At 70.9% G+C, this 57,671-nt stretch carries 42 protein-coding genes (1 of these 42 running past the window's edge); 26 read left to right on the plus strand and 16 right to left on the minus strand.

What is annotated here, in order from left to right:
• Nucleotides 1–228: 228 nt before the first annotated feature.
• The 12 genes from MFF04_RS12145 (at nucleotide 229) to MFF04_RS12200 (ending at nucleotide 11,947) form a co-directional block, all read left to right on the plus strand.
• Nucleotides 229–1,179, plus strand: coding sequence for a heme o synthase (locus tag MFF04_RS12145; protein WP_238276110.1), 951 nt, complete (start codon nucleotides 229–231; stop codon nucleotides 1,177–1,179).
• Nucleotides 1,180–1,202: 23 nt separating this feature from the next.
• The gene (locus MFF04_RS12150) at nucleotides 1,203–1,379 is read left to right on the plus strand and encodes a cytochrome c oxidase system small membrane protein (RefSeq protein ID WP_502692914.1); all 177 of its coding nucleotides are present in this window, start codon (nucleotides 1,203–1,205) and stop codon (nucleotides 1,377–1,379) included.
• A 12-nt stretch (nucleotides 1,380–1,391) separates the two neighbouring features.
• Entirely contained in the window at nucleotides 1,392–1,994 is a 603-nt protein-coding gene (locus MFF04_RS12155) for a cytochrome c oxidase assembly protein (protein WP_238276111.1), read from the plus strand.
• A 131-nt stretch (nucleotides 1,995–2,125) separates the two neighbouring features.
• The gene (locus tag MFF04_RS12160) at nucleotides 2,126–2,983 is read left to right on the plus strand and encodes a cytochrome c oxidase subunit 3 (RefSeq protein WP_238276112.1); all 858 of its coding nucleotides are present in this window, start codon (nucleotides 2,126–2,128) and stop codon (nucleotides 2,981–2,983) included.
• 128 nt (nucleotides 2,984–3,111) lie between these two features.
• Entirely contained in the window at nucleotides 3,112–3,483 is a 372-nt protein-coding gene (locus MFF04_RS12165) for a DUF983 domain-containing protein (RefSeq protein WP_238276113.1), read from the plus strand.
• The gene (locus MFF04_RS12170; protein ID WP_238276114.1) at nucleotides 3,480–4,241 is read left to right on the plus strand and encodes an SURF1 family protein; all 762 of its coding nucleotides are present in this window, start codon (nucleotides 3,480–3,482) and stop codon (nucleotides 4,239–4,241) included. Before MFF04_RS12165 ends, MFF04_RS12170 begins: the two co-directional genes overlap by 4 nt.
• A gap of 60 nt (nucleotides 4,242–4,301) precedes the next feature.
• On the plus strand, nucleotides 4,302–4,730 hold the full coding sequence (locus MFF04_RS12175; RefSeq protein WP_238276116.1) for a DUF4864 domain-containing protein: 429 nt from the start codon (nucleotides 4,302–4,304) through the stop codon (nucleotides 4,728–4,730).
• Nucleotides 4,731–4,802: 72 nt separating this feature from the next.
• On the plus strand, nucleotides 4,803–6,215 hold the full coding sequence (gene thrC, locus MFF04_RS12180; protein ID WP_238276118.1) for a threonine synthase: 1,413 nt from the start codon (nucleotides 4,803–4,805) through the stop codon (nucleotides 6,213–6,215).
• 2 nt (nucleotides 6,216–6,217) lie between these two features.
• Complete coding sequence (locus MFF04_RS12185) at nucleotides 6,218–7,513, plus strand: M16 family metallopeptidase (protein ID WP_238276120.1); 1,296 nt, start codon at nucleotides 6,218–6,220, stop codon at nucleotides 7,511–7,513.
• Nucleotides 7,514–7,708: 195 nt separating this feature from the next.
• Nucleotides 7,709–10,573: an EAL domain-containing protein gene (locus MFF04_RS12190; protein ID WP_373320033.1), complete on the plus strand. Its 2,865-nt coding sequence runs from the start codon at nucleotides 7,709–7,711 to the stop codon at nucleotides 10,571–10,573.
• 161 nt (nucleotides 10,574–10,734) lie between these two features.
• Nucleotides 10,735–10,965 carry a hypothetical protein gene (locus MFF04_RS12195; RefSeq protein ID WP_238276124.1) on the plus strand — a complete coding sequence of 77 codons (231 nt, stop codon included), beginning with the start codon at nucleotides 10,735–10,737 and terminating at the stop codon, nucleotides 10,963–10,965.
• Between the two features lie 34 nt (nucleotides 10,966–10,999).
• The gene (locus tag MFF04_RS12200) at nucleotides 11,000–11,947 is read left to right on the plus strand and encodes a ferredoxin reductase domain-containing protein (RefSeq protein WP_238276126.1); all 948 of its coding nucleotides are present in this window, start codon (nucleotides 11,000–11,002) and stop codon (nucleotides 11,945–11,947) included.
• A gap of 105 nt (nucleotides 11,948–12,052) precedes the next feature.
• Here the strand turns inward: MFF04_RS12200 and MFF04_RS12205 are convergent, their stop codons facing one another.
• Nucleotides 12,053–14,587, minus strand: coding sequence for a glycogen/starch/alpha-glucan phosphorylase (locus tag MFF04_RS12205; protein ID WP_238276128.1), 2,535 nt, complete (start codon nucleotides 14,585–14,587; stop codon nucleotides 12,053–12,055).
• 280 nt (nucleotides 14,588–14,867) lie between these two features.
• Between MFF04_RS12205 and MFF04_RS12210 the strand changes: the two genes are divergently transcribed.
• Together MFF04_RS12210 and glgA are read left to right on the plus strand one after the other, a co-directional pair.
• Complete coding sequence (locus MFF04_RS12210) at nucleotides 14,868–16,493, plus strand: alpha-amylase family glycosyl hydrolase (RefSeq protein ID WP_238276130.1); 1,626 nt, start codon at nucleotides 14,868–14,870, stop codon at nucleotides 16,491–16,493.
• A gap of 161 nt (nucleotides 16,494–16,654) precedes the next feature.
• Nucleotides 16,655–18,172, plus strand: a complete 1,518-nt coding sequence (glgA, locus tag MFF04_RS12215) for a glycogen synthase GlgA (protein WP_238276132.1) — start codon at nucleotides 16,655–16,657, stop codon at nucleotides 18,170–18,172.
• 76 nt (nucleotides 18,173–18,248) lie between these two features.
• Here the strand turns inward: glgA and glgB are convergent, their stop codons facing one another.
• The 7 genes from glgB to MFF04_RS12250 form a co-directional block, all read right to left on the minus strand.
• On the minus strand, nucleotides 18,249–20,558 hold the full coding sequence (gene glgB / locus MFF04_RS12220; RefSeq protein WP_238276134.1) for a 1,4-alpha-glucan branching protein GlgB: 2,310 nt from the start codon (nucleotides 20,556–20,558) through the stop codon (nucleotides 18,249–18,251).
• Nucleotides 20,559–23,825: a maltose alpha-D-glucosyltransferase gene (gene treS / locus MFF04_RS12225; protein WP_238276136.1), complete on the minus strand. Its 3,267-nt coding sequence runs from the start codon at nucleotides 23,823–23,825 to the stop codon at nucleotides 20,559–20,561. It lies immediately after the preceding gene.
• 160 nt (nucleotides 23,826–23,985) lie between these two features.
• Complete coding sequence (locus MFF04_RS12230; RefSeq protein ID WP_238276138.1) at nucleotides 23,986–27,357, minus strand: maltotransferase domain-containing protein; 3,372 nt, start codon at nucleotides 27,355–27,357, stop codon at nucleotides 23,986–23,988.
• 62 nt (nucleotides 27,358–27,419) lie between these two features.
• On the minus strand, nucleotides 27,420–32,312 hold the full coding sequence (locus tag MFF04_RS12235; protein ID WP_238276140.1) for a malto-oligosyltrehalose synthase: 4,893 nt from the start codon (nucleotides 32,310–32,312) through the stop codon (nucleotides 27,420–27,422).
• Nucleotides 32,309–34,129 (minus strand): malto-oligosyltrehalose trehalohydrolase, encoded by a 1,821-nt coding sequence (treZ, locus tag MFF04_RS12240; protein ID WP_238276143.1) that lies wholly within the window; start codon nucleotides 34,127–34,129, stop codon nucleotides 32,309–32,311. Before treZ ends, MFF04_RS12235 begins: the two co-directional genes overlap by 4 nt.
• 143 nt (nucleotides 34,130–34,272) lie before the next feature.
• On the minus strand, nucleotides 34,273–36,363 hold the full coding sequence (glgX, locus tag MFF04_RS12245) for a glycogen debranching protein GlgX (protein ID WP_238276145.1): 2,091 nt from the start codon (nucleotides 36,361–36,363) through the stop codon (nucleotides 34,273–34,275).
• A gap of 43 nt (nucleotides 36,364–36,406) precedes the next feature.
• Nucleotides 36,407–37,828 carry an alpha,alpha-trehalose-phosphate synthase (UDP-forming) gene (locus MFF04_RS12250; protein WP_238276147.1) on the minus strand — a complete coding sequence of 474 codons (1,422 nt, stop codon included), beginning with the start codon at nucleotides 37,826–37,828 and terminating at the stop codon, nucleotides 36,407–36,409.
• A 331-nt stretch (nucleotides 37,829–38,159) separates the two neighbouring features.
• On the opposite strand from MFF04_RS12250, the gene MFF04_RS12255 reads away from it, so the two are divergent.
• The 8 genes from MFF04_RS12255 to MFF04_RS12290 all read left to right on the plus strand — a co-directional run bounded on the left by MFF04_RS12255 (nucleotide 38,160) and on the right by MFF04_RS12290 (nucleotide 43,864).
• On the plus strand, nucleotides 38,160–38,642 hold the full coding sequence (locus MFF04_RS12255) for a hypothetical protein (RefSeq protein ID WP_238276149.1): 483 nt from the start codon (nucleotides 38,160–38,162) through the stop codon (nucleotides 38,640–38,642).
• 7 nt (nucleotides 38,643–38,649) lie between these two features.
• The gene (locus MFF04_RS12260; protein WP_238276151.1) at nucleotides 38,650–39,054 is read left to right on the plus strand and encodes a phage holin family protein; all 405 of its coding nucleotides are present in this window, start codon (nucleotides 38,650–38,652) and stop codon (nucleotides 39,052–39,054) included.
• Nucleotides 39,055–39,064: 10 nt separating this feature from the next.
• Nucleotides 39,065–39,442 (plus strand): DUF3618 domain-containing protein, encoded by a 378-nt coding sequence (locus MFF04_RS12265; RefSeq protein ID WP_373320034.1) that lies wholly within the window; start codon nucleotides 39,065–39,067, stop codon nucleotides 39,440–39,442.
• A gap of 77 nt (nucleotides 39,443–39,519) precedes the next feature.
• The gene (locus MFF04_RS12270; protein WP_238276155.1) at nucleotides 39,520–40,392 is read left to right on the plus strand and encodes a hypothetical protein; all 873 of its coding nucleotides are present in this window, start codon (nucleotides 39,520–39,522) and stop codon (nucleotides 40,390–40,392) included.
• Nucleotides 40,393–40,447: 55 nt separating this feature from the next.
• On the plus strand, nucleotides 40,448–41,161 hold the full coding sequence (pxpB, locus tag MFF04_RS12275; RefSeq protein ID WP_238276157.1) for a 5-oxoprolinase subunit PxpB: 714 nt from the start codon (nucleotides 40,448–40,450) through the stop codon (nucleotides 41,159–41,161).
• Entirely contained in the window at nucleotides 41,158–42,168 is a 1,011-nt protein-coding gene (locus MFF04_RS12280; RefSeq protein ID WP_238276158.1) for a 5-oxoprolinase subunit C family protein, read from the plus strand. Before pxpB ends, MFF04_RS12280 begins: the two co-directional genes overlap by 4 nt.
• A gap of 41 nt (nucleotides 42,169–42,209) precedes the next feature.
• Nucleotides 42,210–43,316 (plus strand): apurinic/apyrimidinic endonuclease family protein, encoded by a 1,107-nt coding sequence (locus MFF04_RS12285; RefSeq protein WP_238276159.1) that lies wholly within the window; start codon nucleotides 42,210–42,212, stop codon nucleotides 43,314–43,316.
• The gene (locus MFF04_RS12290; protein ID WP_238276160.1) at nucleotides 43,313–43,864 is read left to right on the plus strand and encodes an RBBP9/YdeN family alpha/beta hydrolase; all 552 of its coding nucleotides are present in this window, start codon (nucleotides 43,313–43,315) and stop codon (nucleotides 43,862–43,864) included. The genes MFF04_RS12285 and MFF04_RS12290 overlap by 4 nt, the downstream gene beginning before the upstream one ends.
• On the opposite strand, the gene MFF04_RS12295 is transcribed toward MFF04_RS12290, so the two are convergent.
• Complete coding sequence (locus MFF04_RS12295; protein WP_238276161.1) at nucleotides 43,865–44,914, minus strand: YcjF family protein; 1,050 nt, start codon at nucleotides 44,912–44,914, stop codon at nucleotides 43,865–43,867. It abuts the gene before it with no gap.
• Nucleotides 44,915–45,114: 200 nt separating this feature from the next.
• On the opposite strand from MFF04_RS12295, the gene MFF04_RS12300 reads away from it, so the two are divergent.
• Both MFF04_RS12300 and MFF04_RS12305 read left to right on the plus strand, forming a co-directional pair.
• Nucleotides 45,115–46,629 carry a hypothetical protein gene (locus tag MFF04_RS12300; RefSeq protein ID WP_238276162.1) on the plus strand — a complete coding sequence of 505 codons (1,515 nt, stop codon included), beginning with the start codon at nucleotides 45,115–45,117 and terminating at the stop codon, nucleotides 46,627–46,629.
• Nucleotides 46,630–46,910: 281 nt separating this feature from the next.
• Nucleotides 46,911–47,612, plus strand: a complete 702-nt coding sequence (locus MFF04_RS12305) for an AprI/Inh family metalloprotease inhibitor (protein WP_238276163.1) — start codon at nucleotides 46,911–46,913, stop codon at nucleotides 47,610–47,612.
• Between the two features lie 9 nt (nucleotides 47,613–47,621).
• Here MFF04_RS12305 and MFF04_RS12310 read toward each other — a convergent pair whose 3' ends face one another.
• From MFF04_RS12310 to MFF04_RS12340, 7 genes are all read right to left on the minus strand, one after another.
• On the minus strand, nucleotides 47,622–48,584 hold the full coding sequence (locus MFF04_RS12310; protein WP_306308051.1) for a M48 family metallopeptidase: 963 nt from the start codon (nucleotides 48,582–48,584) through the stop codon (nucleotides 47,622–47,624).
• Nucleotides 48,585–48,594: 10 nt separating this feature from the next.
• Complete coding sequence (locus tag MFF04_RS12315) at nucleotides 48,595–49,155, minus strand: LemA family protein (protein WP_238276164.1); 561 nt, start codon at nucleotides 49,153–49,155, stop codon at nucleotides 48,595–48,597.
• Between the two features lie 81 nt (nucleotides 49,156–49,236).
• A complete protein-coding gene (locus tag MFF04_RS12320; RefSeq protein ID WP_238276166.1) occupies nucleotides 49,237–50,085 on the minus strand; it encodes an FTR1 family iron permease in 849 nt (282 codons plus the stop codon).
• A gap of 31 nt (nucleotides 50,086–50,116) precedes the next feature.
• A complete protein-coding gene (locus tag MFF04_RS12325) occupies nucleotides 50,117–51,520 on the minus strand; it encodes a 4Fe-4S binding protein (RefSeq protein ID WP_238276168.1) in 1,404 nt (467 codons plus the stop codon).
• A gap of 16 nt (nucleotides 51,521–51,536) precedes the next feature.
• The gene (locus tag MFF04_RS12330; RefSeq protein WP_238276169.1) at nucleotides 51,537–51,875 is read right to left on the minus strand and encodes a cupredoxin domain-containing protein; all 339 of its coding nucleotides are present in this window, start codon (nucleotides 51,873–51,875) and stop codon (nucleotides 51,537–51,539) included.
• Nucleotides 51,876–51,904: 29 nt separating this feature from the next.
• Nucleotides 51,905–52,465 (minus strand): iron transporter, encoded by a 561-nt coding sequence (locus tag MFF04_RS12335; protein ID WP_238276170.1) that lies wholly within the window; start codon nucleotides 52,463–52,465, stop codon nucleotides 51,905–51,907.
• A gap of 147 nt (nucleotides 52,466–52,612) precedes the next feature.
• Nucleotides 52,613–54,121, minus strand: a complete 1,509-nt coding sequence (locus MFF04_RS12340) for a glucosamine inositolphosphorylceramide transferase family protein (protein ID WP_238276171.1) — start codon at nucleotides 54,119–54,121, stop codon at nucleotides 52,613–52,615.
• A 437-nt stretch (nucleotides 54,122–54,558) separates the two neighbouring features.
• Here MFF04_RS12340 and MFF04_RS12345 point away from each other — a divergent pair, with 437 nt between their 5' ends.
• Together MFF04_RS12345 and MFF04_RS12350 are read left to right on the plus strand one after the other, a co-directional pair.
• On the plus strand, nucleotides 54,559–56,610 hold the full coding sequence (locus MFF04_RS12345; protein ID WP_238276172.1) for a GumC family protein: 2,052 nt from the start codon (nucleotides 54,559–54,561) through the stop codon (nucleotides 56,608–56,610).
• Nucleotides 56,610–57,671 carry the 5' portion of a VpsF family polysaccharide biosynthesis protein gene (locus tag MFF04_RS12350; RefSeq protein ID WP_238276173.1) on the plus strand. 243 nt of this gene lie beyond the right edge of the window, so the window shows 1,062 of its 1,305 coding nt (coding positions 1–1,062); the start codon lies at nucleotides 56,610–56,612; its stop codon lies off the right edge, out of view. The genes MFF04_RS12345 and MFF04_RS12350 overlap by 1 nt, the downstream gene beginning before the upstream one ends.

A 57,671-nucleotide genomic window follows, 5' to 3' on the forward strand; every position in this document is an offset into this window, starting at 1 on the left:
TCGGCGAGAAAGGGTCTTGTCGGTCCGCCCTTTCCGGAAAGCCGCGCCGGCGGATTTCGGGGAAGGGCGGGGGCCGCCGTGCCGGCGGCCCCCGCCCTTCCCCGAAATCCGCCGGCGCGGCTTTCCGGAAAGGGCGGACCGACAAGACCCTTTCTCGCCGAAGTGCCTGGAACTGTTCCGGTTCGGCTCTGCCACGGAGCCGGCGTTCCCGCAGCAGCAGTGATGTCGATGACGAGCGTAACGAACACCCTCCCGAGCGGCGACGCCCGCATCCCGGCGGCCAGCGTCGGCGGCGACGTGCCGGACTACTTCGCGCTCCTGAAGCCGCGGGTGATGGCGCTCGTCATCTTCACCGCGCTCGTCGGCATGGTCGTCTCCCACGGGCATGTGCAGCCGATCGTCGGCTTCATCTCGCTCCTGATGATCGCCATCGGCGCTGGCGCCTCCGGCTGCCTGAACATGTGGTGGGACGCCGACATCGACGCGGTGATGACCCGCACCGCCAAGCGGCCGATCCCGGACGGGCGCATCCGTCCGGACGAGGCGCTCGCCTTCGGCCTCGTGCTGTCGGTCGGCTCGGTGCTGGTGCTCGGGCTCGCCGCGAACTGGCTCGCCGCGGGCCTGCTCGCCTTCACGATCGTCTTCTACGCCGTGATCTACTCGATGTGGCTGAAGCGCACGACCGCGCAGAACATCGTCATCGGCGGCGCCGCCGGGGCCCTCCCCCCGGTGATCGGCCAGGCCGTCGTCACCGGCTCGGTCGGGATCGAGTCGCTCGTTCTGTTCGCGATCATCTTCATCTGGACGCCGCCGCATTTCTGGGCGCTGGCGCTGGTCAAGGCCGGCGAGTACGCGCGGGCCGGCATCCCGATGATGCCGAATACCGCCGGGCCGGAGTCGACCCGCCGCCAGATCGTCGCCTACACGCTGCTCCTCGCTCCCCTCGGCCTCGCCCCCGTGGCGCTGGGCTTCGGCGGCCTGATCTACGCGGTCGTCGCCCTTCTCGGCGGCCTCGCGATGGTGGCGTTCAGCATCCAGGTGCTGCGCCATCGCGAGGGCGAGGCCGAGAAGCGCGCCGCCATGGGCATGTTCGGCTTCTCGATCCTGTACCTGTTCGCGCTCTTCTCCGCGCTGCTGGCCGAGCAGAGCTTCGGCCTGTTCCGGGCGGTGATCGCGTGAACGGCGCCCCCGACAGGGCGCGGATCGAGGGCGGAGAGCGGCCCGAGCCGCCGCGCTATCCGGCCCTCACGCCGGACGAGGAGCGCCGCCGCCGCAAGCGGTCGATTGCCATTGCGCTGGCGCTTGGCGCGATGGTGGTGCTGTTCTTCGTGCTGACCATCGCCAAGCTCGGACCTCAGGTCCTCAACCGGCCGCTCTGAGGGAGGACCGGCATGGCCAACCCCTTCGGAAACGCGACCGGGCGCACCGCCCTCGCCTGCGCGGCTGTCGTCGTGGGCATGACCGGCCTCGCCTTCGCGTCGGTGCCCCTCTACGACGCCTTCTGCAAGGCGACCGGCTTCGGCGGCACGCCGCGCCAGGGGCCTGCGCCGAGCGCCGCCGTGGCGCGCTCGGGCGATTCCCTCGTCGTTCGCTTCGACACCAACGTTGCCTCGAGCCTGCCCTGGAGCTTCCGGGCCGAGACCCCGAAGGTCGAGGCGTGGCTCGGCGAGACGACCACGGTCTTCTTCCGCGTGCGCAACGACGGCCCCGTGCCAGCGACCGGCGTGGCGACCTTCAACGTGCAGCCCGAGCTGATGGGCGGCTACTTCGTGAAGGTGCAGTGCTTCTGCTTCAACGAGCAGACCCTGCAGCCCGGCGAGACCATGGACTTCCCCGTGGTGTTCTACGTGGAGCCGGCGATGCGCGAGGATTCGAACACCGGCCATCTCAGCGAGATGGTGCTGTCCTACACCTACTTCGCTGCCAAGAACGGCGTGCCGGCGCAGGCTGCGGTCGCAGGCACGGGTGCCGCGAAGCGGGAGACGCGTTTCTGACGCGCGGCAAGCGTGACAATAGACGCGGGCGGACATAAGGACTTTCGGGACGGGCCCTCGCGGGCCGTGTCCCCGGGATCGAAACGATAACAGCCGAGCCGCGAAGGCCGGGGGCGAGGAGAGACGGGACGATGGCCGAGGCGCACGCCAAGAACCACGATTTTCACATCCTGAGCCCGAGCCCGTGGCCGCTGATCGGCGCCATGTCCGGCTTCCTGATGGCCTTCGGCGCCGTGTTCTGGATGAAGAGCCTCCAAGTCGGCACCCTGAGCCCCGGCCCCTACATCTTCGGCGCCGGCGTTATCGGCGTGCTCTTCACGATGCTGTCCTGGTGGAAGGACGTCGTCCACGAGGCCAACAGCGGCGACCACACCCGCGTCGTCCAACTCCATCACCGCTACGGCATGATGATGTTCATCGCCTCCGAGGTGATGTTCTTCGTCGCCTGGTTCTGGGCCTTCTTCGAGGCGGCGCTCTACACCGCCGACCCGATCCAGCCGACCCGCGTGGAGTTCACCGGCGGCGTCTGGCCGCCGAAGGGGATCGAGGCCTTCGACCCCTGGCACCTGCCGCTTCTCAACACGCTGATCCTGCTGACCTCGGGCACCACGATCACCTGGGCGCACCACGCCCTGCTGAAGGGCGACCGCAAGGGCCTCAAGTACGGTCTCTGGCTGACGATCCTGCTCGGCGTGATCTTCAGCGCCTGCCAGGCCTACGAGTACGCCCACGCCCATTTCGGCTTCTCGGGCAGCATCTACTCGTCCACCTTCTTCATGGCGACGGGCTTCCACGGCGCGCACGTCATCATCGGCACCATCTTCCTCGCGGTGTGCCTGTACCGGGTCTATCTCGGCCAGTTCACGCCCCGGCAGCATCTCGGCTTCGAGTTCGCCGCCTGGTACTGGCACTTCGTCGACGTGGTGTGGCTGTTCCTGTTCGCCGCGATCTACGTCTGGGGCTCGGGCATCGGCCACGCCGCCCACTGAGGGCAGCGATCCGACGCATGGCGGCTGTGCGGAAAGGGCGGCCTCGGGCCGCCCTTTTTCGTGAGAAACGGTCCCATATCAGGCGCAGGGCGCCGCCTTCCGGCGGCGAGGCGCCAGGAGCGATCCCGATGACACCTCCCGAGATGCGGCCGGCCCCGATCCCGACCGGTCTGAGCGGCCGCTGCCCCCGCTGCGGCGAAGGGCACCTGTTCAAGGGATTCCTCGCCCTGCGGCCGTCCTGCGAGGCTTGCGGGCTCGACTATGCGGGCTTCGATTCCGCGGACGGCCCGGCCTTCTTCGTGATGTCGATCGTCGGCCTCGTCGTGGTCGGCCTCGCCCTCTGGCTGGAGATCGCCTACGAGCCGCCGATGTGGGTGCACGCCCTCGTCGCGGGCACCCTCTCCATCGGCCTCAGCCTGCTGCTGGTGCGGCCGCTGAAGGGGATGCTGATCGCGCTTCAATACGCCAACAAGGCCGAGCAGGGGCGCTTCCAGCGGTGAGCCCCGAGCCGGCCGCCCGACGCGGGGCGTTCCGCACGCTCGCCGCACCGGGGATCGCGACGCTCGTATGCCTCGCGATCCTGCTCGGGCTCGGCACCTGGCAGCTCACCCGCAAGGGCGAGAAGGAAGCGCTGATCGCCCGCATCGTCGAGCGCTCCCGCGCCGCGCCCGAGGCGCCGCCGGCACCGGCGGAGTGGCAGCCCGCGCGGGACGAGTTCCGTCACGTCGCCGTCGCCGGCCGGTTCGACAACGGCGCCGAGACGCTCGTGCACGGGCTCGCGCCCGGCACCGTGCCGGGGCGCGCCCGGCAGGGCTTCTACGTGATCACGCCCTTCAAGCGCGACGACGGCAGCGTCGTGCTGGTCAATCGCGGCTTCGTGCCGACCGAGCTCAAGCGCCGGGAGGACCGGGCGGACGGGCTGGTCGAGGGCGAGACGACGGTCACGGGCCTCCTGCGGGCGAGCGAGACGCGGGGCGCGTTCGTGCCTGAATCCGATCCCGTCAAGGGCGAGTGGTTCACCCGCGACGTGCCGGCGATCGCCGCGGCGCGCGGGCTCGGAGCGGTCGCCCCGTATCTCATCGAGGCGGACGCCGCGAAGGCGCCGGGCGTTCCGGCGACCGCCTGGCCCCAGGGCGGACAGTTGCGCGTCGACCTTCCCAACAACCACATGCAGTACGCCTTCACCTGGTTCGGCATCGCCGCCTGCCTGATCGGCGTCTTCGCCGTCTTCGCCTGGGGCCGGCTGCGGGCGCGGTAGCGCAGGCGCTTGCCGGAGGCGCGAGCCCATCTACTTCCCGGATGTCCGCGGAGACGTCCGATGCGCGCTAAGCCCCGAGCCGTCCTGACGGCACTCCTTCTCTCCGGCATGGCGTCGAAGGCGCTCGCCCTCGACGAGGCGGACCGCATGGCCGCCCGCGCCGCCATCACCCGGCAGGTCGAGGCCTTCGGGCGGGACGATGCCGGCGCGGCCTACGCGCAGGCGGCACCGGGCATCCAGGCGCTGTTCCCGACGCCCGAGGTGTTCCTCGGCATGGTCCGCACCCAGTACCGGGCCGTCTACCGTCACCGCAGCTTCGCTTTCGCCGACACGCGCGAGACGGGCGGCGACGCCCTGCGCCAGGGCGCGCGGATCCAGGACGAGGACGGGATCGACTGGGAGGCGGAGTACGGCGTGGAGCGCCAGGCGGACGGCACGTGGCGCATCACCGGCTGCCGCCTGACCCGCGCGGCGGGCACCAATACCTGACCGCCCGGCCGGTCCGGCGCTTCGACACCGCCGCCGCCTTCGTGTAGACGGGGCGCCTTGCCGGAGGCCCCCTTGCTCCACGTCTCGACCCGCGGCGACGCCGCGCCGCTCTGCTTTTCCGACGCCCTCCTCGCCGGTCTCGCCCGTGACGGCGGCCTCTACGTGCCCGAGAGCTGGCCGCGCCTGTCGCGGGAGGAGATCGCCGGGCTCGCCGGCCTGCGCTACGCGGACGCCGCCAAGCGGGTGCTGCGTCCGCTGATCGACGGCGAGATCGCCGATGCGGATCTCGACGCGATGATCGAGGCCGCCTACGCGACCTTCCGGCACAGCGCGATCTGCCCGCTGACGCAGCTCGACGACAACCTCTTCCTTCTGGAGCTCTTCCACGGCCCGACGCTCGCCTTCAAGGACGTGGCGATGCAGCTCCTCGGGCGGCTGATGGACCACGTGCTGCGCGCCCGCGGCGCCCGCGCGACCATCGTCGGCGCGACCTCCGGCGATACCGGCAGCGCCGCTGTCGAGGCCTTCCGCGGCCTCGATCAGGTCGACGTGTTCGTCCTCTACCCGCACGGCCGCGTGTCGGACGTCCAGCGCCGGCAGATGACGAGCGTCGGCGCCGACAACGTCCACGCGCTCGCCGTCCACGGCACCTTCGACGACTGCCAGGACATCGTGAAGGCGATGTTCCAGCACGCGGACTTCGCCGACGCGGTGCGGCTGTCGGGCGTCAACTCGATCAACTGGGCGCGGGTCGCGGCGCAGGCGGTCTACTACTTCACCAGCGCGGTGGCGCTGGGCGCACCCCATCGCGAGGTGTCCTTCGCGGTGCCGACCGGCAACTTCGGTGACATCCTCGCCGGCTGGGTCGCCAAGCGCATGGGCCTGCCGATCGGCCGCCTGATGATCGGCACCAACGCCAACGACATCCTGGCGCGCACCCTGGAGCACGGCGCCTACGAGCTGCGCGGCGTCCAGCCGACCACCTCGCCCTCCATGGACATCCAGATCTCCTCGAACTTCGAGCGTCTTCTGTTCGAAGCTCTGGACCGGGACGCGACGCAGCTCGGGCGCCTGATGGCGGGTCTGAAGCAGTCGGGCGGCTTCACCGTGCCACCGGACGTGCTCGAGAGGGTCCGCTCCGAGTTCGACGCCGCTTCCGTGCCCGAGCCGGAGGTGATGGACGAGATCGGCAAGACCCACGCCGCCACCGGCGTGGTGCTCGACCCCCACAGCGCCATCGCCGTGCGGGCCGGCCGGCGCCTGCTGGCGAAGGACCCGGCGACGCCGGTCGTGGCGCTGGCCACCGCGCACCCGGCCAAGTTCCCCGACGCGGTGGAGCGGGCGACGAGCGGCGTGCGCCCTGCCCTGCCCCCGCACCTCGCCGACCTGATGGACCGGCCGGAGCGCGTCACCGAGGTCGCCAACGATCAGGCGGCCGTCGAGGCGCTGATCCGCGAGCGCGCCCGCATCACGCGGGGCGCCTGAGCATGAACCACCACTTCTCGACGCATGGCGCCTCGCCGGGCCTGCGCATCAGCCGACTCGACAACGGCCTGACGGTGGCGACGGAGGCGATGCCGGGCATCGCCACGGCCACCCTCGGCGTCTGGGTCGGGGCCGGCTCCCGGCACGAGCGGCCGGAGGAGCATGGGCTCAGCCACCTCATCGAGCACATGGCCTTCAAGGGCACGGCGACGCGCTCCGCCCGCCGCATCGCCGAGGACATCGAGAACGTCGGCGGCGAGATCAACGCCGCCACCAGCACCGAGGGCACCAGCTACACCGCCCGCGTCCTCGGCGAGGATGTCGGCGTCGCCCTCGACGTGATCGGCGACATCCTCACCAACTCGGTGTTCGAGGAGGGCGAGCTCGCCCGCGAGAAGGGCGTGATCCTGCAGGAATACGCCGCCGTCGAGGACACCCCCGACGACGTGGTCTACGACGCCTTCGCGGAGGCCGCCTTCCCCGATCAGCCGATCGGCAGGCCGATCCTCGGGCGGCCCGAGACGATCCGCAGCTTCGACCGCGCGGCGATCGAGGGCTATCTCGCCCGCGAGTACACGCCCGACCGCATGGTGCTCGCCGCCGCCGGCGCCGTCGACCACGACGCGATCGTCGAGGCGGCCGGCCGCCATCTCGGCGCGCGCCCGGCCTCGTCGGACGCGACGACCGTTCCGGGCGTCTACCGGGGCGGCGAGCGGCGCATGAAGCGGCGGCTCGAGCAGGCGAACCTCGTGCTCGGCCTGCCCGGCGTCTCTTTCCGCGACGAGACCTACTACGCCCTGCACATCTTCTCGCAGGTGCTCGGCGGCGGCCTCACCTCCCGGCTCTGGCAGGACGTGCGCGAGACCCGCGGCCTCGCCTACGAGATCCAGGCCTTCCACTGGCCCTTCTCGGATTGCGGCCTGTTCGGCATCGGCGCCGGCACGGCGGGCGAGGACATCCCGCAGCTGATCGACGTGACGCTCGCCGCGCTGCGCCGGGCGACGCGGGACGTCGAGGAGGTCGAGATCGCCCGCGCCCGCGCCCAGCTCAAGCTGTCGCTGCTCTCCGCCCTCGAGGCGCCCGGCGGACGCATCGAGCGCAACGCCCGGCAGCTTCTCGCCTGGGGCCGGGTGATCCCGACCGAGGAGGTCGTCGCCAAGGTCGACGCCGTCACCGTCGAGGACGTGCGCGCCGCCGGCGCCGCGCTGCTCGACGGCGCACCGACGCTCGCCGCCATCGGACCGATCGCCAAGCTGCCCACCCTCGGACATGTGACAGACGGCCTTCGCGCCGCCTGACACGCTCTGCGTGCGCGACCGGAGCATGTTTTGGCCGCAAACCCGCGCGATCCGGGGCCCGGCCTCGCACGAAGAAGACGTGGGCCGCGCCGTCGGGACGGCTCGCGCACCTTGCCCGCGCGAGACCCCGCTTCTACGACTGCGCGTAACCTGAGCCGTATTCGCTGACGCTGGCCCGGCCGGAATCCTCGCTTGGTGCGCACTCTCCTCCTCACGCTCGTCCTTCTGCTCGGCGCCCTCGTGCCGGCGCGCGCCGTCGAGGCGGTGCGCGTGACGCTCGACGCGCCGGTCATCGACCTGACGGGGGCGATCGAGCGCTACCGCTCGGACGGCGACCTCATCCAGATCTCCACGGCGCCGGGCAAGGACGGCATCGTACGCCGCATCCAGGTGAAGGCCCGCGATGCCGGCGCCCGCCCGGACTGGATGGTCTTCGCGCTCACCAACGACACCGACGAGCAGATCGACCTGCTGCTCGTGGCTCCCCACTTCCGCCTGGTGGATTCGGGCGTGGTCTGGCCCGATCTCGGCGGCTCGCGCATCGCCGCGATCACCGCGAGCCAGGGTATCCGCCCGGAGCGCGACGAGAACCCGGAGGCCGACCAGTTCGTCATCACCCTCGATCCCGGCACGACCGTCACCTTCGTCGCCGAGCTGCGCGGTCCCAACATCCCGCAGGTCTACCTCTGGGATCAGGAGGCCTACCGGAAGAAGTCCACCGGCCTGACGCTCTACAAGGGTATCATCATCGGCATCGCCGGCCTGCTGGCGCTGTTCCTGACGATCATCTTCGTGGTCAAGGGCGCGATCATCTTCCCCGCCGCCGCGGCGCTGGCCTGGTCGGTCCTGGCCTATGCCTGCATCGATTTCGGCTTCCTGCAGCGCATCTTCCCCGTCACCGAGCTGGCGGAGCGGGTCTATCGGGCCTCCGCCGAAGCCGTGCTCGGCGCCACGCTCCTCGTCTTCCTGTTCGCCTACCTCAACCTGTCGCGCTGGCACGTGCGCTACAGCCACGTGGCCTTCTTCTGGCTCGCCTTCCTCGCAGGCCTCGTGGCGCTCGCCGCCTTCGACCCGCCGGTGGCGGCGGGCGTGGCACGCATCTCGATCGCGGCGGTGGCGGGCGTCGGGCTTCTGCTCATCGTCTACCTCGCCGCCCATAACGGCTACGACCGCGCCATCCTGCTGGTGCCGACCTGGACGCTGCTCCTCGTCTGGGTCGCCGCCGCCGGCTTCGCCATCACCGGCCAGATCGGCAGCGACCTCGTGCAGCCGGCCCTCATCGGCGGCCTCGTGCTGATCGTGATGCTGATCGGCTTCACGGTGATGCAGCACGCCTTCGCCGGCGGCAGCCTCACCCACGCGCTCGTCTCGGACACCGAGCGCCGGGCGCTGGCCCTGACGGGGGCCGGGGACGTGGTCTTCGACTGGGACGTGCCGGGCGACCGGGTCTTCGCCGGACAGGAGGTCGAGAGCCAGCTCGGCCTGAAGCGCGGCGCGCTCGAAGGCCCGGCCTCGAACTGGCTCGGCCTGCTCCACCCCTTCGACGTCGAGCGCTACTCGGCGGCCCTCGACACGGTGATCGAGGAGCGGCGCGGCCGCATCGTCCACGATTTCCGCCTGCGGGCGGCGGCCGGGGCCTACTACTGGTATCGTCTGAAGGCGCGGCCGGTGATCGGCTCCGACGGCGAGGTCATCCGCATCGTCGGCACGCTCGCCGACGTGACCGAGGTGAAGACCGCCGAGGAGCGCCTGCTCCACGACGCGGTCCATGACAGCCTCACCGGCCTGCCGAACCGGGAGCTTTTCCAGGACCGGCTCGACGCCGCCCTCACCTTCGCCGCGCAGGACGCGCGGCTGAAGCCCACCGTGATCGTCCTCGACATCGACCGCTACAAGGCGGTGAACGACGCCATCGGCCTCTCGGCGGGCGATTCCATCCTGCTCACCCTCTCGCGCCGCCTCGGCCGGCTGCTGCGCCCGCAGGATACGCTCGCCCGCGTGGCCGGCGACGAGTTCGCGGTGATCCTCGTCTCCGAGCGCGACCCGGACCGCATCCTGGCCTTCGCCGAGATGATCCGGCGGACCATCGCCACGCCGATCACCTACGCCGATCGCGAGATCTTCCTCACCGTCTCCGTCGGCATCGCCCTCTACGAGGCGGAGTCGGTCCACAAGCGCGAGGAGGTGTTCAAGAACGCCGAGCTCGCGATGATCCAGGCCAAGCGCGGCGGCGGCGACCGCAGCGAGGTGTTCCGCGCCACCATGCGCGCCGACCGTTCCGACCGGCTGATGCTGGAGAGCGACCTGCGCCGCTCCGTCGAGCGCGGCGAGATGAAGGTGCTGTTCCAGCCCATCGTCCGCCTGGAGGACCGCACCGTCGCCGGCTTCGAGGCGGTGCTGCGCTGGGACCACCCGAAGCTCGGGCGCGTGCCGGCCTCGACCTTCATGCCGGTCGCCGAGGAGAGCGGCTTCGTCGTCAACCTCGGCATCCTGGCCCTGGAGCGGGCGGCCCTGGAGCTCGCCGTCTGGCAGCGGGCGCTGGAGGTCGAGCCGCCGATCTTCGCCACCGTCAACGTCTCCTCGCGCCAGCTCCTGCGCCACGACCTCCTGCACGACGTGAAGACCGTGCTCGCCCGCTCCGGCGTGCTGCCGGGCTCGCTCAAGCTTGAGTTCGTCGAGGGGCTGGTGATGGAGAACCCGGAATACGCGGCGCAGATGCTGGAGCGCATCCACGCGCTCGGCGCCGGCCTCTCGCTCGACGATTTCGGCACCGGCTACACGGCGCTCTCCTATCTCCAGCGCTTCCCCTTCGACATGATCAAGATCGACCAGAGCTTCGTGCGGCAGGCGGCGGCCGGGAAGAGCACCATGCTGCGCTCCATCGTGCGCATGGCCGGCGAGCTCAACCTCGCCATCGTGGCCGAGGGCGCGGAGTCGGAGGAGGACGCCCAGGTGCTGGCCGAGCTCGGCTGCGAGTACGCGCAGGGCTACGCATTCGGCGATCCGCTCACGAGCCAGCAGGCGCGCCAGCTCGTCGGGGCCGCGCAGGAAGTCGCTTGAGACACGACGGGACCGTGTTTCGCGGATCGACTTAAAGCCGCCTTAACCATAAACGCGCTGAATGCTTCCCCGGACGCCGCATCGCGGCGGCGAGCGGACGCGGAGTGGGCGCGATGATCGAGACGGCGCGAAGGGCTCGCGAGCGGCGGAGCAGCGACATCGTGCGTCGCGTGATGATCCGCCCGATCCAGGCCGCCCGGCGCTCGGAAACGATGCCCGTCCGGGAGGTGCCCGCCCGCCCCGACGGCAGCTTCGAGCGCATGCAGGCCGAGGTGGCGATCATGAAGGCCGTTCTCGTCGCGGAGCGCGCCGAGACGGAAGGCCTTCGCGCGCGCCTCCGAGCCCTCTCCGAGCGCCGCCGCGGCGACGACCTTCAGCGCGTGCCGGCCTGAGCCGGCCGCGACGCACGATCTCGGAGAGCCGAGCATGAGCCGGCGCTGCTCACTCGTCGTCAACGGACGCGCCGTGCGCGTCTCGCCGGGCGATACCTCCGTCGAGGCCGCCGTGGCCGACGGCATGATCGCACCCGTCCAGGGTGCGCACGGCACGGCCATGCTCGGCCAGGGGCCGGGACCGTCGCCGCGCCGCTCGGCCGCACGCGGAATCCGGCCGGAGCCGAGCCGCCTCGCGGCCCTGCCCCTCGCCGCCGAGGCACCGCGCGCGGAGAGCGCGGCGCCGGTGCGCGTCGAGACGCGGCCCGGCACGCTCACCGAGGTCGCCGCCCTCTCACCGCACGTCGTACAGGCCGTGGTGACGCTGCGGCGCCCGCTGAAGCTGGAGCCGGGCCATCAGGTCGGCCTCGCCTTCGAGGGGCAGGAACCGTCGCTCCTCTGCCCGACGCTGCGGGTCGACGGGAGCGCCGAGCTGAACGAGCTCGTCTTCCACCTGCCGCGCGGCGGCGCGGAGCCGAGCCTCGGCGACCGGCTTGGAACCGAGATCGCGCTCCGGGCGCCGGTCCAAGCCACGGGCCCCGAGGGGCGCGCCGCTTATCGCACCGGCGGCGGCCGCCTGGTCATCGTGTCGGAAGGGTGCGGCTTCGCGCAGGCGTGGTCCATCGCCAGAGCGGCCCGCTACATCGAGATGGATCGCGAGATGGCGCTGGTGGTCGGCGCCACCGACCCGCTCGACCTCTACATGCGCCCGGCGCTCGACTGGCTGCGGGCGACCGGCGTGAGCCGGATCACCCTCACCAGCACGCGCTCGCGGCAGCGGCCGCCGGACGTGCGTCCGGGGCCTCTGACGGCCCATGTCCCGCACCTGCTGACGACCGACGTCGTGCATGTCTGCGCCGGTCGCGCGGCGGTCGAGGCCGTGGAGGTCCTGGCGGCGGCGGCGGGCGCCCGCTGCCACGCCGTGGTGCTGCCGGAAGGCTGAGACGCCTCGGAGCCGTGCGACCCGACCCGCATAGGGGCGGACGCGGCTCCCCGTCGCGGCGCGCATTCCTCCGGCGAAGCAGAGATTGCTTCGCCGGAACGCGCATTATGCAACGCGCACGCGCCAGATCTCCTCGGCGTATTCCCGCATGGAGCGGTCGGAGGAGAACCACGCCATCCGCGCCGTGTTGTGGACTGCCTTCGCCCACCACGCTTTCGGCTCGGCCCAGGCCCGGTCGATCTCGCGCTGGGCGCGCCAGTAGTCGTCGAAGTCGACGGTGAGCAGGTACTGGTCGCGGTAGCGCAGGTCGTCCACGAGGGCGCGGTAGCGGCCGGGATCCTCCGGGGAGAGGCGGCCGGACGCGATCATGTCGAGAACGGCGGCCAGACGCGGCGACTGCCGGATGGCCGCCTGCGCGTAGCCCGGTTCCTGCATCCGGTCGAGCACCTCGGCGGCGGTGAGGCCGAAGATGAAGATGTTCTCCGGGCCCACGTGCTCGCGGATCTCGACATTGGCGCCGTCGAGGGTGCCGACGGTCAGCGCGCCGTTGAGGGCGAGCTTCATGTTGCCGGTGCCCGAGGCCTCCATGCCGGCGGTCGAGATCTGCTCGGAGAGATCGGCGGCGGGGATGATCGCCTCGGCGAGGCTCACCGAGTAGTTCGGCAGGAACGCGACCTTGAGGCGGCCGGCTACCTCCGGATCGTCGTTGACGGCGCGGGCCACGTCGCAGGCGAGCTTGATGATGAGCTTGGCGCGCACGTAGCTTGGGGCCGCCTTGCCGGCGAAGATCTTGACCCGCGGCGTCCAGTCCCGGTGCGGCTCCGCCTTGATGGCTTGGTAGAGCGCCACCGTCTCCAGGATGTTCAGGAGCTGGCGCTTGTACTCGTGGATGCGCTTGATCTGCACGTCGAACAGCGCCGAGGGATCGATGTCGATGCCGGTGCGCTCGGAAACGATGACGGCGAGCGCCTCCTTGCGGCCGCGCCGGACGGCGGCGTAGCGGCGGACGAACTCGGAATCCCGGGCGAAGGCATCGAGCCCGCGCAGGAGCGAGGGATCGTCGAGAACGCCCGGCCCGACTGCCTCGACAGCGAGCGCCGTCAGCTCCGGATTGGCGTTGTGCAGCCAGCGGCGGAAGGTGATGCCGTTGGTCTTGTTGACGATCTTATCCGGATCGAGCGCGTGCAGGTCCTTGAAGACCGTCGAGCGCATCAGGTCCGTGTGGAGCGCCGAGACGCCGTTGACCCGCCGCGAGCCGTGGAAGGCGAGGTGGCCCATGCGCACCCGGCGGCCATGGGTCTCGTCGATCAGCGAGACGGCGGCGAGATGCTCGGCGCCGCCCTGGCCGCTCTTGCCGCGCTCCTCGAGATGCATCCAGTTGATGAGGTAGATGATCTGCATGTGGCGCGGCAGCAGCCGCTCCATCAGCTCGACCGGCCAAGTCTCCAGCGCCTCGGGCAGGAGGGTGTGGTTGGTGTAGCTGAGGGTGCGGGTGGTGACGTCCCAGGCATCCTCCCAGCCGAGCGCATGATCCTCCAGGAGGACGCGCATCAGCTCCGGCACGGCGATGGCCGGATGGGTGTCGTTGAGCTGGATCGCGGCGTGGTCGGCGAGCGAGCGCACGTCGCCGCGCTCGGCCACGTGCCGGCGCACGAGGTCCTGGATCGAGGCCGAGGTGAAGAAGTACTCCTGGCGCAGGCGCAGCTCCTGCCCGGCGGGCGAGGAATCGCTCGGGTAGAGCACGCGGGAGATCGCCTCGGCGCGGGCGCGGGCCGCGACGGCGCCGACATGGTCGCCGTCGTTGAAGCGCGCGAGATCGATCGCGGACTCGGCTTCCGCCTTCCAGAGGCGCAGCGTGTTGACGTGGCGCCCCCGCCAGCCGACCACCGGCACGTCGTAGGCGACCGCCTTCACGGTCTCGGCCGGCGCCCAATGGCGGCGGATCACGCCCTCGCTCGCCATGCTCATGGTGACGCTGCCGCCGAAGCCGATCGTGTAGGTCGCCTCGGGGCGGGCGAACTCCCAGGGGTTGCCCTCGGCGAGCCAGGTCTCGGGCGCCTCCCGCTGCCAGCCGTCCTCCAGGGACTGTCGGAACAGGCCGTGATCGTAGCGGATGCCGTAGCCGATCGCCGGAATCGACAGGCTCGCCATGCTTTCCATGAAGCAGGCGGCCAGACGGCCGAGCCCGCCATTGCCGAGCGCGGCGTCCGGCTCGGCGGCCTCGACATCCTCCAGCGCGACGCCGAGCTGGGCGAGCGCCGCCTTCGTGGTCTCGAACAGGCCGAGATTGTTCAGGGCGTCGGAGGTGAGGCGCCCGATCAGGAACTCGAGGGAGAGGTAGTAGACGCGCTTGTTCGGCACCGCCGCATCGGAGGCCACGCAGGCCTCGACGATCCGGTCGCGCAGGGCGAGCGCCGTCGCGGCGTACCAGTCGCGCTCGCGGGCGTTGGCCGGGCTCCTGCCGATGGCGAAGGCGAGCTTGCCGAGGATGGCCTCGCGCATCTCGGTCACGGCGTCGGCCGCGACCGGCCTTGCCGGGACGGAGTGCAGCGGCTGCGCCGGCTCGATGGAAGAGCGCCGGTCTCCCGCGCCCTTCGAATCCTCGACTTGCCCGAGCCCGGGCAGGACCTCGTTCAGCATCGTGAATCCCCCAATCGGCCTCGTAGGGCCGGATCGCGCTCCTGGCCGGTGGCCGGATCGTCGAGCCGACATCGTGTCGCAAGGCGGAACGCTTGTCGAACCGTTCCAGGTCGAACGGTTAGCGCAGCAAACGTCATGCCCGGCATCTGTGTTCCAGTCGACACAGCCATGAGCCTGTGTCGAGCTTTGGACCGAAACAGGCCGGGATTTTGACGACGGACTCTTGAAGAGGACCTGAACGAGGCAACCTCACGCCCACGGGCTCGAACCGGAGGCGTCGATGGCTGCGAGCGAGGGGTCCGGGGTCCGCCGTCCGACGGCGTGGTGGCAGCGGGGGACCGTCTATCAGGTCTATCCGCGCTCCTTTCAGGACACCAACGGCGACGGCGTCGGGGACCTGCGTGGCATCACCGCCCGGCTCGACTACCTCGCCTGGCTCGGGATCGACGCGGTCTGGATCTCGCCGATCTTTCCCTCGCCCATGGCGGATTTCGGCTACGACGTCGCCGACTATTGCGGCATCGACCCGCTCTTCGGAACGCTGGAGGATTTCGACGCGCTCGTCGCGCAGGCCCATCGCCGGCGGCTCAAGGTCATCCTCGACTTCGTCCCGAACCACACCTCCATCGCGCATCCCTGGTTCCAAGAGGCGCGCGCCTCGCGGCAGAGCCCGCGGCGGGACTGGTACATCTGGCGCGACCCGGCGCCCGGCGGCGGGCCGCCGAACAATTGGCTGAGCAACTTCGGCGGCCCCGCCTGGACCTTCGACGCGGCGAGCGGACAGTACTACTACCACGCCTTCCTGCGGGAGCAGCCGGACCTCAACTGGCGCAACCCGGCGGTGCGCGCGGCCATGCACGACGTGCTGCGCTTCTGGCTCGACCGGGGCGTGGACGGCTTCCGCGTCGACGTGATCTGGCACCTCATCAAGGACGAGGGCTTCCGCGACAACCCGGCGAACCCGGATTTCCTCGCGCACGAACCCGAGATCAACCGCTTCACCCAGGTCTATTCCGCGGACCGGCCGGAGGTCTTCGACGTAATCTCCGAGATGCGCCGCGTGCTCGACGCCTACGAGGAGCGCGTGCTGATCGGCGAGATCTACCTGCCGATCGAGCGCCTCGTCGCCTATTACGGGCCGAACCTCGACTGCGCCGACCTGCCCTTCAACTTCCAGCTCATCCAGACGCCGTGGCGGGCCGACGCCGTGGCGGAGCTGGTGCAGAACTACGAGGCGGCGCTTCCCGAGGGCGGCTGGCCGAACTGGGTGCTCGGCAACCACGATCGACCGCGCATCGCGGCCCGGATCGGCCCGGATCAGGCGCGCATCGCCGCGATCCTGCTGCTGACCCTGCGCGGCACCCCGACGCTCTACTACGGCGACGAGATCGGCCTCGGCCACGTGCCGATCCCGCCGGAGCGGGTCCAGGATCCGTGGGAGCGCAACGAGCCGGGCCACGGGCGCGACCCGGAGCGGACGCCGATGCAGTGGGACGACGGCGACAATGCCGGCTTCTCCGACGCCGAGCCTTGGCTCCCGCTCTCGAACGACTACCGCACGCGGAACGTCGATTCGCTGCGCGATGCCTCGGGGTCGATCCTCACGCTCTACCGCATCCTTCTTGCATTGCGGCGAGAGCATGCCGCCCTTGCGGAAGGCGCATACCGGACCTGCCAGGAGGGAGTCGACGGGGTGTTCGCCTACGAGCGCTACGACGCCGTTGCAACCTTCCGGATCGTGCTGAACTTCACCGACGAAGATCGGATCTGCGCTCTGCCGGACGGAGCGGCCTGGACCGTTCTCCTGTGCAGCCACGGCGGCCGAGGGGGCGACCGGATCGACGGAAGAACGGCGTTGCGTCCGTCAGAGGGGCTGGTGCTCCTGCGTGCCGACGCGGCCGGCTGATTATTGCAACGCAACGAAAATGAACCGAATATTAATCACGCCGATGGCGTGAATTGTGCGTCGCGAAGGAACCGTCGCGCGCAGAGGGGGTTGGCATGTCGGCTGGGCTCGTCACGGCAACGCTTCGGCCCGGATCTGTCGTGACCCGCGGGAAGATCGTGATGGCGTATGAGGACCGGTCCGGCACGGCGACCGCCGGGGGCCCTCTTTCGGCCTTGCCCGACATCCGCGCCTCGCTTCAGACCCGCATCCTCTACGCCACGCCGGAGATGGCCGATTTCGTGAAGACCGGCGGCCTCGGCGAGGTCGCCGCGGCGTTGCCCCGCGCCCTGCGCCGCGACTTCGATGTCCGCGTGCTCATTCCCGGTTATCCGAGCGTCACCCGCGCCTTTCCCTACATCCCCGTCGTCGGCCGCCTCGAAGGCCATGCCGGTCTGCCCGCCTGCCAGCTCGGGCTCGTCGAGACGGCGGACGGCCTGCGGGTCTACGTGCTGCTCTGCCCCGAGCTCTACGAGCGGGACGGCTCGCCCTACGGCAACGCCCGCGGCGACTTCGCCGACAACGACATCCGCTTCGGCCGCCTCAGCCTCGCCGCCGCCGATCTCGCCCTCGGCGCCGACCCGGCCTGGGCGGCCGACCTGCTGCACCTGAACGACTGGCAGGCGGCGCTGGCGCCGGCCTACCTCGCGTGGCGCGGTGCCCGCGTGCCGAGCGTCCTGACCATTCACAATCTCGCCTATCAGGGGCTGTTTCCCCGCGAGAACCTCGGGCGCCTCGGCGTGCCGGACTACGCCTTCCAGATGAACGGCGTCGAGTTCTACGGGCAGCTCTCCTTCCTCAAGTCGGGGCTCTACTACGCCTCCCACGTCACCACCGTGAGCGACACCTACGCCCGCGAGATCACCACGCCCGACGCCGGCTGCGGCCTCGACGGGCTGCTGCGCACCCGCGCCGCGCAGGGGCGGCTGACCGGCATCCTCAACGGCATCGACGAGAGCTGGGACCCGCGTACGGATCCGCATCTCGCCACGCGCTTCGATGCCGACGACTGGAAGGGCAAGCGGGCGAATGCCGAGACCGTGCGCCGCCAGTTCGGCATCGCCGTCTCGCGCGGGCCGCTCTTCGCCATTGTCTCGCGGCTCGTCCATCAGAAGGGCATCGATCTCAGCCTGGAGATGGCCTCGACCATCGTCGAGAACGGCGGCCAGCTCGTCGTCATCGGCCAGGGCGAGAGCCGGTTCGAGGACGCGCTGCGCGGCCTCGCCAGACAGCGTCCGGACGCGGTGGGCGTGCGCGTCGGCTTCGACGAGACCGATGCGCGCCGCATGTTCGCGGGCAGCGACTTCCTGCTGATGCCCTCGCGCTTCGAGCCCTGCGGCCTCGCGCAGATGTACGCGCAGCGCTTCGGCTCGCTGCCGATCGTGCGCAAGACCGGAGGCCTCGCCGACACGGTCGAGGACGGCGTCACCGGCTTCACCTTCTCCGAGACCTCGGGGGGCGGGTTCGCCGGCGCCGTCAGGCGCGCCTTCGAGACCTTCGCGCAGACGAAGCGCCTGAACGCGATGCGCCGCAACGCCATGGGCCGCACCTTCGGCTGGGACCTCGCGGCCTCGAGCTACGCCGGCCTCTACAGCCGCGCCATGGGCAACGGCGCGGCCCAGCGCTGGCGCGCCGCCTGATCCGTCGGCTGGTTCCCGAACGAGAAAAGGGCCGCTTCCAAGAGCGGCCCTTTTCGTTTCGAGAGGCTTCTACAGCCTATCCCTGGAGCACGAAGATCATCGTTCCGAGCGGCGGCAGGGTGAGCGAGAGCGATTGCGCCTGGCCGTGGCTTGGCGTCGGGTCCGTGCCGAGACCGCCGTGGTTTCCGACGTTCGAGCCGCCATAGGCTTCCGCGTCGGAGTTGAACGCCTCGCGATACCAGCCGGCGGCGGGAACGCCGACGCGGTAGCCTTCCCGCGGCACGGGCGTGAAGTTCGAGACCACGATGGCGATCTGCCCCGGCTCGGTGCCCTTGCGGGCCCAGGCGATGACGCTGTTGTCCTGGTCGTCGGCCACCAGCCACTCGAATCCGGCGCCCTCGGTGTCGCGGGCGTAGAGGGCCGGCGTCGAGGTGTAGAGGCGGTTGAGGTCGCGGATCACGTCCTTGACGCCGCGATGCAGCGGATCGTCGAGGTGGTGCCAGTCGAGGCTGTGATTGTGGTTCCACTCCCGCTCCTGGCCGAACTCGCCGCCCATGAAGAGCAGCTTCTTGCCCGGATGCCCCCACATGAAGCCGTAATAGGCGCGCAGGTTCGCGAACTTCTGCCAGCGGTCGCCGGGCATCTTGCCGAGCATCGAGCCCTTCCCGTGCACGACCTCGTCGTGGGAGAGCGGCAGGATGAAGTTCTCGGAGAAGGCGTAGAGCAGCCCGAAGGTCAGGTCGTGGTGGTGATAGCGCCGGTGGATCGGCTCCTTCGAGATGAACTGCAGGGTGTCGTGCATCCACCCCATGTTCCACTTGAAGCCGAAGCCGAGGCCGCCGGTGTAGGTCGGATGTGACACCCCCGGCCACGAGGTCGACTCCTCGGCGACGGTGATGGTGCCCGGCGCGTGGCTGTAGGTCGCCTCGTTGGTCTTCCTCAGGAAGTTGATGGCGTCGAGATTCTCGTTGCCGCCGTACTGGTTGGGGATCCACTCGCCGGCTCGCCGGGAGTAGTCGAGGTAGAGCATCGAGGCGACGGCATCCACGCGCAGGCCGTCGAGATGGTAGTGCTCCAGCCAGAACCGCGCGTTGGCGGCAAGGAACGTCGCCACCTCGGTGCGCCCGAAATTGTAGATGTAGGTGCCCCAGTCCTGGTGGAAGCCCTGGCGGGGGTCGGCGTGCTCGTAGAGATGCGTGCCGTCGAACAGGCCGAGGCCGTGGGCATCGAGCGGGAAGTGGCCCGGCACCCAGTCGAGCATCACGCCGATGCCGGCCTCGTGGGCCGCATCCACGAACTCCGAGAAATCCTCCGGCGTGCCGAAGCGGCTCGTCGGCGCGTACATCGAGACCGTTTGGTAGCCCCACGAGCCGTCGAACGGGAACTCCGTGATGGGGAGCATCTCGATATGCGTGAAGCCGAGCTCCTTCACGTAGGGGATGAGCCGGGCTGCGAGCTCCTTGTAGGTGAGGTAGCGGTTGCCCTCCTCCGGCACACGCGCCCAGGAGCCGAGATGGACCTCGTAGATCGAGATCGGCGTATGCCGCGGGTCCTTCTCGCCCCGCGTCGCCATCCACTGCGCGTCGCGCCAGGAACGGTCCCGCAGCCCGTACATGACGGAGGCCGTCTCCGGCGGCTTCTGCGTGGCGAACGCGACGGGGTCGGCCTTCAGCGGCACCAGCGATCCGTCGGGCCCGCGCAGCTCGTATTTGTAGTGCCCGCCGGCCTTCAGGCCGGGGATGAACAGCTCCCAGATGCCGCCATCCTGCCAGAGGCGCATCGGGTGGCGGCGGCCGTCCCAATCGTTGAAGTCGCCGACCACGCTCACCCGGCGTGCGTTCGGCGCCCAGACGGCGAAGCGGAAGCCGGCGATGCCGTCGAGCGTGCCCTGATGCGCGCCGAGCACGCGGTAGACGGTGTTGGTGCCGATCTCCCGGAGCGCGGCGACATCGCTCTGGTCGATGGAGGAGCCGAAGCCGTAGGGGTCGTGGCGGCAGCGGCGCACGCCGTCATGACCCTCCAGCTCCAGCTCGTAGAGCGGCCGGCCCTGGCTCGCGACGCGGGCGACGAAGAAGCCCTCCGGGTGTCGGCGCTCGAACGGGATGCGCTCGTCCCCGACGATGAGCGTCGCCGCCCGCGCGTCCGGCAGGACGGCGCGGACCTCCCAGGCCCCCTCGCCGACCTGATGGGGACCGAGGATCGAGAAGGGATCGCCGTGGTTGGCCGCCATGATCGCGGCGACGGCGTCGGGATGCAGGCCGGTGCCGGAGGCGTCCTTGCCCGGCGCCCTGCCCTTCCTCGCGGCGATCGGCGCGACACCCGCCGACCCGGACTTGCCCGATGACGCGCCGGTCCTGGTCGCGAACGTCTCGTCGGTCTCCGTCATTCAGCTGCCTCTCTGCGTTTCGTCCAGAATGCTGAGAACCCCGCGAGACGGGATTTCGATCCAGTCGGGACGGTTGTTGGCCTCGTAATCGACCTCGTAGAGCGCCTTGGTCAGCAGGCTGAGCCGCAGCAGCCGGTCGTGCGTGTCGGCATCCTCCACCGCGGCGCGCGTGCCGGCGACGGCCGCCTCGTAGCCCGCCAGGAAGGCTGCATCGATCATGCCGCGCCAGGCGATCGAGGCCCGGCGGGCCCGCTCCTCGGCATCGGCGAAGCGGGTCGCGATCTGCCGTGTCACGGCCTCGGCGCCGTAGGCGAAGGAGCGCAGCATGCCGGCGACGTCCCGCAGCGGCGTCGACTTCAGGCGCCGCTCCTCGGCCGGCCGCGAGGGCTCGCCCTCGAAGTCGACGATGACGAGGTCGCCCTCGGAGGCGAGCACCTGACCGAGATGGTAGTCGCCGTGGATGCGGATCTTCCACGCGCCCTTCGGCGGGCGGGCGGTGAGCTCGTCGATCAGGCGCTCGACCTCGGCGCGACGTGTATGAAGCGTCGCCGAGGCCGGCTTGCCGGCGTCGAGCCCCCGCTCGATCATCTGCGTCAGCGCCGCGAAGGCGCGGTTCGCCTGATGGCGGGCGTCGCGGGCGAGCAGGTCGAGATCGGATTCGTCCATCGCCTCGGCGGCGAAGGCGGGATCGTCCGTGGGCATGGCGAAGGCGGCATGCATCTCCGCCGTGCGGCGGCCGAGCAGCTCCGCCCAGCGCAGATGCGGCGCGAAGGCCTCCTCCGGCGCCGGCGCCTCGCTCTCGGGGGCGAGCACCACCGTGTCAAAGTCGCGCCGCAGCCCCTCCAGCATCAGCGTCCAGGCATCGCCCTGGTTGAGGACGAAGCGCTGGAGCACGGCGAGCGCCGTGCGGGTGCCGTCCGCCGCGACGTGCTCCAGGGTGCCCAGCAGCGCCGGGGTGTTGGCGAAGCGCGCCTCCTCGGTGAGGAAGCGGCCGACCTCGACCTCCGGGTGCGTGCCCGGCTGCAGCCGCCGCAGCAGCTTGAGCATCATCTTCGAGCCGATGGCGATCGAGGTGTTGCTCTGCTCGGCCTTGAGGCGTCGGACCTCGCCGGCCTCGAAGGGCAGCTCGTGGTCGAAGGCGGAGGTGGTCGAGAACACGAGCGCGCCGTTCTCGGTGGCGATCTCGCGGCCCTGCTTCATGCCTTCGACGAGACAGATCGCGAAGTCCGCGGAGCCGGCGGCGCCGTAGATCAGGCCCGTGCGTGGCCCGCGCCGGACGCGGGCGACGGCGAACTCCATGAGCGCCTCGTCCTCGCGGCCCTCGTCGACGCCGATCGGCACGAAGTAGTCCTGCTGCTCGCCGTTGGCGAGGTTGACGGCGAGCCGCGTCATCAGGAAGCGCGCGTCGCCGACGCCGTCCTCGATCGGCGCGCAGTCCGTGACCTGCACGCTCTTGATGCGCGAGCCCTTGGCGCCGAACCAGCGGCGGCTCGTCAGGAAGGGCGGCACCACGGTGCGCTCGAAGGCGACCCGCTCGCGGCCCTTCATCAGGGTCTCGATGCCGCCCGTGAGGACGAGGGTGAACAGCTCGGGCGGCTCGGGGCTCGGCCCGACCTGACCGCTGTTCGCGGCGCTGACCCGGAACCAGTAGAAGCCGTAGGCCGGCAGCGTCAGCAGATAGGGCAGCTCGCCGATGGCCGGGAACTCGGTGCCGCCGGTCAGCTCGATCGGCACGGCGCTGCGCAGCTCCGACAGGTCGAGCTGGACGGCCTGCGGCGCCCGCGAGAGGTTCGCGACGCACAGGATGCGCTCGCCCTCGAACTCGCGGATCCAGGCGAGCACCTTGCGGTTCGAGGGGTAGAGGAACTGCATGGTGCCGCGTCCGAGCGCGACCGAGTTGTTGCGGATCGCGATCATGCGCCGCGTCCAGTTCAGGAGGCTCGTCTGCGAGTAGGCCTGCGCCTCGACGTTGATGGCGTCGAAGCCGTAGACCGCATCCTGCACCGCCGGCAGGAACAGCCGCTGCGGGTTGGCGCGGGAGAAGCCGCCGTTGCGATCCGGGGACCACTGCATCGGCGTGCGCACGCCGTCGCGGTCGCCGAGATAGATGTTGTCACCCATGCCGATCTCGTCGCCGTAGTAGAGCACCGGCGTGCCGGGCATCGACAGGACGAGAGACTTCATCAGCTCGATCTTGCGCCGGTCGTTCTCGAGGAGCGGGGCGAGGCGGCGGCGGATGCCGAGGTTGATGCGGGCGCGCCGCTCGGCGGCGTAGAACGACCAGAGGTAGTCGCGCTCCTCGGCGGTCACCATCTCGAGCGTGAGCTCGTCGTGGTTGCGCAGGAAGATGGCCCACTGGCAGCCCTCCGGGATCTCCGGGGTCTGGCGCATGATGTCGGTGATCGGGTGCCGGTCCTCGCGCGCGATCGCCATGTACATGCGCGGCATCAACGGGAAGTGGAATGCCATGTGGCACTCGTCGCCCTCGCCGAAATACTGTGCCGTCTCCTCCGGCCACTGGTTGGCCTCCGCCAGCAGCATCCGGTCGGGATAGCTGGCGTCGAGCGCCGCGCGGATCTTCTTGATGACCGTGTGGGTCTCGGGAAGGTTCTCGCAGTTCGTGCCGTCGCGCTCGATCAGGTAGGGAATCGCGTCGAGGCGCAGGCCGTCGACGCCCATGTCGAGCCAGTAGCGCATCACCTCGATGACGGCCTCGAGGACGGCCGGGTTGTCGAAGTTCAGGTCCGGCTGGTGCGAGTAGAAGCGGTGCCAGAAATACTGCTTGGCGACCGGGTCCCAGGTCCAGTTCGAGACCTCGGTGTCGAGGAAGATGATCCGCGTGTCGGAGTAGACGTCGTCGCGATCCGACCAGACGTAGAAGTTGCGCTCGGGGCTCCCCGCCGGCGCCTCGCGGGCCGCCTGGAACCAGGGATGCTGGTCGCTGGTGTGATTGATCACGAGCTCGGTGATGACGCGCAGGCCGCGCTCGTGGGCAGCGTCCACGAAGGCCCGGAAATCCTCCATGGTGCCGTAGGAGGCGTTGACGTCGCGATAGTCGGCGATGTCGTAGCCGTCGTCCCGCAGGGGCGAGGGATAGAACGGCATCAGCCAGATCGCCGTGACGCCGAGGTCGCGGACGTAGTCGAGCTTCTGCGTCAGCCCCTTGAAGTCGCCGATGCCGTCATCCGTCGAGTCGAAGAAGGACTTGACGTGGATCTGGTAGATAATGGCGTCGCGGTACCATTGCGGGTCGCTGCGATCGATCATCGCGTCGCTGCCTCGTAAGCCGAGTCTTGCATCGGGTCTTGATGGGGAGCGCCTGCCCGGAAGGGGCGGCGCGAGCGGTCGACGCTTCGAGACCGCATCACCGTGGCGATACCGCGACGGAAGCCCTCGCTCGCCAGCGATTCTGGTCGCACGGGGCCCCTCATTCCGCAACCCGCCGGGGCGTCCTGAGGCGCCAGATCACGCAGGAGCGCTCCGCCGGATCAAGGGCGATGACGTGGTCGCGCCCGCGCAGCTCGAATTTGTAGCCCTGAAGCAGGTCCTCGACCTCCACTGCGTCGCCCCCGCCGACGAGCCAGAGCGGGATCTCGTAGCCGCATTCCTGCCGGTTCTTCGGGTCGAGGTTGACCATCACGAAGACGCAGTTGTCGCCCTCCGGCGTCGTCTTCGCGTAGGCGATGATGTTGTCGTTCCAGGCGTTGGTGAAGGTGACGTTCCGGAAGTCCCACAGGGCCGGGTTGTCGCGCCGGATGCGGTTGAGCTTGACGATGTGCTCGCGGATGTTGCCGGGCCGGTCGTAGTCCCAGGCCTTCAGCTCGTACTTCTCGGAGTTGAGATACTCCTCCTTGCCCGGATAGGGCGCGGCCTCGCACAGCTCGAAGCCGTTGTAGATGCCGTAGACCGAGGAGAGGGTCGCGGCGAGCGTCGCACGCACCACGAAGCCGGCGCGTCCGCTGGTCTGGAGGTAGTACGGGTTGATGTCCGGCGTGTTGGCGAAGAAGTTCGGCCGGTAGTACTCGCCCATCTCGCCGGCCAACTCGTTGGCATAGGTCGTGAGCTCGTACTTGGTGTCGCGCCAGGTGAAGTAGGTATAGCTCTGCTGGTAGCCCGCCTTGGCGAGCTTCTTCATCATCTTCGGCCGGGTGAAGGCTTCGGCTAGGAAGATCACGTCCGGATAGCGGCCGTTCACCTCGCCGATCATCCACTCCCAGAACGGGATCGGCTTGGTGTGCGGGTTGTCGACCCGGAAGATGCGCACGCCGCGCTTCGCCCAGCCGAGCACGATGTCGCGCAGCTCGATCCAGAGCGAGGGCAGCGCGCCGCCGTAGAAGTGGACGTTCGAGATGTCCTCGTACTTCTTCGGCGGGTTCTCGGCGAACTTGAGCGTGCCGTCCGGACGCCACTCGAACCACTCGGGATGGTCCTTGATCCAGGGGTGGTCCGGCGAGCACTGGATGGCGAAGTCGAGCGCGATCTCCATGCCATGCGCGTGGCTCGCCGCGACGAGCCGCTCGAAATCCTCCAGCGTCCCGAGCTCGGGATGCACGGCCTCGTGTCCGCCCTCCGCCGCGCCGACGGCGTAGACGGAGCCGACATCGCCTTCAAGTGCCTTCAGGGTGTTGTTCTTGCCCTTGCGGTTGGTACGCCCGATCGGATGGATCGGCGTGAAGTAGAGCACGTCGAAGCCGAACTCGCGGATCTCGGGCAGGCGCCGGATCACGTCCTCGAAGGTGCCGTGGCGGTTCGGATCGCCCGACTGCGAGCGCGGAAAGATCTCGTACCAGGCGGAGAATCGCGCCGCGAGCCGATCGGCGATCACCGGGATCGCCACCGGATAGCGGGAGGCGTTGACCCGCTCCGAGTGCGTGCGAACGAGGCTCGCCGTGCCCGGCTCCAGGATGCGGTCGAGCTGCAGCGCCGAGCCCGACTCCTCGGCGGCGAGCGCGGCGACGACCGCCGTCAGCCGATCGCGGTCGCGACCCTCGGCGAGGTCGGCGGCGGTCTTGACCAGCGCCACGCCCTCGATCGTCTCCAGGCGCACGTCGACGCCGGCGTCGCGCTTCTTGAGGGTGTCGCGAACCCAGGACGAGAAGGCATCCCGCCACGCCTCGATCGTGTACTCGTAGCGGGCGTTGCGCAGGAGCGGGAAGCTGCCGGCCCAGCGATCGTTCTCGACGAAGACCATCGGGTCGCGCCGCCATTCGCTCTTGCCGACGACGCGGGAAAGGATGCTCGCGGCGATGATCTCGTGTCCGTCGGAGAAGATATCCGCCTCGACGCGCAGGCTCTCGCCGACGACGCGCTTCACCGCCGAGCGTCCGCCGTCGATCTCGGGGCTCACCGCCTCGATGACGACGCGGCCTTTTCCATCGGGGGCATCGTTCAAAGGCTTCTCGCGCACCGCCGCAGCCTCCGCGGCGAGGATGCGGAGCTCGCCGGGCGCGAGGTCGATGGAGAGGCCCGGCTCGAAGGCGATCGGCTCCAGGCCGGGGGTTCGGTCGGTGAAATCGGCCAGTCCGCCGCCGGTCCGCGCGATGAGCGCCCCGGCATCGACAGGAAGCGGCCGGCCGGTCGGGTTGTGCAGCACCAGCACGGCGTTCCGCGCCGAGGCCGGATGGCCGCTGTCGTAGCGGACGAGGGCGAGATAGCCCGCGTCCGGCGCCGAGAGGCGGACCTGCGCGCCCTCGACATTGGCGGCCGGCAGCTCGGCGCGCAGCGCGTTGATGGCGGCGACGTCGGCGGAGATGTCGACCCCGCTGTTCGGCTCCCGCCAGTCCGGCGTCGTGTCGACGACATGGAGGCTGTGGCGATACCCCCACTCGTAGCCGATCGGCATCAGCACGCCGGCCGAGAAGAAGGCGGCGAGGGCGTAGCGGCTGCGCAGATGCGCGGCAATCTCCTCCGGCCCGCCGGTGACGCCCGCCGCGAGGCGGGCCATGTCGTGGTTCTCGGGGAAGGCGATCGAGGGCGCCAGGATGCGCAGGCGCTCGTACTGCTCCAGCGCCCAGGGCGCGCGCAGGTCCCACCAGGCGAAGGAGTTGAACAGGTAGTCGAACCCGGCGCCGGCTGTCGCCCGCGCCTCGTCGAAGGTGCAGCCCAGCGTCTCGGCGGCGAAGAGGCTTGATCCGTCCCGCGCCTTGGCGCCGCCGATCAGGGCGCGCCAGACATCCGGCGGCACCTTGTAGGCGGCGTCGCAGCGGAAGCCCGCGATACCGAGCCCCTGAAGGCGGGCGATGTAGCCGTCGAAGAGCGCCGTCAGTTCGCGGCGGGCCTGCTCGGAATGGTAGTCGAGCTCGGCGAGGTCGCCCCAGACCGTGCGGATCGACGGATCGTCCGGGTCGACCGCCTCGGGGCTGGCGATCCCGCCCTCCGCGTCCTTCACGAAGAGGTCCGGCCGCTCGCGGGCGAGCTGCCCATCCTTCGCGGTGTGGTTGACCACGAGATCGGACATGATCCGCAGGCCGTGCTTGGCGGCGGCCTCGCAGAAGGCACGGATCTGGTCGTCGTCCGAGACATCGCCCTCGTCGCGAAACCGCTCGTCCAGGCGGTCGAGATCGGCCACCGCGTAGAGGCTGCGGGAGCCGCCGGTCTGGTGGAACGGGTTGAGGTAGACCCAGTCGAAGCCCATCGCGGCGATGCGCGGCAGGTCCGCCGTCCAGTCGGAGACGCGGCCGGCGAGCAGCGGGAACAGGTTGTAGATGCGCGGTCCCTCGACGCGCACCGGAAGTGCCGGCACCGCCACGTTCGACGCCTTCCGCCCCTGGGCGGCCGCGGCTGTGGTGGGTGCGTTCATGCGAACCTCGCTTCCATCTGTCTCATCGGGTCGGCGGGTACGAATCCGCCGCGCGGACCGGCTCAGCCCGCGCGCCTCAGAACCGCAAAGGGCAGGCTCGCGAAGAGTTCCCCGGCATCCAGGCTCGCCCCCGTATGCTCGGCCCCTGTGACGAGGTCGTGCCAGCGCCCGGGATCGCTCAGCGTCAGCACCGTCCCGGAAAAGGCCGAGCCCGACCAGGGCTCGGTCCCGACGAGGTTCGCGACCAGCCGCGGCACCGCCACGAGCAGGTCGTTCGCCCCCGAGGTCTCACCGACCCGGCGGAAGGCGACGAGGTTCTGCGCGCGGGTTCCCGTCGCGATCACTGGCTCGTAGCCGGCATCGGCGTAGAAGCGGGGATCGGCGGCGCGGTCGGCGAGCAGGCGGCTCAGCACGGCCTGCTTCACCCGCCCGTCCCGCCAGCTCGCCAGCAGATCGGCCGCCGGCACCTCGATGGTCAGCGCTTCGGCCCGGGCGCCGTAATCCACCGGGCGGCGGTTATCGGGATCGACGAAGGAGAAATCCCAGAACTCGGTGCCCTGGTAGGTGTCGGGCACGCCGGGCAGCGTTGCCTTGAGGACGGTGCGGCCGAGGCCCGCGATCATGCCGAGGCAGGCGAGCCGCCGGGCGAGCGGCCGCAGTCGCGCGAGGAAGGCGGAGCCCGGTGCGATGATCGCCGCGAAGAGGTTGCGGACGGCACCCTCGTAGGCCTCGTCGATGTTCACCCAGTTGGAGTGGCGCTTGCCCTCGCGAAGGGCCTTCTCCGAGTAGGCGATCAGCCGATCGCGAAAACTCTCGACCTCGGCCGGCACGTCCTCGTCGATCAGCTCCAGCGGCCAGGCACCGAGGATCGCCTGGAGGAACATCCACTGGTCGTTGGCGTCCGGGGCGGGCTCGCCCTCGACGCGGGTGAGATGCGGGCCCGCCGTCTCGCGCCAGGCGTCCCAGGCTCTCGCCCACTCCTCCGGCATCTCGGAGAGGGCGAGCTGGCGGGTGCGGGCATCCTCGCCGCGCTTGGTGTCGTGGGTCGCCGTCGCGATCATCGCGTTCGGCCAGTCGCGGGCACGGGCCGCCTGAAGCGCGTGGAAGTGCTCCACGGTGATCCCGTACTCGCCGGGATCACCGCCGACCTCGTTGAGGCCCAGCAGCAGCACGTAGCGGTAGAAGAGCGTGTCCTCCAGGCTCTTGGCCATCACCGGCCCAGTAAGCTGCTGGAAGCGGCGGCGGAACCGCAGCACGAGTCGCGGGTCGGGCCGGGCCGGACCATCCGTATCGACCTCGCCGAGCAGTGCCGCTGCGGCGAAGTCGTGGACGCTGCGGTCGGGCAGCGCGCTCCAGCGCTTCGCCTTGGCGACGGCGCCCTCGATGAGGCGCACGTCCTCGGGCTCGACGTCGCTCTCGTCGAGGTCCGAGGGCAGATAGCTCCGGTAGGTCGGGAAGCGGGCGATGATCTCGATGAGCGCCCGGCGGATGGCGTTGACGGAGAAGTCGCGGGTGCGCCGGTCGGCGTCGGCGATCTGCTTGAGGTCGTTGGTGAGGACCTCGAGCTCGCTGGCGAAGCTGATCTCGAGGATCTCTGCCTTCGCTGCGCGGAGCTGGAAGCCGTACTCCTCGTCGGCGTCCGTCGCCCAGCCGTAGAGGCGCTCGATGCGAGCCTGCTTGCCCCGGTCGACGAGGATGCCGTCGAGCTGGTTGAGCACGTCGTAGCCCGTCGTGCCCGCCACCGGCCAGGGCCGGAGCCGCTCGCCGGGTTCGAGGATCTTCTCGACCACGACGTAGAAGCCCGGCCCGACGGCCGCCTGAAGCGCGCGGGCGTAGCCCTGCGGGTCGGCAAGGCCATCGATGTGGTCGATGCGCAACCCGTCGATGCGGCCCTCGCGGACGTGCCGGAACACGGTCTCGTGGGCGCGGTGGAAGATGTCGGACTTCTCGACCCGCAGGCCGGCGAGGCTGTTCACGTCGAAGAAGCGCCGGTAGTTGATGTCGCTCGCCGCGACCCGCCAGTGGGCGAGCCGGTAGGCCTGGCTTTCCAGAAGCCGGTGCAGGGGCCCGAAGCTCTCGGGATGGCCCTTGCGGCCGTTGAGGAGACGCAGGGTGCGGGCCATCGCCTCGCGGATCGCGGGCGAGGCGCCGTAGAGGTCGGCGAGGCGCTGCTTCAGGCCCTCGGCCTCCGCCGGGAATGTCTGCCTGCGCTCCGCGTTCGTCTCCTCGCCCATGGCGCGAAGCCGCTCGGCGACGCCGAGCAGACCGCCCGCCGCGTCCTCGTCCACCTCGACCATGGCGGCGAGCACCCGGTCGAGCACCGTCGGATAGTCGAGGGGACGGATCGGGAACTGATGATCGTAGTGCCAGACGCTGAAGGCGCCTGACGCGGCATCGAACTTCAGCTCCAGGTCGCCCTTCTCCAGCGCCTCGCCGTAGCGGTCGCCGAGGAAGGGGATGACGAGGTTGCGATTGGCGCCGAGCCGCTCCCAGTCGATGTCGAAGGCGTGGGCGAAGGGCGAGAGCGGCCCCCATTCCAGCACCGAGAGCCACCAGGGGTTGTCGGACCCGCCGACGCCCATGTGGTTCGGCACGATGTCGAGAAGGAGCTTGAGGCCGTTCTCCTTCAGCGCCTCGCTCAGCGCGATGAAACCCTCCTCACCGCCGAGCTCGGGGTTGATCGCCGAGTGGTCGACGATGTCGTAGCCGTGCGTCGAGCCCGGCCGCGCCTTCTGGAGCGGCGAGGCGTAGACGTGGCTGATGCCGAGCCGCGCGAGGTAGGGCGCGATGCGGGCCGCGTCCGCGAAGGTGAAGTCCTTGTGGAACTGGAGCCGGTACGTCGCCCGCGGCGGCGGCACCGCGAGCCGCGCCGCGCCGGAGCGCGGCCCGCGCTCCTCGGCAGCCAGCGCCGCGGCGAGCTTGGCCAGCGGCCCGCCGGGGGCGGCGATGGAGTCGAGCGTCCGGTCGAGCTTGCGGCGCCAGTTCGGGTAGCCCTCCGTGGAGCCCGGCACATTCGCCTGGCTCAGCTCGGAGACGACGTCCTCGTACTGCACGGCGGTGAGCATCGAGGGGGCGCGGGCGAGATAGCGGGTTGCCGCCTCGAAGGGCGCGGCCTCCGGCGGGTCGTAGCCAGGCAGGAGCTGCTGCGAAGCCAGCGCCTCGGTGAGGCGGGCGCGCTCGGTCACGCGCTCGCGGCGCTCGGCCTCGGCGCGGTCGGCGTCATAGAGGCCGAGCGACTGGCGGGTGTCGGTGTCGACGCCGCGCCACCAGCCGACGAAGGTCGGCAGGTCGTGGGTGGTGATGGCGGTGAGCGCGTCGCGCGGGTAATCCTCCGGCGCCTTGAAGCGGCCATCTCCCAACCGCTCGAAGGCGAGGATGCGGTAGCTGAGGATCCCCGCCGCCATCAGCGCGTCGGAGAAGCCCTGCGGCGCCGTGCCGAGGTCCTCGGCGATGACGAGGCACTGGTGGCGGTGGCTCTCCAGGCGCAGCACCGCCAGCATCGCCTCGAAGGGCATCGCGACGTAGGCGCCGTCATGGGCCGTCCCGTCCGTGGGAATCAGGAACAACCGGGCGAGCTGGAAGGCGTGATCGATACGGATCGCGCCGGCGTGGCGCATGTTCGCCTGCACCAGGGCGCGGAAGGCGGCGAGCCCGTCCCGTTCCATCGCCAGGGGGTCGAAGGCCGGAAGGCCCCAGTCCTGCCCCTTCGGCGCGAGGAGGTCCGGCGGCGCGCCGATCGAGACATGTCCGGCAAAGCGCTCGGGATGCGACCAGACCTCCGAGCCGCCCCGGTCCGCCCCGACCGCGAGATCGCGGTAGAGGCCGAGCCGCATGCCGGAATCGAGGGCCGCCTCGGCAGCCTGCGCGAGCTGCCGGTCCGCCAGGAACTGGAGGAAGGCGTGGTAGGCGACCTCCTCGGCGTGCTCTTCCGCGAAGGCGCTGACGGCCTGCGTGCCCGCCCGGCGGTACTCCTCCGGCCAGTCGCCGAGCCAGTGGGCGCCCTCGGCCTTGAAGTGCGCCGACAAGGCCTCGAAGGTCGCGTGGGACCGGAGGTCCTCACCGCCGGCCTCGCGGAAGGCGTCGAACGCCGCATCCGCGCCGGAGCGCGCATCCGAATCCTCCCAGTACGCCCGCAGAACAGGCGAGAGCACTTCCCAGATACCTGCGTGGTCGACGAGGGCCGCGTCGCGCAGCGCGTCGACGCGCGTCCTGGCCTTCGCGAGCATCGCCTCCGCCCGTGAGCCCGCGAAGCCCGGCAGCGCGCCCGGCTCGATGAACAGCGTCTCGAGGAAGAGGCGCGAGGAGGGCGAGTAGGGCGAGATCTTGGTACGGTCGCTCTCGAAGAGCGCATGGACCGGGCTGAGACCGAGGAAGGAGGCGCCGCGCAGCCCCGCGTCGCGGGCGGCGCGTCCGGCGTCCGTGTAGCTGCCGATGCCGAGATTGTGCGGCGAGCGCAGGCCGTAGAGCTGCGCCGCGAGGCCCCAGTCGTTCGAGCCTTCCTCCGCGTAGGCGCGGGGCCGCCAGCAGCGCTGCGGCGCGGCGACGATCCAGCCGGACGCGCTGCGCTCGCCGACCGTCACGGTGATGCGGTGATAGCCGGGCGTCAGCGGCGGCAGTTCCAGGATGCCCTCGGCCGAGACGGCCTCGCGGCCCTCGCGGACGCCCTCGCGCTCGTCCTCGATGCGCCAAGCGGCGGTGCCGCCCTCGGCCCGGACGGGCACCTCGGAGGCGCGCCGCGCCTCGACGGCGATCAAGGGCGGGATCAACCCCTGCCGAAGGGCCTGGACCTCGGCGAGGCTCGCCGCGATCTCCTCCTCCGAGCCGACCGCGAAGCCGAGGGCGCGGAGCATGCCCTTTCGGGTCTCCAGCGAGGTCTCGACGCCCTGGCCGAAGGCGTCCGTGTAGCCGGAGGCGACGCCGACGAGATCGGCGAGCCTTTGGAGGGCGCCGCTCATCGGGCCGCTCCCGTCAGGAAGACTCCGGTCCAGGACGGCAGGCGCGTCCCGCCGGGATCGGGGGCGTTCGTCCACAGCACGCTGTCGCCGCCGGTGTCGACGGCATGCTCCTCGGTGCCAAAGTTGGCGACGAAGCGCAGGGTGCCGTCCGCGAAGCGCCAGGTGCAGTCCACGACGTCGGGCTTCGGCAGGCTCGCCGAGGCGCCGCGATAGCCGGACTTGAGGAGCGGCACCACGGTGTCGCGGCGCAGGCCGAGCAGATGCGTCGTATCCGCCAGGACCTCCCGATGCGGCGAGCGCTCGCGCTCGGCCCAGTCGAGCTTCGAGGCGGCGAAGGTCGCCTCCTCCGTGGGATCGGGGATCACCGAGGTGTCGTCGGCAAAGGCCGCGAAGCTCTTGAACTCGCGGCGGCGCCCCTCGCGCACCGCGCGATTGAGGTCCTCGTCCGGCGCGAAATCCACGAAGAACAGGAACGGCGCCGAGGCCGACCACTCCTCGCCCATCCAGAGCATCGGGATCTGCGGCGCGAGCAGCAGGCCGGCTCGGGCGAGCGCGAGCTTGGCGGGATCGGCGAGCTGGCTCAGCCGCTCGCCGAGCGCACGGTTCCCGACCTGATCGTGGTTCTGGAGGAAGGTGACGAAGGCGGTCGGCGGCAGGTGCCCGGAGGGCTCGCCGCGGGGGTGGTTGTCCAGCGTCGGGAAGGGCTCGCCCTGGTAGGCGAAGCCCTCGGACAGGCAGCGCGCGAGATGCTCGACGGGGCGGTCGGCGAAGCTCGCGTAGTAGCCGGCGCTCTCCCCGGTCAGCAGCACGTGCCAGCAATGATGCAGGTCGTCGGCCCACTGCGCGTCGTGATGGCGGGCGGCGCCCTGATCGTCCCGCTCGAGCCAGCTCGCCTGGTTCGCCTCGTTCTCCAGCATGAGGTGGATGTGGCGATCGGGGTGCCGCGCGCGGATCGTCTCGGCCAGCTCGCCGAGGAAGTGCCGTTCGGAATCGTCGAGGATGGCGTGGACGGCGTCGAAGCGCAGGCCGTCGATGTGGAACTCGTCGAGCCAGGAGAGGGCGTTGCCGATCAGGAAGCGGCGCACCTCTTGCCCACCCTCGCTTCCGTCGAAGTTGATGCCGGCGCCCCAGGGCGTCTGGTGGCGCTCGGTGAAGAAGCTTTTCGCGTAGGCGTGGAGGAAGTTCCCAGTCGGCCCGAAGTGGTTGTACACCACGTCGAGATAGACCATCATCCCGAGCCCGTGGGCGGCGTCGACGAGGCGGCGCAGATCGTCCGGGCGGCCGTAGGCGCTGTCCGGCGCGTAGGGCAGCACGCCGTCGTAGCCCCAGTTGCGCGTCCCCTTGAAGTCGGCGAGCGGCAGCAACTCGATCGCGGTGACGCCGAGATCACGCAGCGCCGGCAGCCGTTCCTGGAGAGCGGCATAGGTGCCCTCCGGCGTCGCCGTCCCGACATGGACCTCGTAGATCACTGCCTCCTCGAAGGGCCGGCCCATCCAGCCAGAATCCTTCCAGGCATAGGCGTTCGGATCGATCACCTCGCTGCGCCCGAAGGCATCGTCCGGCTGGAAGCGGGAGGCCGGGTCGGGCACCTCCAACTCGCCGTCGATGAGGTAGGCGTATCGGGTTCCCGCCTTCACCTCGGGCAGCGTCAACCGCCGCCAGCCGCCGCCCTGGTCCGGCATATCGTACGTGTCGTCACCGACGAGGAGCGTGACGCTCTTCGCCGTCGGCGCCCAGAGCGCGAAGTCGGCGCCGCCGGCAGTGAGCGTCGTGCCGAAGCCTGTCGCCGCGGCAGTCTCATGGGTGCGCTGAGTCAAGCCAGCGTTCTCCTCGTCGGCGCTTTGAGACGATCGTGGCCCGCCCGGAACTTGGCCGTCGGGTCCGTTGCCTGGGCAAGTCCGCTTGCCGCATCCGGTTCCAGCTCGGACTTAAGGCGGTCCGGACATCCGGCAACCGGCTCTCAGACGGTCTCGGGGCTCGAGAGAAAGACCTGCACGCTGCGTGGCGGAAGAGACACCTCGCCGTCCGCCTCGACGGGTTCGAACCCCACCGGCTGCCCATCCCCGGCGGTCGAGTCGAAGGCCGCGCGCCAGGGGCCGCCGACCACCGGACTCAGCGCGAACGCGCAGGGCGCGTCGGAGCCGTTGACGAGGATCAGGACGCGGTCGTGTCCGGCATCGTCGTTTCCGGCCTGCATGCCGAAGACCCGCCGGCCCTCGTCGGCCCAGTCCTCGGCGCTCATCTCGGCCCCGCCCGGCGCGAGCCAGTGGATGTCCCGCTGCGGCTCGTCGGGATCGATGCGGGCGCCGTCGAAGAAGCGGGTCCGGCGCAGCGCCGGCTGCGCCGCCCGCAGGCGTGTCAGCGTCGAGACGAAATCCGAGAGGGCCGGGTCGGGGTCGGTCTCCCAGTCGACCCAGCTCGTCTCGTTGTCCTGACAGTAGGCGTTGTTGTTGCCGCCTTGCGTCCGCGAGCGCTCGTCGCCCATCAGCAGCATCGGCACGCCCGGCGCCAGGAAGATCATCGCCAGCATGTTTCGCACCTGACGGGCGCGCCGGGCGCGGATGTCCAGATCGTCGGTCGGCCCCTCGACGCCGTGATTGCAGGAGAGGTTGTGGCCGTGACCGTCCCGGTTGTCCTCGCCGTTGGCCGCGTTGTGCTTGGCCTCGTAGGAGACGACGTCGGCCAGCGTGTAGCCGTCGTGGCTCGCGGCATAGTTGACGCTCGCGAGCGGCGAGCGGCCCGAGGGCTGGAAGATCTCCCGCGAGCCGGTGAGCCCCTGCGTGAGCTTCGGCAGCATGCCCCGATCGCCGCGCCAGAAGCCGCGCACGCTGTCGCGGAACTGGTCGTTCCACTCGCTCCAGCCGCGGGGGTAGCCGCCGAGCTGGTAGCCGCCGGGGCCGATGTCCCAGGGTTCGGCGATGAGCTTGACGCGGGCGAGCAGGGGGTCCTGCGCCACCGCCTGGAAGAAGGCGGCGCGGGGCGAGAAGCCGTTCCGGTCGCGCCCGAGGGTCGAGGCGAGGTCGAAGCGGAAGCCGGCGATGCCGTAGGCGCTCACCCAGTGGCGCAGGGAATCGAGCACGAGCTGCATCACCCGCGGGTGAGCGACGTTCAGACTATTGCCGCAGCCGGTATGGTCGACGTCCCGGTACGGGTTCTCGGTGTCGAGGACGTAGTAGGAAACGTTGTCGATGCCGCGGAACGACAGGGTCGGCCCGGTCCGGTCCGCCTCGGCGGTGTGGTTGTAGACCACGTCGAGGATCACCTCGATGCCGGCGGCGCCGAGCTCCCGGATCGCCGCCTTGAGGCCGCCCACCCCGGCCTCGCCGAGATAGCGCCCCTCCGGCGCGAAGTAGCCGAGCGGCGAGTAGCCCCAGAAGTTCGACAGGCCGCGCTCCACGAGGAAGCGGTCGTCGACGAAGCTCTGGATCGGCAGAAGCTCCAGGGCGGTGACGCCGAGGCGCAGGAGGTGCTCGACGATCGCCGGGTGCGCCAGCGCCGCGTAGGTGCCGCGCTCCGCCTCCGGCACCGAAGGGTGCCGCATGGTCAGGGCGCGGACATGCGCCTCGTAGATCACCGTCTCCGAGAGGGATCGGCGGATCGGATGCAGGGCGAGGTCGGCGGCCTCCGGCGCGGTCACGACGCCCTTCGGCATGTAGACGGCGCTGTCGCGCCGGTCGATCAGGTTCGGCCGGTGGGCGTTGCGCCGGTGCGCGTGGAGCGCGTCGTGCCAGCGGATACGGCCGGCGATCTCGCGGGCGTAGGGGTCGAGCACCAGCTTCGCCGGATTGAAGCGGTGGCCCTGCGCCGGCTCCCAGGGGCCGTAGACCCGGTAGCCGTACATCTGGCCGGGGAGCAGACCCCGCAGGTAGCCGTGCCAAACGTCGTCGGTGCGGGCGGGCAGCCGGATGGTGCGTGTCTCGTGCCGCTCGCCCGCCTCGAACAGGCAGAGATCGACGGCGGTCGCGTGCTCGGAGAACAGGGCGAAGTTGACGCCGCGGCCATCGAAATGCGCCCCGAGGGGAGCGGCAAGGCCGTCATCGACCGCGATCATCGAGGTCTCGTTTCGGGATCGCGGGTCGGCGCAGTGGCGGAACCTACTCGGCGGCCGCCGCCGCGGTCGGCGGCTCGCGCTCGACGGTGCGGAAGTTCTCCAGTTCGGAGAGGAAGTTGCGCGCCCACCAGTCCACGTCCTCGCGGGTCATGCGTTCGACCATGGGCTTCCAGCGGGCGAGGCGCTCGGCGCGGGGCATGTAGAGGGCGGTGCGGATCGCCTCGGCGACCTCGAACCGGTCGTAGGGGTTCACGAGGATCGCCTCGGGCAGCTGCTGCGCGGCGCCGGCAAACTTCGAGAGGATGAGGACGCCGGGATCGTCGCCGCTCTGGGCGACGACGTACTCCTTGGCGACGAGGTTCATGCCGTCGCGCATCGGCGTGACCAGGCCGACACGGGCGGCGCGGTAGAGTCCGGCGAGCACCGGGCGCGCGTAGGCCTTGGTGACGTACTGGATCGGCGTCCAGGTCGGGTCGCCGGTGTTGCCATTGATCTCGCCGACGGTCTCGTTCACCTCGCGGGCGAGCTGCTCGTACTCGGGCACGTCGCTGCGGGATTTTGGCGCGATCTGAAGGTAGACGACGTTGCCGCGCTGGTCGGGGTTCGACGCCAGGAAGCGGTCGACCGCCTCCATGCGCTCGGGCACGCCCTTCGAGTAGTCGAGCCGGTCGACGCCGATGATCAGCTTGCGGGTGCGCAGGCCGGCGATCGTCTCGCGCACGGTGCGGTCGCTCGCGGCCTTTTCCGCGGCGTCCTTGAAGCCGGCGACGTCGATGCCGATCGGGAAGCTGCGGATCCGGGTGCGGCGCCCGTCGACCATCAGCGACCCGGCGCCGAGCGGGATCGCCCGCAGCGTGTCGCAGAGGTTGCGGGTCAGGTTCTGGACGTCCGGTTCCGTCTGGAGGCCGATGAGGTCGTAGTCGGCGATGGCGCGCAGGAGGTCGCCGCTGGCCGGCAGCGAGTTGAACACGTCCGCCGCCGGCCAGGGGATGTGGTGGAAGTAGCCGATCGGATTGGCGATCCCGAGCCCGCGCAGCTCGGAGGCCAGCGGCAGCAGGTGGTAGTCGTGCACCCAGATGATGTCGTCGGGCTCGATCAGCCCGGCCAGCGTCTGGGCGAAGAAGCGGTTGACGCGGCTGTACCCGGCATAGTCCGAGCGGGAGAACGCCCCGAGCCCGAGCCGGTAGTGCATGATCGGCCACAGCGCCCGATTGGCGAAGCCGCTGTAGTACTCGCGGTGGTCCTGGGGGCTGAGATCGACGAGGGCGTACTGGATGCGGTCGCGGTCGATGATGGTCGGCTCGTCGGAGGGCTGGTCGACGATGTTTCCGCTCCAGCCGAACCAGAGCCCCTCATAGGCGGTGAATGCCTCCTTCACCGCGACGGCGAGCCCGCCCGCGGCCACCGCCCCGCTGCCCTCGGCGGGGACGGCGACGCGGTTCGATACGATCACAAGGCGTGCCACTCAGCCGGCTCCGATCCACACCCCCTCACCGCAGGCGAGGCGGTACAACCCTCGTGTACTGGGAACGCGCGGAAGCCGAGCGCGATCCGTTCCGCCTCAGCCAAGCGCGAACGCAGGGCGGTGGTCAAGACCTTTGACGCCTCCGGCTCACCGGGAAAGGCCGCCGGCCGCGCCGGCGACTCGCGCTTGGCGGCTCAGGCCCAACCGGCGAGCGCACCAACCTGCCGGGCGGCTCCTGAACGTGGCGTGACGGAGCAGCGCAGGAGGGTCGGAACTCGGCCTCCCCACCGAAGTTACTGAGCCGTAGACACCCGAGCGAGAGGCGTACCCGATGACCGTCAACGAGCCCCTCCATCCCGCGCCGGACGCGGCCGCCTCGGCAGAGCGCGAGGAGTGGCGGGGGCTGAAGCGGGACGTTGAGGGCATCGCCGACGAGGCGGCCGAGCGCGGACGCACCCTGCTCGACGCCGCCCGTCTCCAGGCCCAAGATTTCGCGGAAGGACGCAAGGCGGAGGCCGCCCGCCAGATCCAGGGCGTCGCCACCTCGGTCCGCGATTCCGGCAAGAGCTTCGAGGATCGCCCGAACATCAAGGCCTTCTTCGACAGCGCCGCCGACGGGCTCGACCAGCTCGGCGGCTCGATCGAGAACCGCAGCCTGTCGCAGCTCTACGGCGAGGCGGAGAGCTTCGCCCGCCGCGCGCCGGTGGCCGTCGCGGTCGGCACCTTCATCGCCGGCTTCGTCGCCGCCCGGTTCATCAAGTCGTCGGGCAGCGCCAGCGACCTTCCCGCCGCGCCCCGCGGCGAGGGCATCTGAGGCGGCCATGGCGAACGGTCCGTCCCAGGTCCCACCGGGTAACATCCAGACGCTGCTGGGTGACGCCCTGCGCGAGACGGGGAGCCTCGCGCAGAAGGAGATCGCCCTCTTCCGCGCGGAGATGACGAGCAACATCCGCACGCTCGTCCTCGGGCTCGGCTGCTTCGTGGCCTCCGCCGTCTTCGCGGTCGTATCGCTACTCGTGCTGATCGGCGCCTTCGTGAAATGGCTCGCCACGGTGGTCGGATCGGAATGGCTGTCGGCGCTGATCGTCGGCGGCGTTCTGCTCGTCATCGCCATCGGCCTCGCCCTGTGGGGACGCAGCGCCATCTCCCTGTCGACGCTCGCTCCGACCCGCACCACCCGGCAGGTCAAGCAGGATGCGCGGGCGCTTTCCGAGAGGGTCTCCTGAGATGAGCGGCATGAACGAACTTGAGCGCGAGATCGAGGAGAGCCGCGCCCGTCTCGACGAGACCATCGACCGTATCCAGGATCGGCTGACCGTGCCGAACCTCGTGGACGAGATGATCGGTAACGCCCGGCGGACGCCGCTGAGCGAGGTCTACGATTCGGCCTTGGAGACGGTGCGCCGCAACCCGGTGCCGGTGCTTCTGATCGCGGCAGGCGTCGGCTGGCTGATGCGCCGGATGGCGACGGAGACGAAGTCGCACGCCTTGCGCCGGGAGGCGGAAGCCGCCGCTCGGGTGCCGGTTCTCACCACCGGGGCCGACCGCGTCTACGATCCCGATCGACCGACCCGCCGCCCCGGCGCAGCCGCCGGGGAAGAGACGCAGACCTGAGTTCGGCGCGGCGCCCGCCGTGCCCATGGATCGACCGGGCCCGCGACCTCCCGCAGGCCCGCGCGCAGGAGGCGAGCATGAAAAGCGAATCCGGTACCACCGGCGGCCGCAACGGCCTCCCCGACGACATCGCCGCCGAGGCCGGGCTCCCGAGCCAGGACGGGCGGCGCGACCTCCACGAGGGCGAGACCGGCCATTCCGGTAGGCCGTCGCTCGATCCCCACGACAAGGCCCAGGATTACGGCTTCCGCCCCGAGGGAAGCGGCCGCGGCACGGGCTCGGCCGGCGGGTCCCGCGACTTCGGGCTGCAGCCCGACCTGCATGGCGAGCACGATCCCGTCGTGAACGGTCCTCCGGGTTACGCCTCGACGGCGGACGACCGCAGCGAGGGGCTCCAGGCCAAGGCGGCGGATCTCGCGGACAGGGCCCGGCAGGGCGCGGCCGACCTGATCGGCGACGCTCGTGAGCACGCGGCCGACGCGCGGGACTACGCCGCCGACAAGGTCGAGCAGGCTCGGGCCCGGGCCGGCGAGGTCTATCGCGACACGCGCGATCGCGTGAGCGAGACCCTTGAGGATCGCCAGCGACAGGCGGTCTACATGGCCCGCCGGGGCCGCGTGCACCTGCGCCGCCGGCAGTCGGAAGTCGAGGCGTTCGTCCACGAGAACCCGCTTCTCGTCGGCGTCGTCGGGGTCGCGGCCGGCCTGCTGCTCGGATCTCTGCTGCCGCGCACCCGGAGCGAGGATCGCAGCATCGGCCCCTATGCCGACGAGCTGCGTGCGCAGGGCCTGTCGTACGCCCGCGAGGCCGCCGACCGCGGACGGGACTTCGTGCGCCACACCCTCGATCCCGACAACATCCAGACCGCCGCCGAGAGGGCCGGAATCGATCCGAAGGCAGACCACGCCTCGGCCGGCGCTCCGGACGAGCGCAAGCTCCACAACCTCTGAGCCTCGATGCGGGGACGGCCTTGCGTCGTCCCCGCGTCCGCCTCACCGTGGGCCGGTGCCGATCCGATTCCTGCCTTGCGGCGATACCGCGCTGACGGTCGAGTTCGGTGCCGGCATCGATCCCGGCATCAACGCCGCCGTTCTGGCCTTCGAAGCGCGGGTCCTCGAGACTGCGCCGGCCGGTGTCATCGAGACCGTCCCGACCTACCGGTCCCTGACGATCCACTTCGATCCCTGCCTCACCGATCCGGCGAGCCTTCGGGCGACACTGCTTTCCCTCCATGCCGAAACGCCGCGTGCCCGCGTGCGTGAAGCGCGCCTCTGGCGCGTCCCCGTCGTCTACGGAGGCGCGTTCGGGCTCGATCTCGACGACGTGGCACGCCATCACGGGCTGACGAGCGCCGAGGTGATCGGGCGGCACGCGGCGCCGGAGTATCGCGTCGCGATGATCGGCTTCCTGCCGGGCTATGCCTATCTCGCCGGTCTCGATCCGTCCCTCGCCCTCTCGCGCCGTCAGACGCCGCGCCCGACGACGCCGGCCGGGACCGTGTCGATCGGCGGGGCGCAGGCCCTGATCGCGAGCGTGGCCGCGCCGAGCGGCTGGCACCTCCTCGGCCGCACGCCGGTGCGGGGCTTCATGCCGGGACGGGACCCCGTCTTTCTGTTCGAGCCCGGCGACCGCATCCGCTTCGTGCCGACCGACCCATCCGCCTGGGACGCCCTCGACCGGGCGGCGCAGGCGGGCGAGGCTGTCGCGGAGCGCGCATGAGCCCGACGCTTCAGGTGGTCGAATGCGGGCCCGCGACCGGGATCCAGGATGGCGGCCGCCTCGGGTTCCAGCGGCAGGGGCTCTCGCCCTCCGGTGCGATGGACCCGGTCGCCCTCGCCGCGGCGAACGCCCTCGTCGGCAATACAGCTTGGGAAGCGGCCGTCGAGCTCGCCCTCGTCGGCGGCCGCTTCCGCGCGTCGGGCGGTCCCATCCGGCTCGCTCTCGCCGGCGCGCCTCTCACGTTGCGGGTGGATGGCACTCCGGTGGCGGATCACCGGTCCTTCACGCTGCCGGACGGCGGCAAGCTGTCCGTGGGACCGTCCCCCGCCGGCGTCTTCGCCTATCTGGCCGCGCGCGGCGGCTTCGCGATCCCCGAACAGCTCGGCAGCCGCTCGCTTCACGCCCGGGCGGCGCTCGGCGGCCTCGACGGTCGCCCCCTGCGCGCCAGGGACCGCATACCCCTGCGCGAGACCTTGCAAGCTGGGGGTGAGCACGCCCTGCCGTCGCTCCCGCTCGACGCGGAGGAACCGCTGCGGGTCGTCCTCGGCCCCCAGGCCGACCACTTCACCCCGGAGGGGATCGCACGTTTTCTCGAGTCGACCTTCACCGTGTCGCACCGTGCCGACCGGATGGGCATCCAGCTCGACGGGCCGGAGATCGCGCATGGCCCACAGGGCTTCAACATCGTCTCCGACGCCACCGTCGCCGGCTCGGTGCAGGTGCCGGGCTCCGGCCGGCCGATCGTGCTGATGGCGGATCGCCAGACCACCGGCGGCTACCCGAAGATCGCCACCGTGATCTCGGCGGATCTGCGCCGTCTGGCCCAGCGCCGGACCGGTCAGCCGGTGCGCTTCCGAGCGGTCGAGGTCGAGGAGGCCGTCGCCATCGCCCGCGCCCATGCGGCATGGATTTCGGGACTGCCGGACCGCCTCGCTCCGGTCCTCTCTGACCAGGAGCGTCTGCTGCGGGCGAATCTCGCCGGCGATGCGGTCGACGCCCTCGGCTGATCTGGTGGGTGTCGAATCCGGCCGAGCGGCGTTGTCGAGGCATGATCGAGACCTTGACCGGCGAGGCCCCCCGCCTCGGCTTCTGCTGCAAGTTCATCCCCGACCCGCCGGCGGTGCCCTTCAAGACCAAGAAGGCGGAGCGCGAGGCGCTGCTGGCCATGAACGTCACCACCGCCACCCTCGCCTACCTGCAGCGGCTTGGCCCTGCGGCCGCGACGGACAAGCTGATCGAGATCGTCGGCCACAACCTCGACGCGCTCGCGCGGCAGATCGCATGGGTGGCGGCGCGCCCGCCCCTGGAGCGGCTGCTGCGCATGGCGAGCTCGCTCCTGCCGGGCTACACGCATCCCTTCGCGGTTCCGCTCTACGCGGAGCCCGTTCTGCGCGATCTCGTGGCGACGCGGCTCGCCGAGGTCGGCGCCCTGGCGCGGTCGGGCGGCGTGCGCCTCAGCTTCCACCCCGGCCCGTTCTGCCTCATCGCGACCCGCAGCGAGACCGCCCTCGCCAACGGTCTGGACGAGCTGCACTACCACGCTGACCTGTTCGGCATGATGGGCTACGGCGGCGGCTGGCACCCGCATGGTGCACACGTGAACATCCATGTTGGCGCGGGCGATCCCGGCGTCGAGGGCTTCCGGCGGAACTTCGCGCTGGTCTCTCAGGCCGCCCGCGACCTGCTCACGATCGAGAACGACGAGAACCTGTTCGGCCTCGATGAGGTCCTGAAGCTTTCCGACCTCGTGCCGATCGTCCTCGATCTCCACCACCACTGGGTCGCGAGCGGCGGCGAATACATCGAGCCCGATGATCCGCGGATCGCGCGGGTTCTGGCGTCGTGGCGGGGCGTCCGCCCCATCGCGCATGTCAGCGTCTCCCGCGAGGCCCTGCTCCCCAGCCACGACGCCGACGCGCTGCCGGATTTTGCGGCGCTGCGCGAGGCGGGCCATTCCTGGCGCGATCTCGCGGCCCACTCAGACCTGATGTGGAACCGGGCGGTCAACGACCTCGTCGGACGGCACCTCGCCTGGGCCGATTTCGAGATCGAGGCCAAGGCGAAGAACCTCGCCTCGACGGGCATCGCCGCGCATCTCACCGAGGTGGCTGCGCCTCGACGGAGCCCGGCCGAGGCGCTATCGCGGGCCTCATGAAGACCGCCGATTGCGACATCCTCGTCATTCCCGGCCTGCGCGGCTCGGAGGAGGAGCACTGGCAGGCGCGCTGGGCGAGCCGCCTGGCCACCGCGCGCATCGTCGAGCAGGACGACTGGCACAGCCCGGCCCCCGGTCCCTGGTGCGGCCGCATCGTCGAGGCCGTCGCGGCGGCGACGCGGCCGGTGGTGCTCATCGCCCACAGCCTCGGCGTGGTCGCGAGCGTCGAGGCGGCGCCGCGCTTCGCCCCCGGCGTGGTGCGCGGCGCGCTGTTCGTCGCCTTCCCGGACGTCGAGGAGACGCCGAACCTGCCCGAGTCCGTGCGCGCCTTCGCGCCGGTGCCCCGCGACCCGCTGAGCTTCCCGTCGCTGACGGTGGCGAGCCGCAACGATCCCTATTGCAGCTACGAGCGGGCCGAGGACTTCGCCCATGCCTGGGGCTCGCTGATCGTCGATGCGGGCGAGGCCGGGCACATCAACGTCGCGAGCGGACACGGGCCGTGGCCCGAGGGGCTGATGCGGCTCGCGGGCTTCCTCAAGAACCTCTGATCAGAGCGGCTTCGCGCTGTCTCGCTCGGTCTCCGGGGCGGCGCGCAGCAACTCGCCCGCCACGTCGGCCAGCCGCGGCGGCTCGGCTCGGACGTAGGGCAGCGGACGGCAGACCGCGATGGCCGCGAGGCCGAAGCGGGCGGTCATCAGGCCGTTCAGCACGCCCTCGCCGAGCTTCGCGGAGATGCGCGCGGCGAGCCCGAGGCCAAGCACCTGCTGCATCATGCTCTCGCCCACCGCCATGCCGCCCGTGATGGTGAGATGCGCGAAGGCGGCCCGCGCCAGCCGCACGAAGCCGAGGAAGCCGGGGCGTCCGCCATAGATCCCGGCGATCCGCCGCAGGAGCCGCGCCGCCGAGAACACCACGAAGGCGACGTCGACGATGGCTCGCGGACTGAGCGCCGTCACCGCCGAGACCTGCTTGGCCGCGTTCGCCACCGCCGCCTGCGCCTGCCGGTCGAGGGAGGCGAGCAGCTCGCTCTCGGCGACGCCGAGCCGGTCGTCCACGTCGAGGATGGCGTCGTCGAGCTCCTTGAGCCGATGGCGCGCACCGTCGAGCGCCGGCCGCCCGCCGTAGAGCGCGGCCAGCTCCCGCACGACGCCCTGGGCACCCGTGTGGTCCCGCGCCGCGATCGCGGCGAGCGCCTTCTCCCGCAGCCGCTCGATCTGCCGCTCGCGCAGCAGCCCCGCCGCCTCGCGGCCGACCATGGCGAGGAACGCCACCGCCGCCACGACGACGAGCGCCAGCGCGACGGCGCCGAGCCAGGGCGCCGCCTGGAAGAGATCGGCGACGAGCCGCTCCACCGAGAGCCCGACCGCGATGGCGACGAGGCTGCCGAGCGCGCCGAGGAACAGCGAGCCCCAGGGTACGCCGCGCCGGGGCGCCACCGGCACCGGCGTGCCGTCCGCCGCTTCCACAATCTCGAACGGCTCCTCGACGATGCGCACCTCAGGCGCAGCCCGCTCCGCGACGCGCGGCGGCGCGGCGCCGTCCGTCTCGGGCTCGGATCGCGACAGCCTGTAGGCCCTCGGGCGTTGGCCGGAACTCATCGTGACCCTTCCCTCCCCGGCCGCGTCCGCACGGCGACGGGGAGATGAGGCGCCCCCTCCCCCTTTCCAAGGTCCGCCGCCGAAGGCCGCCGGGACGCCTGTTGCGAAAATCCGGCGGCCGCCCGGATTTCGCCGACGCGCCCTCTTGGTCGTTCGGCGAAATCGGGCAATGATTCCGGCGACACGCGGAGGGGATTGCCGTGACGTTCGCCTACACGGTCACCGTCGTCGACAGCGTCGGGCATTCCTACGACGCGGCGCTTCAAGCCGATACGCTCGCCGCCGCGGCGGAGTGGTCGCGCAACCTCTACGGGCGCGGCACCATCGACATCCAGGTGACGGTCTCGAACAATACCAGCATCGGCACCGCCAACGGCGGCCCGGCGACGAGCGTCTACGCCGGCACCCAGAACGGCATCATGGTCTATCGCGGCGGGGCGGAGCACGAGCTGCGCACCGGCATCGACCCGAACGGCTCGGCCCCCGACATCCTGATCACCATCGATCCGAACTTCATCACCCGCTACCTCTATCTCGACCCGAACCCGGCAAACCCCTCGCCCGTGCCGAGCAACCTGGGCGACGGCATCGGCGTGCTGGAGCACGAGATCGGGCACGGGCTCGGCATCATCGGCTACCGGGACGACGACACCGGCGCGCTCTCGAACGCCGCCTCGCCCTGGGATCTGCTCGTCCGGCTGAACGCGGACGGCTCGGCCGACTTCACCGGCGCCAACGCCGTCGCGGCCTATGGCGGCGCCGTCCACGTCACGACCGAGCGCAACGCCGAGCAGTTCTACCATCTCGGCAGCAGCCGCAGCGACGCCATCGCCACCGACCTGATGTCCGGCTACGGTCTCGCCACCGGCCAGACCCACCGTGTCTCGACCGTCGACCTCGGGATCATGGCCGATCTCGGCCTGTCCGTGTACGGCAGCCTCGACGGCAACCCGCTCGTGGACGCCATCTTCTACCTGCGCGGAAACCAGGACGTCGCCCGCGCGCATCTCGACCCCGGCGCCCACTACAGCGGAAGCGGGTGGCACGAGGGACGCGACCCGAACGCCTTCTTCTCCACCAACGGCTACCTCGCCGCCAACGGCGACGTCCGCGCGGCTGGCGTCAACCCACTGACGCACTACGACAGCAACGGCTGGCGCGAGGGTCGCGACCCCTCTGCCAGCTTCGACAACGAGCTCTACCTCGCCCGGAACCCGGATGTGCGCGCCGCCGGCATCGATCCGCTGACGCACTACCTCACGAGCGGCATCTTCGAGGGCCGGCAGGCCTACGCCGCCATCGGCCGCGCGAGCGACCTAACCGTCCATCCCGGCTTCGACGCCGAGTACTACCTGCTCGCCAACCCCGACGTGGCCCGCGCCGCGATCACCGTTGGCGGCGACAGCTTCGCCTTCGCCTACCGCCACTTCGAGGATCACGGCTGGCGCGAGGGCCGCGACCCGAACGCCTTCTTCGACACCGACGGCTACCTGGCCGCCTACGGGGACGTGCGCGCGGCGGGCATCGACCCGCTCGCCCATTACGACCAGTACGGCTGGCGCGAAGGCCGCGACCCCTCCGCCGCCTTCGACACCCGCGCCTACGAGGCGACCTACGGCGACGTGCGCGCAGCCGGCATCGACCCGCTGCTGCACTACCTCACCAACGGCGCCCTGGAAGGCCGCAGCAGCTTCGGCGACGGGCATTTCGGTTGAGCCGGGACGGGCGGAGGGGAGACCGCGGTGGCGCTCCGTCCGAGGGCGAGGCCGAGCGCTCGCCGGATGCGGCGGCGGCGCGCGCGATGCTCGAGGAGCGGCTGGCGCGATGCAGCCCGGCGGAGGCCGCCGCCTTCTGGAAGGCGGTGCGCCGCTGCTACGCCGGGGCCGTCGAGCCGGAGAAGGGGCGGGCTTGATCGCTGCCCCCGTGCCGGCCGGCACGCCGGCTCGCGCGATCCTCGCCTAGCGTCCGCGACGGATCATCCGACCGGACCGCCGCCATGCCGCACCCACGACGCCTCGCCTTCGCAGCCCTGGCGCTCCCGTTCGCCCTGCTGCTTGCCTTCTCAGCGAGGGCGCAGGTCTCGCCCGAGATCGTCAAGGACAGCCTTGGTGAATGGCTCATCGCCACCGACGACGGTGCGCCGGGCTGCCGGGTCACGCTTCTCCCGGAAAAGGTCGGCGCCCTCTACGCCGCCAGGCCCGCCGCCGACTGCGCCGCCCGCGACAAGCGCCTCGGCCAGGTGAGCGCGTGGTCGCCGGAGGACGGCATCCGCCTTCTCGACGCGAAGAAGCGGGTCGTGCTGGCCTTCCGCGAGGACGAGACCACCCTGATGAAGACGCTCCCCGACGAGGGACCGACGTCGATGCTCGTGCGGGCGAAGCCCGGCGTCGACCGGGCGCCGCACGCCCCGGCCCTGTTCGGGACCTGGGTGCTGCGCCGGCCGGACGGTCCACCGCTCTGCGAGGTCACGCTTCTCGACAAGCCGCCGCCCGGCGGCGAGGAGAGCTTCGCGCTCACGGTCGGGACCTGCGACGCCTCCGTGAAGCGCCTGCGGCTCGCCTCCTGGCGCGTCGAGGGCTTCGAGCTGATGCTCTCCGGCACCGGCGACGGCTCGCTCGCGCTGGTGCCGACCGCGCAGGGCTTCGAGAAGGCGGAGCGCGAGGGCGGCAAGCCGCTCGTCATGGTCCGCAAGACCTGAGAGCCGCTCCTACAGCGCCCGCCCGGCCGCGTAGCGGGTGAGCGCTGCGATGCGGTCGTCGATGCTCGGATGCGTGGCGAAGAGGTCGGCGATCCCCGAGCGCGGGTTGTCGACGCATAATTCCATCACGCCGGAGGGGGCGCCCGCGAGCTCGCCGCGGCCGGAGATCTTCAGGAGCGCGGTGATCATCGCGTCGGGGTTCTTGGTCAGCTCCACGGCGCCGGCGTCGGCCACGTACTCGCGGGTCCGAGACAGGGCGAAGCGGATGAGCTGCGAGAGGAACCAGACGAGGCCGATCAGCAGCGCGCCGATGAGGACCGCCGGCACCGAGCCGCCCTTCCGATTGCCGCTCGGGCGGTAGCCGCCGCGCAGCAGCAGCTCGGCGACGAAGGCGAAGATGCCGGCGATTACCACGGCGATCATCATGGTGCGCACGTCGTCGTTGCGGATGTGGGTCAGCTCGTGGGCGAGCACGGCCTCGATCTCCCGGTCGTCCAGCGCTTCGAGAAGCCCGGTCGTCACCGTGACGGCGTACTGGCCCGGGTTGAGGCCCGTCGCGAAGGCGTTGAGGGCCGGGTCCTCGGCGATGCGCAGGGCCGGCATCGGGATGCCGCGGGAGATGCAGAGATTCTCCAGGAGCCGATAGAGGCGCGGCGCTTCGGCGGGGCCGACGGCGGCCGAACCGACGGTGCGGTCGATGATCGCCTGGTGGACGCGGTAGGCGATCCAGAGCCACAGGAACGCCGCGACGAAGCTGAGAGGCCCGAGCCAGACGAGATCCTGCGCGGCGGCCGAGAGGTAGCTCGACAGCTCCGGCCGCATCCCGCGCGGGAGGTTGCCCGAGGCGCCCCGGACCACGAGATCGATCCCGTAGACGAGCACCAGCACGAGGCCGAACAGGATACCGACGAGCACCCGCGAGCGGAGCTCGTTGCGCCTCACATGCGTGTAGAGCCCGTAGGCGGGCAGCATGGCGGGAGGCTCAGAACCGCACCTGCGGCGGCGCGTCGAGGCTCTGCCGCTGGGTCTCGCCGACGTCGAAGAAGCTCTGCGGCGTGAAGCCGGCGCTGCGGGCGAAGAGCGCCGCGGGGAGCGCGCCGATCGCCGCGTTGTACTCGGCCACCGCGTTGTTGAAGAAGCGCCGGGCGGCGGCGAGCTTGTCCTCGATGTTGGACAGGTCGTTCTGAAGGGACTGGAAGTTGGCGCTGGCCTTGAGGTCGGGATAGGCCTCGCCGAGGGCCACGAGCCGGCCGATCGCCCCCTGCAAGGCCGCCTCGCTCGCCGCCTGCTGGCCAGGGCCCTGGGCGGCGACCGCGGCGTTGCGGGCCTTGATGACGTCGTCGAGCGTGCCGCGCTCGTGGCCGGCATAGCCCTTCACGGCCTCGACGAGATTCGGGATGAGGTCGTGGCGCTGCTTGAGCTGCACGTCCACGTCGCCGAAGGCCTGGGAGACCCGCTGCCTGAGGGCGACGAGGCCGTTATAGGTGACGACGAGCCAGATCAGCAGGATCAGCGCAACGGCGCCGACGACGAGCCATTCCATGGTCCGACCCCCGTGCCGCTGCGAGTCGCGGCCCGGCGGAAGATGTAGGGGCCGGGGCGTCGCCGCAACGTGCGGCAGCGCTCAGGCCGCGCGCACCGCCGGACGAGGCTCGTCCTTGCGCGCCCGGCCGCCGCTTCCCTTGCCGAGCTGCATGAGAGCGACCATCACCGCGATGGTGCCGACATAGGCGATACCCTGAGCGATCGTCGGCCGGTCGGTGTAGCCGACGAGGGCGTGGAGCACGCGGCCGGGCAGGCTGTTCTCGGTCAGGTAGGCGGAGGTGTTCCACATCTGCTGGTCGAGCACCGTGACGATCCCGGCATTGGTCAGGAACTGCACGGCCTGGGCGGCGAGGCCGGCGGCGAGCAGGATGATGAGCGCGCTCGTCACCGAGAACACGTAGCGGCTCGGGATCGAGGCGAGGCCGAAATAGCTCACCGCCGAGAGCAGCACGCCCGCGCCGACGCCGGCCAGCGCACCGACCTGAAGCTCCGCGCCGGAGGTGCCCGAGGCGACGAGCCCGTAGAGGAACAGCACCAGCTCCGCGCCCTCGCGCAGGATCGCGGCGCCGACCACCACGGTGAGCGCGGCGGCCGAGCGCTGGCCGCTGCGAACCGCCTCGCCGGTGGCGCGCAGCTCGCCGGCGAGCTCGCGGCCGTGCTTGGCCATCCAGGTGTTGTGCCAGATCAGCATCACCACCGCGAAGAGCAGGACGGCGGCATTCAGGACATCCTGGCCGGTGCCCTCGAAGGCGTCGGAGATCCGCTCCGCGAAGATCGCGACGAGGCCGGCGCCCGCGAGGCCGAGGAACACGCCGAGCCCGATCCAGCGGCCGCGGCCGGGGATGCCCCGCGTCGCGGCCATGACGATGCCGATGATGAGGCCGGCCTCGATGACCTCGCGGAAGGCGATGATGAAGGCGCCGATCATGCGCGTTCTCCGTGCCGTGAGGCGAGCCGCCTCACCAGATCCAGAAGAGCAGAGCCCAGTTCGCGACCGCGACCGCGACGGCCGCGGTCACCGCCAGGGTCGCGCCGACACGGCGGAGACCGCCGGCCGACAGTCCGGCGACCTGCCAGGCCAGCGCCACGCTCCACAGGCTCGCGCCGGCGAGCAGCCCCGCGCGCATCTCGGCGACGTAGGGCACGACGATGCCGTCCCCGCGCAGGAAGGTGACGGTCAGCGCCGAGAGGCCCAGGAACACGCCGCAGCCCGCGACAGGAATGAGCGTCTGGGTGAGATGGTGGAAGCGATCCGCCGACCAGGGCCCGAGCACGCGTGCCGAAACCGCGACGAGGAGCGCCAGCGCCAGCCCGATCGCGATGCAGGCGGCGACGATGTAGCCGACGAGGAGCGCGCCATCGAGCAGCGTCAGCACGTCGTTGCGGTCGGGATAGTTGGTGAGCACGAACCACGGCAGGCTGTGCTCCAGCGGCCAGGTGATCCCGTGCGCGATGAGGAATGTGGCGCCCGCCTGCTTCGCCTCGATGAACCAGGGGCTCGACGACCACTGGAAGGCGCCGATGGCGAGGCCGATCATCCCGAACAGGATCAGCACCGTCTGCTGCGGGCTCGGCTCGGAGCCCGCGACGTGGACGATCTCGTGGTTGGGCGAGCGCCGGGCGAGGCGCACCGCGCCGCGATAGCTGCTGCAGCGCCCGCACATGTGGCAGGGGCCGGAGCCGCGCATCGCCTTCACCGGCACCAGGGGCGCGCAGGTGAAGGCCTGCTCCTTCGGCGGCTTCGGCGAGGCCGCCCAGGCGGCGCCGTCGACCTGGAAGCTGACGGGCGCGAGCTTCGAGAGCACGGCGAAGACGCCGTTCACCGGGCAGAGGTAGCGGCACCACACACGCTTGTCGCGCCCGTAGAGCAGGCCGACGCCGATGGCCGCGACCGTCGAGCCGCCGAGGATGGCGAGCGCCGGCTTCGGGTAGCCGTAGACGCTGACCATCTGGCCGTAGATCGTGGTCAGCGCGAAGGCGACGAAGGGCCAGCCGTTCCAGCTCAGCCAGCGCGGCACCGCCCGCCCGAGGCTCCAGCGGCTGGCGACCTCGGTCAGCGTGCCCTCGGGGCACATCACCCCGCACCAGGCCCGGCCCACGAGGATCATGCTGACGAGCACGAACGGCCACCAGATGCCCCAGAACGCGAACTGCGCGAAGAGCGTCAGGTTCGTCCAGATATGCGCGGTGCGGTCCGGCAGCGGCAGGAAGGCCGGCACCGCGACGAGCACGGCGTAGACCGCGACGATGCCCCACTGCACCCCGCGGATCGCGCCCGCGTGCCGGCGCATCCACTCGCCGAGATCGACGAGGCGGCGGTCGATCCAGGCATCGCCGGGTCGGCTGAGGACGGTCGCCGCCACCGCTTACCGGGCCACGTTACTTGGCCACCAGCGTCGCCCGCGCTTCCGGATGGAAGTCGTCGAAGACGTCGTAGGTGCCGGGATCGATGGTGCGGAACACGATGGCCGAGGTCACGCCCGCCGCCAGCACCTTCTCGCGCTTCAGGTCGAGGCTCTCGAACTCGACCGGGGAAGTGCCGGTGTTCGAGATCTCGAGCTTGAATCGGGTCTTGGCCGGCACCTCGATGACGGAGGGGATGATGACGCCGTCGCGCATCTCCACCTTGACCACCGGCATCTCCTCCGCGCGCGCCGACGCGGCCGCCGAGAGGACGGCGAGCGCGAGCGCGGCGGAGCGAAGGAGGGCGTGGGACATCGGGGCCGGGTTCGATGGATGGTCCGGGCTCAATAGGCGCCCTTCTTGCCGGTTCCGGCGAAGGTGAAGTCCTGGATCACGTCGAAGGGCTTGAACCACTCGGCGACCCCGGTCTCCTTGTCGACGTGGCGACCGAAATGCTGCGCCGGTCCGGGGGGCGCCACGGTCAGCTTGAGGCGGTAGCGCCCGGGGCCGGAGAGCTTGACGTTGTCGCCGTAGTGGGGGCCGTCGTTGGCGACCATCTGCATCAGGGAGCCGCTCACCTTCGGCCCGGTGGCGGCGTCGCCCTCGAGCTTGGTGATCTCGAAGCTCACGGCCAGCGCCGGCACCCAGTCGCCCTCGGCGAAGCCGTTGCGGTTGTCCTTGGCGGCGCGGATGTCGGCCTCGAGATGGATGTCGGACTGCGCGGCCGCGCGCATCATGTCCGGCGGATCCATCTCGATGGGCTGGAGATAGACCGCGGCCACCTCGAGCCCGTCGCGGGTGGTGGGCGGGCCGATCGGCGTCTCCTTGGCGAGCGCGGACCCGGCCAGCGCGGGCGCGAGCAGCAGGGCGGCAGCGAGGCCGAGACGGCGTGCGGCGATCAGCATGAGCGTGCCTTAGACCCGGCCGGCCGGCCGCGAAAGAGGCAAGTTCGCCACATACACAAATGAGAATAGTTATAATCTACCCGAGGCTTAGCCCGCTCGCCGGATGCGGGTGGCGAGGCCCGCCGATCGCTGCCGGGAACACCCGCGCTAGCGCGGAAGACCCGGCAGGCGCGGGGCGCGGGCCGAGCCGTCGATGAACTCGAAATGCTCGGAGCGGTTCAGGGTGTGGATCCGCGAGCCGCCCCAGAGCGGCCCGGATCGGATCACGGTCTCCACCGTCTGCGCGTAGCCTTCGTCGTCAAGGCGATCGATCCGGGCGAGAGCGAGGGCGTTTCCGTAGCCGCGCTCGCAGTTCTGCGCCGGGCGGATCAGGCGGCCGTTGCGCGAGATGATGCGCCCGGCGGGCCGCGCGGAGGCGATGTCGACGAGCACGGGATTGGCCGGGTGCGGCGTCCACGGCCCGCGAAAATCCGGCGCCGACCAGACATGCAGCGCGTCGGAGAAGGAGCCGCCGCCGAACGGCGCCTCGGCGCGAGCCGGGCAGACCGTCGCGAGCATCCACCAACGCCCGTCCTTCTGGATCAGCGTGGCGTCGCTGGCGACGAGGCCGGAGACCAGGGTCGCCTCCTTCCGCCAGCCGCCTGGAAAGTCCGTCGCGCGGTAGAGGTCGATCGTCTCCGCGGCCCCGCTCTCGGGGATCATCCAGACCGAGCCTTCGGCCTCGAACACGAAGGGGTAGGAGAGGTGGTGGGGCTCCTCCAGCACCGGAACCGGCGTGCCCTTCGGCCCCCCGGGGCCGAAGCGGAGCGCCGAGATCACGCCCTTGTCGATCGCGTGGATGTACTCCTCGACGAAGACGAAGCCTTCGCCGTCCCGTTCGATCGGGAACGGGTCCGCGTAGAAGCGGCGCCCGTCGTCCGGCATGTCCGTCCAGCCGGTCTCGGGATGGCGGCGCAGGTCGATGAGGTCCGGCCCGTCCAGCCGGCGCCAGCCGACCCGCCAGTGGGGCGCCCGATAGCAGAGATGATAGAGCCGCTGCGCGATCGAGCGTGCAAGCAGCCGGCCGCCATAGGCGGCGAGGTAGGAGGCCGGCAGCCTGGGCAGAGGCACGGCGGGCTGCGGCGCGGCGGTCCCGTCGCCGGCCGGAGGCCGCCGGAGGGCGGCCTCGACCATCCCGGCCGTGCGCACCAGCGCGTCGTTGAAGGAGGGCAGCAGCAGTCCGCGCATCTCGGTGCCGACCCGCCCGGCGATGAGGGGACGCCCGTTCTCGGAGATCGCGACGAAGGGCGCGTGTCCGGCGAGCAGGCTGCCGAGAAGCGCCGCCTCTCCGGGCGCCCCGTCGAAGGTCAGGCGCAGCGTCCGGGCAGCGCCTTCCGGCGCGTCGCCGCAGAGGTCGAGGAGCAGGTCCGGAACGCCATCCCCCATCGGATAGGCGGCGAAGGCGGGATCGCGGGCAGGCTCCTGCGCGCCGGTCCGCGGCATCCGCGCGATCAGGCTTTCGAGGGAGAACAGGGTGTCAGCGCCCTCCGGCCAGCCGACCGGCCCCGGGCGGGCATCGACCTCGACGCGGGTGTCGGGCAGACCGGCGAGGCGCGCCAGAAGCTGCTCGTGCCAGCGCCGCGGACGCCGGCCGTCGATGCGGACGCGGATCCTCACGGCCTCTGGCCCTGCACCGGGGCCGGCGTCCGCGGAAGTCTCCGGGGCGGAGGAGGATGAGGGATCTGCACGGAGGGCTCGCGAAGGCGTTCGCGATCTGTACGGGGCCGGCGCCGTTCCTGTCCAGGCACGGCCCGCGCCGAGTTCGGCCGAGAGCCAAGATTAAGGCTTAATAAGCCTTTCGGGATGACGTTTCGTCCACCAAGCCGGGACCAAAAGCCCGCCGCAGGGTCCTATCCCAATCACAGGCCCCGCTCCGTAAGCGATTTCTGCATGAATCCCGTTCAATCAGTTTGGAAAGAGGCAATCGAGTCCGCATGAGAATTGCGTGATTCGAGACTGATCGACCTCCTTGTCGCATTTTGAAGCAATGTTGGCTTGGCGTGACACAGATTGATCGAACACTCGCCGTCGCTCCCTGGGTCGATCCCGCCGGGATGCGCGGCTTCGAGCCCGCCCAGCCCGACACCACGGCCGACGTGGCCGATCTCGGCCGTATCCTCGCGCGCCGGCGCAGCCTCATCCTCGGCACCGCCGCGCTGCTCGGCCTTCTGGCGACGCTCTACGCCTTCCTGACCCCCTCCCTTTACACGGCCGTCTCGCAGATCCTCATCGACCCCCGCGACCGGCAGGTCGTCACCAACGACATCAATCCCGGCGCGCTCTCGCCCGACGGCGGCGTCACGCAGGTCGAGAGCCAGGTCCGGGTGATCGAGTCCGAATCCGTCCTGTCGCGGGCTGTGGCTGAGGCCGGCCTCGTGGACGATCCCGAGTTCGGCGCGCCCTCCGACGGCATCGTCGCCCGCACCATGCGTTCGCTGCGCGAGTCGATCCTCGGCGCCGCGCCCCCCGTCGACGCCAGGCAGCGGGCGCTGGACAACCTGCGCCGCCGGCTGGCGGTGAAGCGGGCCGACAAGGTGTTCGTGGTCGACGTCATCGTCACGACGAGGAACCCGGAGAAGTCGGCGCGGATCGTCAACGCCATCGCCCGCGCCTACCTCGTCGACCAGAGCGCCTCGCGGGCCCAGGCGGCGGAGCGCGCCTCGGGCGAGCTGCTGGCCCGCCTCGACGACCTTCGCGCCGCCGTGAACGCCGCCGACGACAAGCTCGAGACCTTCAAGGCGCAGAACGGGCTCATCGCCTCCAGCGGCCGCCTCGTGAACGAGCAGCAGCTCACCGACTCCAACACCCGCCTCACCGCCGCCCGCGGCCGTACCGCCGAGGCCAAGGCGCGGCTCCAGGGCATCCGCGACGCCCGCGGCCGCGTCGTCGGCTCCGGCGCGACGCCGGAAGCGATCCAGTCCACCGTGATCGAGCGCCTGCGCTCGCAATACGCGGAGCTCGCCGCCAAGGAGGCGGACCTGCGCACCCAGCTCGGCGAGCGCCATCCCTACATCGCCGCGACCCGCACGCAGATGCAGGACGTCCGCCGCCTCATCGACGGTGAGCTGAACCGCATCGCCCAGGCCGCCGAGACCGAGTACCAGCGGGCGCAGGCCAACGAGACGGCGGTCGCCGGCGAGCTGGAGCGGCTCCAGAAGGCTTCGGCCGTCACCGCCCAGTCGAGCGTGCGCCTGCGCGAGCTGGAGCGCGAGGTCGAGGCGAGCCGCGCCGTCTACAACGGCTTCCTGCTGCGCTCCCGCGAGATCAAGGAGCAGGCCGGCGTCGACACCACCAACGCCCGCATCATCTCCGTCGCGCAGCCGCCGCAGGACCGGAGCTGGCCGCCGCGCTTCTTCATCATCGCCGCCGCCCTCGCCAGCGGCCTTGGCATCGGCACCGGCCTGGCGCTCGCCAAGGAGTACATCGAGCCGACCGTGCTCTCCCGCGCCCAGGTCGAGCGCCTGTGCCGGGCACCTGTGGTCGGCATCCTGCCGCGGCTGACGAACCCCGCCGGCGGCGCCAGCGCCACGGCCGCGAGCTTCGCCATCGATCATCTCGCCGGCCCGAGGCGCGGGCCGCAGGACGCGCGCTCGACGAGCGTGCTCGTCACCTCCGGCAGCGCCGACGCCGCAGAGCGTCGCGACGCCATCGACCTCCTCGCTGCCGTCGCCGTGGCGCGGGGCGACCGGGTGCTGGTGATCGACGCCGACTCCCGCGGCGTGCATCCGAACGAGCGCGGGCTCCTCGACATCCTGCGCGGCGAGGAGAGCCTTCACGCGGTCTGCGTGGAGGATGCCGCCACGGGCGCGCGCCGCCTCGGTCTCGGCGACGCCACGAAGCCGGTGCGCGAGGCGATGCAGCACGAGAATGTCGAGCGGTTCATGGCCGCCGTGCGCAATCGCTTCGAGCTGATCCTCATCAACGGCGGCACGCTCTCGGAGAACCTGCGCGTCGGGCCTCTCGCCGGCTCCGCAGACCGCCTGCTGCTCGTCGTGCGCAACGGCGAGACCCGGCAGCGCGACCTCCTGACGATCCTCGACGCGGCCAACGCCCTCGGCCGCCCCGTCTCCGCGACCCTGCTGATCGACCAGCGCAAAGCGGCGTGATGGCAGGCGCGGGCTTCCAGGCCGCCACGCTCGGGACGGGCGCCTACGCGCGGCGCCCGGGTCTGGCTGCGCGGAGCGAGCGGGCGCTGCTGTGCCTGCTCGTCCTCGTGCTGCTAGCCGTCTCGGGCGGCCTGCTCTGGGTCGTCGGCCTCAACTACGAGGGCCTGACCGGCTCGGCACCCCAGAAGATCCATCCGGCGACCTACCTCGCCGTGCTGCTCGTGGGCTGGAACGCGCTGCGCGCCGGCAACCCGGTCGCCTACGCGGCGGAGGCGGCGCGGGCGCGCCCGGCGAGCGCGCTCTTCGCCGGCGTCGGCCTCACCCTGCTGGTGCTGATCGCGGCGCGCGGCGGCGCGGGGCTCGCCGGCTCCATCGACACCTACGTGCTGCCGGCTCTCGTCGTCGTGCTCCTCGCCGACCGGGACGAGATGACCCTGAAGCGCCTGGAGACCATCATCCACGCGGTGATGTTCGCCAACGCGGCGCTCGGCCTGTTCGAGCTCGTGAGCGGGCAGCGCTACTTCCCCTTCCGCCTCGACGGCCAGGTCTTCGAGACCGACACCCGATCCGCCGGCCTCCAGGGGCACCCGCTCACCAACGCGACGCTCACCGCCTGCTACGTGCTGATGCTGGTCACGGGCGGCGGCACGCTGAGCCCGGCGCGGCGCGTGGCGATGATCGGCTTCCAGTTCGTCGCCCTCGTCGCCTTCGGCGGCCGCTCGGCGGCGGTGGTCGCGCTGATCTTCTCGGCGGGCTACGTGCTCGTGCCCCTGCACCGGACCCTGCGGGCCGGGCGCGTGCCGCTGCTTGCCGCCACCGCGCTCGTCTTCCTCGTGACCCTGATCCCGATCGGGATCGGGGGGCTCGCCGCGACCGGCTTCTTCGACTCGCTGCTCGCGCGCTTCCAGTCGGACGGCGGCAGCGCCAACGCGCGCATCGAGATGTTCGAGCTGTTCGGCCGGCTCTCGCTGCACGACATCATCGTCGGGCCCGACCCGAACGTGGTCGAGAGCCTGCGGCGCATCAACGGGCTCGAATGGGGCATCGAGAACCCGATCATC

Origin of the sequence: Methylobacterium jeotgali (assembly GCF_022179345.1) — a bacterium.
Lineage (GTDB): Bacteria > Pseudomonadota > Alphaproteobacteria > Rhizobiales > Beijerinckiaceae > Methylobacterium > Methylobacterium jeotgali.

Bases quoted from the DNA above. Each gene is read 5' to 3' on its own strand.
- MFF04_RS12145 (WP_238276110.1), top strand. From the start codon at position 229: ATGACGAGCGTAACGAACACCCTCCCGAGCGGCGACGCCCGCATCCCG.
- MFF04_RS12155 (WP_238276111.1), top strand. From the start codon at position 1,392: ATGGCCAACCCCTTCGGAAACGCGACCGGGCGCACCGCCCTCGCCTGC.
- MFF04_RS12160 (WP_238276112.1), top strand. From the start codon at position 2,126: ATGGCCGAGGCGCACGCCAAGAACCACGATTTTCACATCCTGAGCCCG.
- MFF04_RS12165 (WP_238276113.1), top strand. From the start codon at position 3,112: ATGACACCTCCCGAGATGCGGCCGGCCCCGATCCCGACCGGTCTGAGC.
- MFF04_RS12175 (WP_238276116.1), top strand. From the start codon at position 4,302: ATGCGCGCTAAGCCCCGAGCCGTCCTGACGGCACTCCTTCTCTCCGGC.
- MFF04_RS12185 (WP_238276120.1), top strand. From the start codon at position 6,218: ATGAACCACCACTTCTCGACGCATGGCGCCTCGCCGGGCCTGCGCATC.
- MFF04_RS12200 (WP_238276126.1), top strand. From the start codon at position 11,000: ATGAGCCGGCGCTGCTCACTCGTCGTCAACGGACGCGCCGTGCGCGTC.
- MFF04_RS12205 (WP_238276128.1), bottom strand. From the start codon at position 14,587: ATGCTGAACGAGGTCCTGCCCGGGCTCGGGCAAGTCGAGGATTCGAAG.
- MFF04_RS12210 (WP_238276130.1), top strand. From the start codon at position 14,868: ATGGCTGCGAGCGAGGGGTCCGGGGTCCGCCGTCCGACGGCGTGGTGG.
- glgA (WP_238276132.1), top strand. From the start codon at position 16,655: ATGGCGTATGAGGACCGGTCCGGCACGGCGACCGCCGGGGGCCCTCTT.
- glgB (WP_238276134.1), bottom strand. From the start codon at position 20,558: ATGACGGAGACCGACGAGACGTTCGCGACCAGGACCGGCGCGTCATCG.
- treS (WP_238276136.1), bottom strand. From the start codon at position 23,825: ATGATCGATCGCAGCGACCCGCAATGGTACCGCGACGCCATTATCTAC.
- MFF04_RS12230 (WP_238276138.1), bottom strand. From the start codon at position 27,357: ATGAACGCACCCACCACAGCCGCGGCCGCCCAGGGGCGGAAGGCGTCG.
- MFF04_RS12235 (WP_238276140.1), bottom strand. From the start codon at position 32,312: ATGAGCGGCGCCCTCCAAAGGCTCGCCGATCTCGTCGGCGTCGCCTCC.
- glgX (WP_238276145.1), bottom strand. From the start codon at position 36,363: ATGATCGCGGTCGATGACGGCCTTGCCGCTCCCCTCGGGGCGCATTTC.
- MFF04_RS12255 (WP_238276149.1), top strand. From the start codon at position 38,160: ATGACCGTCAACGAGCCCCTCCATCCCGCGCCGGACGCGGCCGCCTCG.
- MFF04_RS12260 (WP_238276151.1), top strand. From the start codon at position 38,650: ATGGCGAACGGTCCGTCCCAGGTCCCACCGGGTAACATCCAGACGCTG.
- MFF04_RS12265 (WP_373320034.1), top strand. From the start codon at position 39,065: ATGAACGAACTTGAGCGCGAGATCGAGGAGAGCCGCGCCCGTCTCGAC.
- MFF04_RS12270 (WP_238276155.1), top strand. From the start codon at position 39,520: ATGAAAAGCGAATCCGGTACCACCGGCGGCCGCAACGGCCTCCCCGAC.
- MFF04_RS12280 (WP_238276158.1), top strand. From the start codon at position 41,158: ATGAGCCCGACGCTTCAGGTGGTCGAATGCGGGCCCGCGACCGGGATC.
- MFF04_RS12285 (WP_238276159.1), top strand. From the start codon at position 42,210: ATGATCGAGACCTTGACCGGCGAGGCCCCCCGCCTCGGCTTCTGCTGC.
- MFF04_RS12290 (WP_238276160.1), top strand. From the start codon at position 43,313: ATGAAGACCGCCGATTGCGACATCCTCGTCATTCCCGGCCTGCGCGGC.
- MFF04_RS12295 (WP_238276161.1), bottom strand. From the start codon at position 44,914: ATGAGTTCCGGCCAACGCCCGAGGGCCTACAGGCTGTCGCGATCCGAG.
- MFF04_RS12305 (WP_238276163.1), top strand. From the start codon at position 46,911: ATGCCGCACCCACGACGCCTCGCCTTCGCAGCCCTGGCGCTCCCGTTC.
- MFF04_RS12310 (WP_306308051.1), bottom strand. From the start codon at position 48,584: ATGCTGCCCGCCTACGGGCTCTACACGCATGTGAGGCGCAACGAGCTC.
- MFF04_RS12315 (WP_238276164.1), bottom strand. From the start codon at position 49,155: ATGGAATGGCTCGTCGTCGGCGCCGTTGCGCTGATCCTGCTGATCTGG.
- MFF04_RS12320 (WP_238276166.1), bottom strand. From the start codon at position 50,085: ATGATCGGCGCCTTCATCATCGCCTTCCGCGAGGTCATCGAGGCCGGC.
- MFF04_RS12330 (WP_238276169.1), bottom strand. From the start codon at position 51,875: ATGTCCCACGCCCTCCTTCGCTCCGCCGCGCTCGCGCTCGCCGTCCTC.
- MFF04_RS12335 (WP_238276170.1), bottom strand. From the start codon at position 52,465: ATGCTGATCGCCGCACGCCGTCTCGGCCTCGCTGCCGCCCTGCTGCTC.
- MFF04_RS12345 (WP_238276172.1), top strand. From the start codon at position 54,559: ATGCGCGGCTTCGAGCCCGCCCAGCCCGACACCACGGCCGACGTGGCC.